Below are 57,671 nucleotides of genomic sequence, written 5' to 3' on the forward strand. Positions count from 1 at the left end.
GCGGATATCACTCCTTCATCGGAAGCGATGACATTAAGCCAGACTCTGGCTGAAGAAATCTTTCCGGTTCTGAGAGAAAGCTATCCGGGGCTGGATGTTGGTTTCCGTGGTGACCAGATGGAACAGAAAGAGAGCATGGACAGCCTGTTCACCAACGGCATTATGGTCATGCTGGCACTGTACTGTCTGTTGGCGATTCCGTTCAAAAGCTATACCCAGCCACTCATTATCATGACCATTATTCCTTTTGGTCTGATTGGCTCGGTTCTGGGTCATATCGCACTGGGATACACAATGAGTGTCGTCAGTCTACTCGGGGTTCTGGCACTCAGCGGTGTCGTTATTAACGACAGTCTTATTCTGGTTACCGAGGCTAACCGCCGCCGGGAAGAAGATGGACTGGGCGTACACGACGCTCTGATTGCCGCCTGTGGACGACGTTTCCGCCCTATCATTCTGACAACACTGACCACCTTTGGTGGCCTTGCGCCGATGATTCTGGAAACCTCTAACCAGGCTCGCTTTATGATTCCTATGGCGATCTCACTGGGCTTTGGCATTCTGTTTGCAACGTTTATTACCCTGCTGCTGTTGCCCAGCATGTACTCAGTACTGGAGGACATCAAAGCGCTATTTATCGCAAAACCTGAAGTTAGCGCAAAACCTGAAGCAGAGCCACTTAATAGTTAAGTTGGCCCTGCCTTTTATCATGGAAGTGCTATCATTGCTCACTGGAGAAAGTCACCGGAGAAAAATAACCGGGTGATGCAATGACCACTTCCAGACTTCACGCTGTTTTATCGCGTCTGCCTTTTCTCTTTACTTTCAGCCTGATTCTCTCAGGCTGCACAAACGACTCTTCCACGCAGATTCTGGGTACGCTTGAGCGCGACCGTATTGTTCTGTCTGCCACTTCGTCTGAAATTATCGTAGAGGTTCTCACACCAGAAGGCTCCAGGGTGACAGAAGGTGACCTGATCCTGAGGCTGGATGACCAGAAACAACAGTCTCTGGTTGCTTCTGCACAGGCTGAAGTGGAGAGAGCCGAAGCTTACCTCGATGAACTGAACAGTGGCGCACGACCGGAAGAAATAGCGGCAGCCCGCGCCCAGGTGGCCAGCCAGAAGGCACTGTATACTGAAGCCCGGAAAAACTACGAGCGTATCTCGGTACTGGTCGAAAAAAACACGTTAACGCAGTCCGACCTTGATACTGCGCTTGCCAAACAAAACTCCCTGTCTGCCAACCTTCAAAATGTAAAAGACAAGTTGCAACTGTTATTGCAGGGAACAAGGATTGAAACCCTTGAACAGGCTGAAGCATCACTGGTCAGAGCCAGGGCGGCTTTACAGCTGGAACGGCAAAAGCTGGATGAACTCTCCCTTTATGCCACCCGGGACAGCTGGCTCGACAGCCTGCCCAGACACCAAGGCGAAAGGGTTGCAGCAGGAACCCCGCTGGCGGTTCTGCTGGCAGACAACGTCCCCTACGCCCGCATTTATATTCCTGAACCGGTTCGCACTCAGGTCAGTGTCGGCGACAAACTGGCTATTCATATAGACGGCGTCGATCGTATTTATACCGGAACCCTGCGCAAGGTTGCTCTCGATCCGGCATTTACTCCCCATTACGCCCTGAATGAAAAGGAGCGATCCCAGCTGGTGTATCTGGCAGAGGTTCAGCTGCCACCATCAGCCGCGGAATTGCCAACAGGCATTCCGGTTCAGGTGGAGTTGCCCTGATGCCCGGGCTGGCAATAAAGGCAGAAGGGCTTACCCGACGTTTCGGGGACTTTGTTGCCGTCAATAATCTTGACCTGATGATTCCGGAAAAAACTATTTATGGTTTTCTGGGACCCAATGGCTGTGGCAAATCCACCACTATGCGCCTGCTGACCGGGCTGCTGACGCCCAGCGCCGGGCAGGTAACAGTGCTGGGTATGGACATTCCAAAAGACTCGGAAGCACTGCGGATGCGGCTGGGCTATATGACTCAGAAATTTTCCCTGTACGATGACCTGTCCGTGGAAGAAAACCTGAAGTTTATTGCACAGATTTATAACCTGCCCGCCAGAACCAGCAAACTCCGCATTGAACAACAACTGTCTGAGTTCGGTTTAAACCAGCGTCGTAAACGGCTGGCTGGCAGCCTGAGTGGCGGTCAGCGGCAGCGTCTGGCTCTGTCGGCCGCAACCCTGCATCAGCCGGAGCTGTTACTGCTGGATGAACCCACATCTGCCGTTGATCCGGAAAACCGCAGGGACTTCTGGGAAACCCTGTTCGACCTCTGCGAACAGGACACCACCATACTCGTTTCAACCCATTACATGGATGAAGCGGAACGTTGCCATGGGCTGGCTATTCTCGAATCCGGCTGCAAACGGGCAGATGACTCTCCCAAAGCGCTGCTGGAAAACCTGGGCGCCCATGTGCTGGAAGTCGATGGTGATAATCTGCGACAGGTAAAAAGCACTCTGGAATCTCTGCCCGGGGTGTTATCCACAGCTCAGCAGGGTACCCATTTGAGAGTTCTGGTTAAAGAACAGTTTTCAACACCTGAGCAATGGCTGCATCAGCAGTACCCTGAACTGATGGCTGACCGCACTATTCGGCAGGTACGACCCAGCCTGGAAGATGTCTTTGTGCAGTGTACGAGATAACAACTGCACCAGAAATTACAACAGTAACCCTTTGCCGGAAGCTGAATAGCTGCAATGAATAGCTGCAATGAATAGCCACAATGAATAGCCACAAAAAATGAACTTATTATTGATTCGCTGATCAAAACACCAACTGTACCAGTCAAAATAGTATTAAAAAGGATTTTAGAATGAACTTGACCAGTACCAAGCCATTCCCAGATACAACAGCACCTCTACAAGGAAATAAAAGCGTTGTATCAGATTCTGAAATGGCTAAAAATGTGCGATCCGAAAACCCTTCAATGCAATTGAGCAGGCATTCAGAAACAGAAAAAAAGGACATCCCCCTCCAAAATAGAAGTTTAAAGAAAACCTTAAACCCAGACGAATCAAAACAAAGAAAAGTCTACAATAGACTCATTGAACTGGCTGATGCTTCTGAAAAAAACAACGATTACAAAAAGCTCAGGATTTTTTTAAATAATTCTACGATTTTGAAATTTGTAGAACTAATGAGCGATGAAGAGAAGTTAACCCTCACCCGAAGATTATTTGAAGAAAATAGAGTAACTGATCGCGAGTGTTTTAGCACACAGATTGGAACATACCTGTTTACTCAACAATCACCCTCTTATATTTCTCAGGCTACCCAGGAAGATGGCTCAGCCACTTCACCGTTAAACTGGGCTGTCACCGGATTAGGGTTGGAACATCCGGAAACCCGTTCAGTTTACTCTGAAGAGTTACTCGACCTGCTGGGACAGGCAAATTATTCAGACCAGAAAAAAACTGAACTCTTACCTACCGTACTGGTTGAGACCCCGGGCCATACAGGCGTCAGCCTTTTGGAGTTGAATGAAAGCAGCCTTTTATTTCCGGAACTTTATCTTAACAAGCATTTCTGCAATGACATCGCCTCTCTGAAAAATGAATTTCTTGAGTGGTTTAAGGAGACAGTGAACAAGGAAATACCTGATCCGGAAATGCAGAAAAAAGTATTCAGCTGTTGCGAGAAGATGATGGACATCACTTCCCATTTGCCCGTTCTGAGTAAACTGGGAGAAAAGCTGGCCTTACAATTTGAAAGAAAAAACGTCTCAATTCCGGAAGATCCAGTACCCAATCGTTATTCAGTCAGGAACTTTATAGCCGATAAAAAACGCCACCCTGGCTATTCGGAAGACCATATAGCCTGCCTGTTCGACGACTATCTTTCAAAAAAACCTATACACCCTTACCTGGCAGGCTATAACGGGAAAGGCTGCTTTTTCTCCCGGGAAGATACCCGGGATAGTTTACGCATCGCCATGAACGAAGTATGTGAGGAAAGCGGAAGCGACCTGAAAACCGGCTCTTCTCCGGTTTTCATCGGTTATATTCATCCAACCATTGCTGACTCTGTTGCCAGTAAAAATGGTTTCCTCGATAGTAACTGGTCAATGAACTTTCTTCACGGCAAGTTCTCTCACTCACTAGCATTAACCACCCTTGCACAACTGGCCCAATTGGATCGTGAAACTCTCGCTGCTATCGTCAACAACGATTTATGGTATCTGATTCTGGACTCCGATCCCTACCAATATGTTGATACAAAAACGCCATCTGAGAATAAGCACTATATGCTGGGTGAAGATGCCCTTAAAAAGATCAATCGCTCAGCCTTTAAATACCATACACTGCTGACTACCGGACAGCTTTCAGCCAGTCTTTGTCAGATAAAAGACGTGATCGGACTTTATCCTGAAGAAAGGCAAGCCGAACTATTGGCTGATTTTTCCAGAAATATGGGACTGGAAGATCCATTGGATATGAATAAACTCACTGAAATGACAAATAACATCCGGGTATTGGAAATGGTCGTGTCAACCAAACACCTGAATTCCATTGAGCGGGTAAGGGAGGCTAATCCGTCATTTTTCAAGACACAGAGCGCTAATGACTTATATTGTCCGGATGATTTTTTCAATGATGGCGGGTTTGGTTTTTTTCTCGATAATTTCAGCAAAAGCTGTCAGGAAAAGGCAAAGAAATACCTTGCAAAAGGTTATAGTGTGTATGGTGTTAAATTTCCGCTAGATTACTCTGAGGAAGAACTCGCCGCTAATCCCGGGGGGCATCTTGTCACCACCGTTGAAGAGCTTGAGAAGTATCCATATTTTATTGCTTATCCTCAAACCTGAAAATTGTTGCGCTAAAGAATGACAATAATGATCCTTTACCGGAGGCTGGATAACTACCATAGGCTCTCTTTTTATCCAATGACAATATTGATTGTTGCTTTGGGCAGCATGCTACGTAGCTGTTCATTGATAACATGATTGCAAGACACACACAGTTCCTTTCTGGACCAGAGACTGATAGTTCCAGTGTATTCGGCTCTGTCTGGAATTGCAGATACAAGGCAGGTGGCCAGCTTAAACTCTGCGTCATAATTGCGTTCATAATCACTGCTTATTTTGCTTCTGCACGCAGTAGCTTTTAAAAGAGAAGTGTTCTCCTGAGCCTTAACACCAGCAGTATGTTTTCCGCTGACGGCAAAATTTGAGAATAATAATGATGGATCTGAAAGACTGTGTGTCGCTGTCATGATAGCCACGTTTCTACGATTGATAGCGTTATAACACTGCGCTCTCGGAGTTTTACTGCCAAACTGATAGAGAGATGAGTCTCTGTATCGGTAGTAATCAAGAATCATGCTGTAACCATCCATTGTTGCTGTTAACCCTTCCGGCACTTCAACCTGAGGGGCTGGACGAACAGGACACCACTGCTGAAAATTCTTTACCTTTTGACTATAGAGATTCATTTGTGTACGGCTTTGCGCAGGCTCAACAATTTCTTTTGCCCTGTCATGAAGTGAAGCGAGCCTGTTCATCTCCTCAGCATACTTTGATTTTTCTTCATTACTTTCAGATGCCTTAATCTGGATATACAAAGCCGTTTTACGTTTACCTATTTCCTTACAGAAGAGGTTAATATCCCCCTGGAGTTTATTTACATAAATTTTTATCTTCAGAAAATTTTTCATCCGACTGATAGAGGATGGCTCCGGACAATAGGAAGATGCCCGGCTACCATAAAGTCGTTCTGCTTCGTGCTGGCTTTCTTTAAGCAATGAGTCGTTGGATTGATCGGGCAACAACCACTGTTTAACCTCATGCCGCTTTTCTGAATATTTGCATGCCCGCTCCTGCAGTACCAAAAGTTTTGCTTTCCACTCACAAACATTGACGTTGCGGCCTGAGATAACCAGAGCGGAGGTTCCGGGTAAGGGAGCAGACAATACAGCACGGATTCGGATATTTTCCTGATTGAGTTTACGAGCTTTATCATCAGTGGCTCCAGAACCAGTATCACTATCCCTGGAAGACCAGGTATATGCTATTGTCCTTTCAGATTCTATAGTTGATATGGGCTGCATCAGGGTTCTGCTCACTCTTAATTTAACTTCTGCCTCTCAAAAAAGCGTTAGATTATAAAAATAAAAAATAGTTTCATATTTTGCTCTGCCAGCAGGACTCATTAATGGTTTCAGTATTTGTTCCTGTTAAGTCAGTTCATCCGGAATATCTATACTTGGTCTTCTCATGCCAGAAAAAGTTATCAACTGGATAAATGGCACAGAGGAGTTTTTATGAGCAGCCTGCAGCGCATTCTTGCTATTTTCATGAAAGAACTTCGGCAGCTGGCAAGGGATAAGCCCACGTTTGGCATGGTGGTCATGATTCCCCTGATTCAGTTACTGCTCTTTGGCTATGCGATTAATACCGATGTGCGCCATTTGCCCGTGGCCGTTGTCGATTTTGCCGATAACACAGGCAGCCGCGCAATGATCGCTGCCGTTCAGGCATCACAGGTAGCCGATGTCATTCGCTATGAACACAGCGTCCTGCAGGCTGAAGAGCTTATGCGACAGGGCGATGTGCGCGCCATCCTGATTATTCCCGGAGACTTTGAGCATCGTATGGCTCTCAGGGAAATCGCTGCCCAGTGGCTGGTTGATGGCTCCGACCCGATGATCAGCAGCGCCATAAAACAGCTGAGGGATATGTCGGCAGGCGCAATACCCGGCTTTTATTCCGAATCTATAAATCCTCTCTTTGAAATTACCCTGTACTACAACCCTGAGCAGCGGGCTGTGGTGAACATTGTTCCCGGTCTGGTTGGCGTTATTCTGACCATGACAATGATCATGTTCACCTCAGCGGCCCTGGTTCGGGAACGGGAGCGTGGTAATCTTGAGTTGCTGATCACAACACCGGTAAAACCTGTGGAACTGATGATTGGTAAAATAGTGCCGTATGTTTTTATCGGATTGCTGCAGGTATGGATTATCCTGTCGCTCGGATACCTTATCTTTTCAGTACCGATTGATGGCAGCGTGGCTCAGATGCTCTGGGCAACCCTGTTGTTTATCGCAGCCAGCCTGACGATGGGGTTAATTCTCTCGACTCTCGCAACCACACAGTTGCAGGCCTCACAGATGACCGTGTTTATCTTGCTGCCTTCGATACTGCTGTCAGGCTTTATGTTCCCCTTTGAGGGTATGCCGAAAGCAGCTCAGTGGCTGGCCGAGCTACTGCCAGCCACTCATTATATGCGACTGATGCGGGGCATTATTCTGCGTGGTGCCAGTATCAGCCACATGTGGATGGATGTGACAGCTCTCGTCATCTTTACCCTGTCGGGTATTGTGATTGCTGCCATGCGGTTCAAGAAAACTCTCGATTAATCGCAAAGGGTTAATCGAGGATAGGGCGATCTATGGCAAACCGGTCTCGTGTGGTGGAATAATAACTGCCCTCCATACGACCCACCGTATCGAGCTTACTGACATTAATACGATCCCCGTCTTTCAGTTCATCATTCACATGAATATGGCAGATCTGCCCCAGTATCAGATTACCCGCCAACGGGTCGTTGCCAAATGAAATCAGGTCATGCAAACGACACTCATAATGAACCATCGCTTCCTGAACAGAAGGCGGCTTAACCAGAGATGACGGCATAGCCGTCAGCCCTGCCTGTTGCAGCTCGTCGATGTGATGCTCGTAAGGAGCGGAAGTCTGGTTCATGGCATCGGCAATGTGATGACTGACAACATTCACCACAAATTCCCCGGTATTGCGGATATTGTTCAGGGTGTCTTTGCTTTTGCCAGTACCGTCCAGCAAAGGTGAAAAACCCAGTACAGGCGGGTTAACACTCACCACATTAAAGAAAGAGAAAGGTGCCAGATTGACAATGCCCTGATCATCAACACTGGATACCCAGGCGATCGGTCTTGGTGTAACGGTACTGATCAGTAGTTTGTAGACATCCTTTACGGGGGTCGCAGTTGGATCGATGTGCATGACCGGTTCTCTTTATAATTCAGATTTTTGGACGGCTTATCAGTATAGACATAACCAGAAAACAATCGCGATCGCCAATAATTTTGAATCTATTGACCCAGACACATATTGAAATCCTGTTTTGGTAGTAGACTTTCTGCATAGAGAAAGAAAAAATTCACAATAAAGGAGAGTTCCAAATGTTCTCCAGTCAACTGAACCTCGATGAATTCATGTTGGGGCTGCACAAGCGTAACCCCCACGAGCCTGAGTTTCACCAGGCTGTACAGGAGGTCGCCCAGAGTGTTATCCCTTACATTAATCGCCATCCGCAATATATCAAGGCCCGCATCCTTGAACGCATGACGGAGCCTGACAGAGTCATCAGCTTTCGGGTCTGCTGGGAAGACGATGAAGGACATATACGTGTGAACCGTGGCTATCGGGTTCAGTTTAATAATGCCATTGGCCCTTACAAAGGCGGCCTGCGCTTCGCCTCAAACCTGACACTCGATACGCTCAAATTTCTGGGTTTCGAACAGACCTTTAAAAACAGCCTGACCACCCTGCCCCTGGGCGCTGCAAAAGGCGGCTCGGACTTTAACCCTAAAGGAAAAAGTGACCGGGAAGTGATGCGTTTCTGTCAGTCCTTTATGACCGAACTGCACAAGCACATTGGCGCGCACACCGATATTCCCGCCGGAGACATTGGGGTAGGAGCCCGTGAAATCAGCTACATGTTTGGTCAGTACAAGCGTATGGAGAACGAATTCCGGGGTGTATTAACCGGTAAAGGGCTGGAATACGGTGGCAGCCTGGTTCGCAAGGAAGCCACAGGGTTTGGCACCGTGTTCTTTACTGAGGAAATGTTAAGAGAGCATGGGCATTCACTGGAAGGCAAGACCTGCGTGGTGTCCGGCTCTGGTAATGTTGCCCTGTATACGGCTGAGAAAATCATTGAACTGGGCGGTAAAGTGGTGGCTATGTCCGACTCTTCAGGCAGTTTCCATGCTCCTGACGGAATCACCAGAGACCAGTTAATCTGGCTTATCGACCTGAAAGAAGTGCGCAGGGGTCGCATCAGCGAATTTGCCGAACAGTTTGGCTGTGAATTCCACAGCGACACCAAAGTCTGGCAGTTCCCCTGCCAACTGGCGTTTGCCTGCGCCACACAGAACGAGCTGGACCTGCACGATGCCAAAACCCTGCTAACCAATGGCTGTATAGCAGTAGCCGAAGGCGCAAATATGCCCACCACTCTGGAAGCCGTTCATTTTCTGCAAGAGAAAGCTGTTCTGTTTGCGCCTGCAAAAGCGGCAAATGCAGGGGGCGTTGCTGTATCTGGCATGGAAATGAGTCAGAACAGCATGCGAATGTCCTGGTCAACCGAAGAGCTGGAGCAGCGCCTGCACCTGATTATGCGCAATATCCACCAGCAATGCCTTACCTATGGACGGGATGATAACGGCCAGATTGATTACGTTCAGGGAGCGAATATTGCCGGGTTCAAAAAAGTGGCCGATGCCATGCTGTCATACGGTGTCGTCTAATTAGAAGCAGCCCTGAGCTGCTCTTTAAAAAAGGCCGGGCAGGTCATGCAGCCTGTCCTGGTTTATGCCAGACAATGCTCTGCAGTGCCTCAACCAGTCTGTCAATATGTTCCCGGGTATGGATTGCACTGAGCGTAACCCGTAACCGGGAGCTTCCTGCAGGAACGGTAGGCGGTCGAATCGGGGTTACCAGTACACCAAGATCAAGTAATTGCTCACTCACCCTCAAAGACTCTTCAACACTGCCAACCTGAATCGGCTGAATGGCAGAGTCGGAGGCCATTAAAGGAATCCCCAGACTTTCACAGCTTCTGCGAAAATAGATGACATTTGACGTTAGTTGCTGGCGACGCCACTCATCCCGTTCAACCACCTTCAGGCTGGCTCGCGACGCTTCGGCAATCGCTGGCGGCATCGCCGTGGTATAGATATAACTGCGGGCAAACTGAATAAGATTTTCAATCAGGGTTTCAGAGCCTGCTACAAAGGCACCTGCAGTGCCAAACGCTTTACCCAGGGTCGCCATCATGACAGGTACGTCATCCGTGGTAAAACCGCCTTCCTTTAAACTGCCCCGCCCACCTTTGCCAATGCAGCCAAAAGCATGGGCGTCATCCACCATCAGTCCCGCCTGATATTGTCTGGATAATTTAACCAGCTCTGCCAGTGGTGTTCTGTCACCATCCATACTGAACACACCATCAGTGGCAATGAGCTTACGCCGGGCTTTGCTTTTTTTCAGCCTGCGTTCAAGGTTACCCATATCGAGATGCAGGTAGCGTTGAAACCTGGCACCCGACAAACGCCCTGCATCCAGCAGGGAGGCATGATTCAGCCGATCCTGAAACAGAGCATCCCCGGGACTCAGCAAGGCACTGATCACACCAAGGTTGGCCATATAGCCAGTAGAAAACAGTAACACTCTGGCTCGACCCGTAAACTCAGCCAGTTCCTCCTCAAGCTGCCGGTGCGGGCGGCTGTGACCATTAATCAGTGCGGAGGCGCCACTCCCAATACCATAAACGTTTGCCGCCTGCTGGAAGGCAGACCTTATCTCAGGATGGTTTGCCAGCCCCAGATAGTCGTTGCTGCAAAACATAAGGCAGGGACGGCCATCAACCATCGCTTCCGGCTTCTGAGGACTGTCCAGTATGACCCGCTGACGGAAAAGGCGCTGTTCACTGCGCTGCTCAAGACGCTCTTCAAGATCAAAGTTCATCATGGGGCATTACCCTGCCGCAGCGTCGTAATAAAGCGGTTCAGCTTCAACCTCTTCTCTTTTCATGCCCAGCTTTTCAAACAGGGCCATATCCTGGTCGCTATCCGGCAAAGGTGTGACCAGCAGCTTCTCACCAAGGAAAAGGCTGTTTGCCCCCGCCATAAAGCACAGGGTGTGCTGCAGCTCATCCATCTGCCTGCGACCAGCACTCAGTCGGATATGGGCGCGCGGCATCAGGATACGGGCAACCGCAATGGTGCGGATAAACTCAACCGGGTCCAGTTCTTCTGCCTCTCCCAGAGGTGTGCCTTTTACCCGTACAAGAAGGTTAATGGGGACACTGCCAGGGTGTTCGGGCAAATTCGCCAGCACCCTGAGCATACTGGCCCGGTCCCGGACAGTTTCTCCCATTCCCAGAATGCCACCACAGCAAACATTGATGCCCGCTTCCTGTACATTAGCCAGCGTATCGAGACGGTCACTGAAAGTCCGGGTGGTGATGATATCACCGTAATATTCAGGAGAAGTGTCGAGGTTATGGTTGTAATAATCCAGCCCCGCCGCTGCCAGCTCTCTGGACTGCTCCGGGGTAAGCATGCCAAGCGTGACACAGGTTTCCATACCCAGAGCTTTGACAGCACGAATCATTTTTATGACACGAGACAGATCGTTGTCTGAAGGGCTGCGCCAGGCAGCCCCCATACAAAACCGGGTAGCGCCATTGGCTTTTGCCTGCTTTGCACGCTCCAGCACATCGTCAATCTGCATCAGTTTTTCTTTCTTCAGCCCGGTATGGTAGCGACCACTCTGGGGGCAATATTTGCAGTCTTCCGGGCAGGCCCCCGTCTTGATGGACAGCAGCGTACTCAACTGAATACGGTTTGGGTCAAAAAACACCCTGTGAATCTGTTGCGCCCTGTACATCAGGTCAAGAAAGGGGATATGAAAAAGCGCTTCAACTTCCTCCCTGCCCCAGTCATGCCTGACAATATCTTGCCCGGGAATATCATGCCCGGGAATAAGAGAGTCAGCCTGCTCAACCGATACTTTTGAAACCATCGTTCTTGAAAACCATCTGAGCGATTTATCTGTTTTGTTTCCAAAGTCTATGAGCAGTCTTTCCTATGTCAACCTGAAAATAAAATTAAAGTTTACATCTAAAAGTCAATTGACGTATCAGTGAGCTTTAAAAAACAGAATCATTGACTATTTTTAGATCTTGCCAACTTCCTCAATCAGACGATTATTCCATGAACAAAATAACTATCACGAGGTTGCTTATGTGCGGCTTGTTGACTACGGCTGCAGCAGCACCTTTATCAATCGTCAACGCTACACCTGCGACTCAGGAACCGGCACCAGTACAGCTGCCAGAGCCATCTCCTGAACAGACAAAAGAAGCCAGCGACTCAGTAAAACAGCAGGAACTGTTTCACGGATACTGGGTAAACCAGAGAGGTTCCACACTGGATATCAAGGAACATGAGGGGCTGTTAAGCGGTTATTTCACAACAGCCGAGGGTAAAACCAGAAGCTGCATCGGCGTGCCGGTGGCAATTACCGGGTCATCCAACAAAAATGCCATGGCCATCAGTTTTTCTATGGGGAGTTGCGGGTCGCCTGCTACTCTGGCAGTCACCGGCCTGATCATGAAAGACAAAAACGGTAACGAGCAACTGAGAACCCAGGCACTAATCCAGTTCAATGGAACAGAAAGCTGGGATTCACAGGTGCTGACCACCGATTTTTATACCCGACAGGAACCTGCTAAAAAACCACAGTGAATGGGTCAGGCAACCTGCTCAGGAAAGCAGGTAGCCTTCCATGACTAAGCCCACAAGTATGCCCAGAGATGCGCCGATCACCACTTCAAAGGGAGTATGCCCCAACAGCTCTTTCAACCGTTCATCGTGAACTTTTTCTTCGATCTTATGCGTCAGCCGTTCAATAATTTTATTGAGTACCCCGGCCTGCTTACCGGCAGCCCTGCGGATTCCGGCAGCGTCGTACATCACCACACTGGCAAAGATGGTTGCCATGGCAAACTCGCTGCTGCCCCAGCCTTCAATCAACCCCACACAGGTAGCCAGTGAGGTGACTGTCGCCGAATGAGAACTGGGCATGCCCCCGGTGTCCCACAGACGCCGGATATTAATCTGCCCTTCCATCAACACCGAACTGATGACCTTGTAAAACTGAGCACTGAACCAGGCAATAAACACCACATCCAGAATTTTATTACCCAGAAACACACCCGATTCTAATAACATCGTGTTTCAAACAACCATGAACAAAAACTTTGGCTGTGAACGTTACCAGCTTTATGGCCTGCTAGAAAAGCTTTTAGCAAGCGTCTAGTATTGAGTTCCATCGTACAAGATAAATAAGAGGCCGGAGTCATTATGCTGATGGTTGTTTCCCCAGCCAAAACGCTGGATTACGATACCCCACCTGTTACCAGTGCATCCAGCCAGCCGGATTTTCTGGAACAGTCTGAAGCGCTGATCAGACAGCTGCGCACCCTCACTCCGGCAGACCTTGGCAGCCTGATGAAAATCAGTGACAAGCTGGCGCAACTGAATGTGGCACGTTTTGAAGCCTGGCAGCAACCCTTCACTCCGGGCAATGCCAAACAGGCCGTACTGGCTTTCAAAGGCGATGTATACACGGGGCTGGATGCAGAAACCCTGACGGAGAAGCAGCTCCAGTTTGCCCAGAAGCATTTGCGTATTCTGTCCGGCCTGTACGGCATCCTGCGTCCATTGGATCTGATGCAGGCTTACCGCCTGGAAATGGGAACTAAGTTTGCCAATGATGATGGAAAGGATCTTTATGCATTCTGGGGCGACCAGATCACTGAAAAGCTGAACGAAGAAGTCACGGCACAAAAACATAAAGTGCTGGTTAACCTGGCTTCCAATGAATACTTCAAATCAGTCAGGCCAAAACAACTGGATGTACCGGTGATCACCCCGGTCTTCAAAGACTGGAAAAACGGACAATACAAAATTATCAGCTTTTATGCCAAAAAAGCGCGCGGCCTGATGTGCCGTTATGCCATTGACCAGAAAATCACGAAAGCTGAACAGTTGAAAGGCTTTGATTATGAAGGCTATGCCTACAACGAATCCATGTCGTCTGATAGTGAGTGGGTATTTATTCGGGATGAGGTGTAATTAAAGGGAAGGTAGCAGGGTCAGAGATTTCTGACCCTGCTGAAGAAGGAGTATTAAAGATCAGTACTGCTGACCGGGTCAGAAATGCGTTTTTTCTTAACGGTGTAGTAATCCAGCATGCCCATAAAGAACGCAGAGGCAACAAAGGTCAGGTGAATCACCACATACCAGAGCAACTTGTCGCTGGCTACGTTTTCCGCATCCATAAACACTTTCAGAAGGTGAATGGAAGAGATCGCCACGATAGATGCAGCCACCTTGGCTTTCAATGAACCGGTGTCCATCTTGCCCAGCCAGCTGAGGCGTTCAGTGTCATCATCGATATCCAGCTTGGAAACAAAGTTTTCATAGCCGGAATACATCACCATAATGATCAGACCCGCTACCAGCACCACATCAATGAGAGTAAGTACCTTAAGAGTGACCTCGGTGTCTTTCATATCGATCACATTGAACAGCAGGTAGCCCACACTCTGATAAAACTCTATCAGCAGAACCACCAGCACCAGACTCATTCCCATATAGATCGGGGCGAGAAGCCAACGCGCCGAATACAGCAAACGCTCAATCAGTCTTTCCATACACTCCTACCGCAAAATTTAAGAATCGTTTGAAATGCACATTAAGGATTCGAACTGCTGATATCAAGCAGCATTCGCCCTTGTTTACCTGCAAAATCTGCATTTTTCACAGTTTATAATATTTTGTTAACAAAACAGATACATACATTTCATTTAGCTATATATAGGCTAGCCCAAATTATACATATTTGTGATTTTCACGACATTTTCGTGACATTTAATCACAGTAAACGGATGTTGTTGTCCCGGAGTTGTAATGAGTCACGTCCTGCGTCGTAAAGCCTTTTTGATCTCTTCTCTGGCACTGGCTGTTGGTGCCGGTAATGCTGTGGCGGGTGGCTTTGAGAAAGCCACACTCTGGGACGCAAAATACAGCGCACTGGCGGGCGCAGCTGTTTCATCTGTAAACAACTCCAGCGCAATCTTCTTCAACCCCGCCGGTCTGGCCTTTGCAGAATCTAACGACTTTGCGCTGCACGCCTCCCCAACCTGGACGCAGGCCAGTGGTCCGGCTGATGGCGAAAACTTCATGAAAGGTGAGCGTGGTTTTTCACCAGCCGGTGGTTTTACCGGTTTGTTCCAGCTGAATGATCGCTTCACGATGGGTTATGGTGTTTATGCTACCGGTGGAGCCTCAGCGAGTTATAAAGATGTAACCGTTGGCAACGTTTCAAACATTCCAGCTCTTGACACCAGTGTTACCGGTGATTACTCCACCAAAATTCAAATCGTTGAAGCGGGCCTGGGCCTGGCCTATCAAATCAACAACAACTGGTCTGTCGGTGGTACTTACCGTCTGACCTATGCCACAGCAGACATTAATATCCTGTCTGAAGCTGATGTCCTCGGAGCCAACGTTGGCGCAGAGGTTGGCTATAACGATATGAGTGGCTGGAACAACTTTGGTGTTCGCCTTGGTGCCATGTACCGTCCTGACAGTGAACGCTGGGGCTGGGGTATTAACTTCCGCTCTGAAGTCAAGGCAGAGGTTGACGGGAAAGCCAGTTACAGAACCGGCAATTCTGTGGTCAATGACCGAAGTGGCTATGACCGTATCGATGCAACCGCCGAAACCGCACTACCCATGCAGATTTCTACCGGTGGTCATTATCTCCTGAATGACAACTGGACCCTGTACGGTGAAATTACCTACTCCGAATACAGCAATAACGAAGAAATTGCATTCTCCAGCAAAGAAGAAGATGTAGCTGTACCTCGCATCAACACTAACTGGAATGATCAGTACAACTACCGTATTGCTGCTGAATACACAGGCATTGATGGCTGGTCCCTGCGTGGTGGTTACATCTACACGACACCGGTTGTTCCAGAGGAATACGCAGCCCCAACCTTCTCAACAGCTGGCAATGCCCACACCATCACCTTTGGCGCAGGTACAACCGTCATGAACGGCCGGGTTGACCTGGACTTTGGTGCTGAATACAACCTGGTTAAAAATAAGGACGTTAAGGGTGGCGGCAACCTGACTGATGACAAGCCGGTTCCGGGAACCCCGATTGTTATTCCTGGTACCAAATCAGCTCCAGGCAAATACGAGTCCAACGCATACGCCATTCCATGTCACTGCACGTTACAAATTCTGATCGTTGAATCAGTGGGTATAAACAGGGGCTATAACCCGGTTTACACCCACTGATTCAGATCTATTCCCTGTGCCTGACAAAATCTCTCTGCCAGAGGCATAATGATCTGATCCGGGGGCTGATGTACACCAACTGGATACGACTGTTCTGTCAGTAGCTTTCCACATTCGTTGTATAACGCAAAAATCGGATCAATAAACTCCATCAGGGTTGGATCATCAAGAATAAAATTAAAGGTATGCTTCTCATTTAAAACCGTCTCTCCCGGAAAAGCATCACCAAATTCATCTTCACCGCCCATATTAATCAGCCTGGCAGGGCTGTTAATAAACTCACTGACGGGATAATTGTTTTCAATAACACTTTTAATGCCTGTCGCCGTGACAACAAAGTTCGCTTTCTGAACTTCTTCAACCACTGACGCTACATTCTTTCCATCAACAAAGCGGCTGTGTTCCGGAAAGGGCAGATCCGCCTGTAATTCAACAATATGAACGTCAGCCTGCTCATCCAGCAATGCCCGACAAATCCCCTGCCCCACCTTGCCAAACCCAAACAGCAACACTCGCTGACCCGCCAGTTCAGTAAAACCAGCCTGCTTCATTGCCCTGACCAGACTCTCACCGGTTCCAAGAGTGGTTTCAAAGTTTTTAATCAGGGTGGAATCAACATCCAGGCACACTTTACTGCTCTGAATCCTGTATTTTTCCAGACCACTTCGGGTGAGTTCAATATGACCCAGAGTGGCTGAATAGTTCGTATATTTGCCACAGCAATCAAAAATCAGATCAAAAGTCTGGCCTTCAGGGACTTGCTGATAGCAGGCGACCCCCAGTCCAGCCATAAAAGCGAGCACCTCCTGATCTGGTTCAATAATATCCGGCCAGGAGAGTGTCACTCTGGCACCTCCGGCGATAACGGGTAGCAATGCAACAAGCGTATTTCTGGTTAATGGAGCCGCATATAAAAGCCTTTTTCCGACAAAGGGTTTCTCTATGGCAAACTCTTTTAACTGGTGGTTCAGACAAGGGTATTCATCAGGCGAATAGTATGAACTGATTACCTGAAATATCGCTGATTCAATAGACACATTGACACCGTTTTTTTATCACTATGCAGCAATCAGTGTAGATGTCCTTTACAGGATCTGCGCCAGAAACTGCCGGGTTCGCTCGGAAGCAGGATTTTCAAAAAAAGCCTCCGGCTCAGCCTCTTCAATAATCTGGCCGTCATCCATAAAAATCATCCTGTCCGCCACGGTTTTGGCAAACCCCATTTCATGGGTGACACAGAGCATGGTCATGCCTTCATAAGCCAGTTCGGTCATCACATCCAGCACTTCCTTGATCATCTCCGGATCAAGGGCAGAAGTCGGCTCATCAAATAGCATCACTTCCGGATTCATACACAGGCTTCGGGCAATGGCGACTCGCTGCTGCTGCCCACCCGACAGTTGCCCCGGATATTTATTCGCCTGATCAGGAATCCGTACTCTTTCAAGGTATTCCATCGCCAGTTTTTCAGCCTTTTTACGGGGCTGCTTACGCACCCAGATGGGAGCCAGTGTGCAGTTCTCCAGTACCGTCAGGTGGGGAAACAGATTGAACTGCTGGAAAACCATGCCCACTTCCCGGCGTACTTTTTCGATGTTTTTCAGGTCCCGGGTCAGAACCGTGTTATCAACAATAATCTCGCCTTCCTGATGCTCTTCAAGACAGTTAATACAGCGAATTAACGTAGACTTACCGGAACCCGAAGGGCCACAGATAACAATTTTTTCACCCCGCTGTACTTTGAGATTAATATCCCTGAGTACGTGAAAACTTCCATACCATTTGTTAACGCCATTCAGCTCGACAATATACGACGACTTACTGTCTGTTTTTGCATCGTTTGTTTTTATAGTATTCATTCTTCTTTCTGCTTTTCTTTAGAGCTGTTTTTCCAGGCGCTTGCTGTACCGGGACATGCCAAAACAAAATAACCAGAAGACCAGACCTGCGAACAGATACCCTTCAACGGCATTACCCAGCCAGACCGGATCACTTAACCCTGACTGAACAATGGCCAGCAAGTCAAATAAGCCGATGACCAATACCAGACTGGTGTCTTTAAACAGGGCGATAAACGTATTAACAATACCCGGAATCACCAGTCGGATGGCCTGTGGCAGAATAACCTTGACCATCCCCTGCCAAAAGCTCAGGCCAAGACTGGCAAACGCTTCATACTGCCCCCTGGGAATAGCCTGCAAACCACCCCGAACGACTTCAGCCATATACGCCGACTGGAACATAACAATACCAATCAACGCTCTTAACAGTTTGTCAAAAACCACATTCTCCGGCACAAATAATGGCAGCATTACAGATGCCATAAACAACACGGTAATCAGCGGCACACCACGCCATATTTCGATATAAGCCGTCGACAGCGCCCGCACCATCGGTAGCTTTGAGCGCCTGCCCAGCGCCAGTAAAACCCCAAAGGGAAAAGAAGCGACCATGCCGCACAGGGCTAACAGCAGGGTCAGCATCAGACCACCCCATAAGTGGGTTTCCACGGTCTTCAGTCCGGCAAAGCCACCATAAAGAATCCCCCACGAGGCAAAAGGCATGACCAGCAACCCATAGGCAAGGCTCCAGCGTTTACCTTTTAATCCCGGCAGGGTTATCCAGCCGATCACGACCACCAGCTGCAGAAAAAAAAGATCTACACGCCATTGCTGCTCAACAGGATAAAACCCATAGGTAAACTGGTTCAGCCGGGCATTAACAAACGCCCAGCAGGCTCCGGTTGGTGAACATTCTTCACTGCCTGATGCCTGCCAGGTCGCCTCGACAACCGCCCAGTTCCAGAAAGCAGGAATTACCAGATAAAAGCCGTAGATAATAACCAGTGTCATCAGAGTGTTCAGAGGCGTTGAAAACAACCGGCTTTTCAACCAGCCCGGCACGCCATCATTCATCACGGGTGGCTTACGGGGTTCAATCATCCTAACGTTCCACCATTGCCATATAGCGGTTATAAGCGTTCATAAACAGCGACACCATCAGGCTGATCAACAGATACACAGCCATGGTCATTGCAATCACCTCAACCGCCTGTCCGGTCTGGTTTAATGTGGTACCGGCAAACACGTTGACCAGATCGGGATAACCAATAGCAGTGGCCAGCGAAGAGTTTTTTATCAGGTTGAGGTACTGGTTCGTCATCGGCGGAATAATGACCCGCATCGCCTGGGGAATCACGACCAGCTTCAGAATCCGCCCCTGCCTTAAGCCCAGGGCAGCGGCTGCTTCTCTCTGACCTTTACTCACCGACTGAATGCCCGCCCGAACCACTTCAGCAATAAACGCAGCGGTATAAATGGATAAAGCCAGAAGCAGGGCAACCAGCTCAGGTATCAGGGAGAGTCCACCCGACAGGTTAAAACGTCCCTGTACTGGTAATTCCCATCCCACCCGGACACCCGATACCCAGCCCGTTATCAACGGTATAGCCACAATACCGACAAGAAACAGCGATTTAATCCAGGGCAGGGTTCGCCCTGTCTGTCGTTTATATTGTCGTCCAGCCCAGGCCAGTGAAACAGTAACGAGAAAGGCAAACAGGAATGATCCGTAAAACACCGGGGTTTCCCCGGTCAGTTCAGGCTTTGGGATGTATACCCCACGAACATTCAGAAACAGCCAGTCGCCCCACGCCAGACTCTCTCTGGGGGATGGCAACACGCCCAGCACCGCAAAGTACCAGAAGAATATCTGCAGCAGCAGCGGAATATTTCGAAAGCATTCCACATAAGCAACCGCAAGACGGGTAAGCAACCAGTTTGAAGACAGACTGGCAATGCCAATCAGAAACCCCAGAAGCGTAGCCAGTACCACACCAAGAGACGACACCAATAAGGTATTTAACAAACCAACAACAAAGGTTCGCCCAAATGAAAAAGACTCATCGTATTCGATAAGGGACTGAATAATGCCAAACCCGGCAGACTCGGAGAGAAATCCGAAACCCGTACTGATACCAAGGGTTTCCAGATTATGCAGTGTGTTCTGGATGATCTGATACCCAACCAGAACAATGGCCAGAATCAACCCGGTCTGAAACAGAACGTCTCGCCAGACCGGGTCACGCCATAGTTTTGAGAACAAACGTTTGAACAACACTTTTAGCATGAAAAAAGCCGCTCCGATTAACGGTGCGGTGGCGCATACATAATTCCGCCATCACTCCAGAGCGAGTTCAGCCCCCGCTTGATTTTCAGGGGTGACGCCATGCCCACATTACGATCAAACACTTCTCCATAGTTGCCTACCTGCCTGACAATCTGCCACGCCCAGTCATCGGACAGATCCATACCTTTTCCCTTGGGACCATCCATTCCCAGGAAACGCTGGATGGCGGGGTCTTTGGACATTTTCTTACTGTCGATATTCGCACTGTTCAGCCCAAGCTCTTCCGCATTGATCATGGCTGACAACGACCACTTCACAATATTGAACCACTGGTCATCACCCTGACGGACAAGAGGGCCAAGGGGTTCCTTGGAAATAATTTCAGGCAATACAATGGCTTCATCGGGTTTGGACAGTCTCAGCCTCAGAGCGTAAAGCTGGGACTGGTCTGATGTCAGCACGTCACAACGACCCGCGTCAAAACCTTTGGCCGTACCGTCGGACGTATCAAAGACGACAGGGTCATACTTCATGCCGTTCAGACGGAAATAATCCGCAAGGTTCAGCTCGGTAGTCGTACCGGACTGAATACACACCGCAGCACCGCTTAACTCTTTAGCGCTGCTGACACCCAGAGATTTTTTCACCATAAAGCCCTGACCGTCGTAATACGCCACACCCGCAAAGTTCAGTCCCAGGGTGGCATCACGGGTTAACGTCCAGGTGGTATTACGGGAAAGCAGGTCGATTTCACCGGACTGCAACGCAGTAAAACGTTCTTTTGCTGTCAGGGGAATAAACTTGACCTTTTTGGCATCCCCCAGAGCTGCAGTGGCAACGGCGCGGCAAACATCCACATCCATGCCGGTCCAGTGGCCTTTTTCGTCAGGACTGGAAAAACCGGGCAGCCCGGTATTCACACCGCAGGTAAGAAAACCTTTTTCTTTCACAGCTTCAAGGGTTGAAGCGGCATTTGCAGAGGTGGCGTTCCCGGCCAGTACACCCAGCAGGCAGGTCACGGCCATTGACACCTTGTAGAAGCGGCTGGCCATTCTATACGTTCCTTTTTTGTTGTTTTTATTGTGAGCGTTTTTTCATTAAACGGGATAACAAATACTATCCCTTAACTTACGGCTACTCATTTAAAATCTCACCTTATCGATAAAGTCCACAGCTGGCAAACTATCTTTTGTAAGTGATCCTTTGCAAACGATCTTTCAGTCCGTAAGTTTTGACCTGTAAGAATGGCAAACAATAACATCCTATGCAATTGGTCAGAAAACAGACTGGATACATCCCGGTCTCACTGCTACTTTTGCTCAGACTATAAAAAACAGCAGTCAGGTCACTCTGCCCAATAAGCACCTGAAATCGATCATTTAAGCCCTTTACGCTTTGGTCTGTTTAAACCTGACTTAATAACATGGTATTTGACGACTTTATGCCAGTTCGTTGCAAAGGGGTATTGCTTTTTTTTCTTATCACCCTGTTTCTCATTTGGGGAGCAGGGGTATCAATAAGCCATGCCTCTGTCTCTCAAAATGGATCAGAGCAAAATGAATCAGAGATTCGCTTTTTAAATATCTACGCCGGATTTAAAACAAACAATTTCCACGTAAAACTGGGCAACCATTACCATGTATTGCACGGTATTGGCACACCTGAAAAACTATACCGTTTTCTCAGGTGTCAATGGTGGAGCAATCTGCACTGGTTCCTGATATCAAGGCTGCTTCCTCCCTCAACCGTTCCCTACCCTTCTTTCAGCCGTGGATTTCCTTCGTTATCCCCGGCTTTTGGAAACGCTCCTGACTGCAATCCGCATCCGGTGATTATGGATCACCCTCTGCTAAGTGGCCGATTCTCTGTACAGACCAGCTGCATTGATCATCAACCCGTATGGCAGATTACAGCCTCCCCCATATCATCAGCCTCTGAGCCAGAAGCGGTCGATGGGGAGTCACTGTCTACCTGGCTGTCATTGTGGAAGCTGCTTAATGACACAAATACCAGTACTCTTTATTTGCGTCCCTGGCAAGACCGGCAGCACAATCGCCTGCAAACGATTCTCTGCCAGAATACCCCGTTTTCAGATAATTCGGGTACGAAATGCCAGAGCATCTTTATTGACCTCCCATTGAACCATAAACAGCCCTGGTTGCTGCCTGAACTGGCAAAAAAAGAAGCCATCAGCCCACACGGACAAACCTGTCTGGACAGCGCCTGGCTGAAACTGGTCATTCAGGCCATTCAATGCCTTTCGCTGTCTGGTGAGGAAAAAGCGCGCGCCTGTTCTGATAACCGCTGGCTTTATCGCCTGTCGGATCGCGAGTGGCTTTATCAAACAGGCATCCCCGAGCCTCAGGTAAAGCCCGGCCCACCCTTGATAACCGGACATTACTTTAACCTTTGGTCACTGGAGGCTGCCTCCCCGGGAAAAGATGCCTGGCCCACCTGGTCAAAATCTTCCCTGTTCATTGCCCGCAATGACAGGCATCGTAAATACCATCTCTGGGGAGCAGGAGACCCGGTGCTGATCATGCAGTTCAGCGATGAGCCCTATAATGTTCAGGACCGTTATTTTGGCTGGGACAAGCCAGGCATTGGTACCCTGGTGGAAAGCCAGTACCTCAACCTTGCCACCCTGATTCTGAATACATTACCCAACACGCCATTTAATCTCTATCAATGGTATGGAGCCCTGCAGGGGTTCAGTCCTGTACCACTATCAAAAAGCCTGGGCGACAGGGTGCGGGAACAAATACTGCGTGATCCCCAGTCACTTTACGAGTTCGCCAAACAGCGGCCTGAACTCCATAGCACTATAAAAAGTTATCTGGAAAGAGAGCTTCCGGATCACCCTGTTAATGCCTACTTTTCCGATCAGGCTCCGCCCCCTTCTGACAGTCTGGCAATCGATATAAAACCATCGCCCCACAACCCGAATTTTCAGCCGGCAAACCCTCATCTCTTGTCATCAATATTTCCTGTCCCTATCCACACAGCATCAGGTACTCGCACCAATAATCAGGGCAATCTGCCTGGACAATTGCCTGTAGCCACGGTTCAGAGCAAAAAGGCCGGTGACAACATAAAGAGACAGAGCTACCGTCGAAAAAAACAGGGAAAAGACGACGAGGACAAGAGACCACCACCAGCAACCGGTTGGCCAAAACTACAGGCTAACCCCCTGTCGCCAACACTCTGGGATTATCTGGTGTACCTCTACAGGGAATATAACCTGGAACCCGTAACCTTTGAGCCAATGTCAGACTTTGTTCAAAGCGTACCGGGCATCCAGTCGACAGAAACTTTTAATCCACAAAACCCCTTGCATATGATGCAGGCAGCTGCCGCGCTTGACTCCTCTTTACAGGTTATCGTTCCGATTGGCTTAGAAAGGTATCAGTGTTATGCGAGTGACCCACAGAAAGTACTGAATCCACAGCCTCTGAACTGGATAGAAGCCCAGAATATTATTTTTCTGAATGACGACAAGGCAGTGAGCCTGTCTTATTTCACTTCTGGAAGCAGAGATTTTCCGTGGTTTCCTGGCTTTATGGTCAGCACTCAACGGGATCAGGAAGAAACAATATGGCCGGAATCAAACCGGCAAAAGAATGCATTCTGGCAACTCTTTCCAGAATGGCGACAACACGTTTTGCTTTGCCGCAAAAGCCTTGGGTGCCATTCCACAGCTTCAGCCAGTGACGTCCTGCAACAGGCACTCACAGCCCCTTCAGACTTTATGAAAGGGGAACACTGGCAAAATCTGTTCAAGTTTTACAGCGAACTGGGGCTGGTCTGCTATCCATTCGATGAAACGGAAGGGGCAAACGGAGCAGCATTCTTTATCAGCAAAAATACGGTTGGGGCTGTTATTCTCTTCTGGAAAGATTCTGCACAAAGATATGTTCCAATACTTTTTCCTGAGTTACAGGCATCAGACATCAGCGCGCAAATAGAAACATTAAGCCGTTATTTAACCAATTACTCAACGGGTGCCCTGTTAGTAGAAGAAAGACTTTTTGCCTATGTCATTCCTGCACTGCTCGTGCTCGCACCTGTTGTTAAAAAAACTCATGAAACAGCTAACAGGATATTGAAAAACCAAAAAGCCCTTGTTTATGGGGGAGCTGCCGTACAAAAACATATTTTATCAAGAATAATACCAGGCGACTTTAACAAGGTTCCCCTCACAAATGATATTGACCTGGCCATTGAAGGCTCAGAATCACCTGAAGAGTTCTCAGCACTTCTGGAGCAAGAGCTCAGGAGTGATTTGCCCGGCACTCTGGTTATATCTACCAACCTCGGCCTTAAAACGATAAACGATCATCAAGAAGCAGTAACAACCGAAAAAATCACTATCTACCTTCCTCAGGACAAAGACTTCAGCATGAAAGAAGAGTGGCGCATCTTTTCCATGGACATCTCTTCTGCCACTAAAGGTCACTTCGATTTCAACCGTGTAGAACCTTTCCAACCAGGCTCCAAGCTTCTTATGCCTACCCTTCCTGCAACGGTGGAAAGATTACTGCAGGACTTACAACTTCTCCAAAGCTATACAGGGAGTGATAAAGAACGCAGGGAAAAAAGTACCCATAAAGCATTGAAAATACTGCTGGCCTATGACACTGACGAACAGGTCAAAACCATTATTCGTAACACTCTGTCCAGAGAGGCTTTGGCTTTTAGTAACTTACCGGAATTTCTGCATCCATATACTAAACCATTGTCTGATGATGAGGTGGCTTTGCCTGAGGAAAGCGAAAATTCCCCGGTCGCAATGGCTGTTGACGAAATGAACAAGGCGGATAACAAACCGGAAGACTCTGATTCCGGAGCCGAACCAGACATTAGTGAGCAGGACTCTGCCGGTCTTTCTACCACCGATATCACAAAGTCTGTCAGGGTCGAATTCTCAACAAAAGACGCAGAAGTCCAGACCACAAGCGAAGAAAGTTTACCGGCTCCTGTCCAGTCCCAGACTATTCAATCTCAAACTATCCGGGCAGAAACCGCTGAAGCCCTTCCCTCCACTGAACCCGACAAAAGCGTGAAAAAGAAAAAAAGAAAGAAAAAAAACACTGCACAGCAATCAACTCCGGCAACCACAGATGCAGAAACCGCCGAACAGCAGTCTGAAGAACTGTCCCTCTGGCTGGAAAGTATGGAGCAACAGTTTCTGGATGCACTGATTCTGGCGACACAGCCACCATCATGCGAACCTACTGAGAAACCCTCTCTTTCGGCAGAGCCAGACGTATCAACAATGCGCCTGCAAACAGGGCTTACAACAACCGTTCAAATACTGGCCTGTTCAGGAGTCAGTGTTGATATAACCGGTATCCGCCCTGAGGTCACGATTAACCTGCCAACGCAGCTGAATGAAAAGCAACGCGAAGCATTAAAAAAAGCAGCTCTGGAAGACCATTTTCCCTATGCGAAACTGATTCAGGCATTGCTGGCCTTAAACCAGAAACGCTCTGAAAAAGACCCGAAAAGCACACTGAAGCTTTATGAAAATGTCTTCGATCTTCTGTTACCTGCGGCACTTGCCGGCATTCCTCTCGCCTATCAGTTGCTACTCGGGTTGCAACTCGACCATCACCACCCGGCAGGCTGGCCGCAGCTAGAATCGGCTAACCGACTGTTACGCAGCTGGGCTGCAAGAGAGTCAAGCTCTACCCACATAACCATTGAGGGGCTACTGAATGACGGATTTCTGGAACAGCTGGTTAAGAACAACGACGTGATAAACCTTATGCTGATTGAACAGGGGCTTGATAAAGCATCAGACCTTTCCGGCAGGGGCAGGGAGATATACGCCATTCTCAAAGCATTAAGAGAGCCTGACGACCAGAGAGTCAGAGCCCTGAAGGAAATCAGGCCAGCGTCCCCGGAGCTGTTTCAATCCATCCGTTCACTCAAACTTTTAGTTGGGGAAAAAAATCCGCAACCTGCGCCAAAACAACTCCATACAGAGCTATGGCGCTACAGTATTAGAGTTCTGGGATTGGGTAGCACCTTAAAGAAAATGAACACTTATTCCCGCCTTTTGCTGAATGCGCCAGGGGTTCTGGCAATGAGTGACCTGACAGCGTTAAAAGGCGTGGCTTCTACCGGAGTTCTGCTTAAAGGCCATCAGGGTAATGCCATTCTGTTTGAGCTCACAGGATTGTGGGAACGCTATCACGCATTATCACAAAACGACGACGAGGATGAAGTTAAGGGTAGATTCATGGCACTTTTCAACGAGATCAGCGCCAACCCTGTCGAAAAAGCCAGGCCCGGCCTGATCCGGGACTGGACTCTGGCACGATCTTTTCTGCTCTCAAGAGCCCGTTCTCAGGTTCCGGCCACATCATCAGAAACGGTGGAACAGCTGACAGAGCTGAAGGAAGAGTGCTACAAAGTAACGAGAGAACTGAAAGAGAAATCGATAGATCTGGAAAAAGTAATCAAAAAACTCGATAACATAGAAATTTCGGACAGGACAAAAGTCACAGAAAAAACAGTCCCAAAAACCAAACGAAAAACAGACAGCAAACCTCTGACACCACCAACAAATGAAGACCAACAGTTTTTAAATCTGATCAATCATCTGGATATCAGCCTTATGCAGGCTATTAAATCCCTACAGAATAACCCTCTGTCGTACAAACAGTATGAAGATCTGGCAGAGTTCTACTCGAAGCGGGTGCAAGAGTCGAGAAAAAAAACAGATGTTTTCCTGACCGGTTATTACTATTTCATGGCAGCTTTGTGCTTGCTGGATGCCAGAATGTCCGATGACTACAAGATCATCAAACTGACCATAAGCCCGCTCGCTCATTCCAATATCAAAGAAATCATGCAAATCCTGGAGAATGCCAATCGTTACAACTTTCCTTATGCGCCACTACTGAGGTTTCTTTTTGCTTATCGTATGACAGGCGATCACAAAGGAATATCCCTGGCTGGTTTTCTGTCAGTCATGGCAGGAGTATCACAGGGGGTCGAGCTGTTAATGCAGACCAGAGTAGGTAATTCGACCCTGGCCGGACTGGCTTTGAAGTGGCTGGTGCAGCTTCCGGATCGTTTTCAACTGAAGATATCTATTGATACCGAGCCCGACTCTGATGCAGGCAACAGCGAATCTACTGATATGGATAAGGACACCGCAGCCTCTCTCCTGCTCAGGGAGTTTCTCGAGCAACTACCGGATAAAGGCACTGATGGCGCACTTGACCACATTATCAACCGCATTGGCAAAGGGTTTGCCGATTCGCCGCACCTGGCAGACACTCCCCTTGAACAGGCTTATTTCTGGTCGCTAAAAGCGGAAGGCAGCATGAGAATAATGCTTTCCCTTGCTACAGGTCGAAAGGAGGTGCTGAAATCCGAGAATCTGAATTTTTCGCCGGAGATAAAGGTGTTTCAATATGTGATGTCAGAATCCGAAGCAAACGCCCCTGAAGCCGAAGTGTTGAAGAAAGAGGCAAAGACGCTAAGGGATCGTACGCCAGCAGAAGGCGAACTGATGACAGATGTAACTGAGCTGGCCCTCTATCTCACCGGAGTTTCTGCATCTGTGCCACCTCTTACCTATTTCAAGACAATGGATTTTTCTGATAAAGACCGTGTAATTGCCGGAGTATTTGGCAGCAAACTGCCGCTAATAGAAAAAGCAAGGCAACTGTTACCAGAGTTACACCGTAGCAATGAAATGACGCTGCAATACCTGACCGTACTGGCTCATCTGTACCTGACGCAGCAAGCCGGTGGAAATACAATCCAAATTATGCAGCTCTTGCGATCATTTGTAACACCCGGAAACGAGCTGGAGTTGTTTCAGATAAAAATGGAACACAAAATGTGGAACAAGCGACCCGACCAGAGCCGTAAAACCGAGCTTCCAACCACTGCACCCAACGACCATATGCCTGCTGCACTCAATATCGATAGACTGAAGGGTTTTGCAAAAGGGCAAGACGTTTACCTGATTAATGCCATAGAGCATGCAGGGGAAACAGGTTATCAGCAATTAGTCGTCTTTTTGAGCCTGTACGAAGGCAAGTTCGATCCTGAGTCTTTATTGATGTCAGGCTGGCTTAACTGTCTGGCCGGGCTGAACCTTCTGAAGCCGGAAATACAGTCAGAGCACTCGGTTGTATTTACCGTCAGTACAAAAGCGTCGCTGGCTCAGGCTCATGCCCATTTCGTGAAAGCGCGTGAAGCCGGTTTCCCCTACTCTGGTTATCTGGACGCACTGGTATTAATGAGGCTGAATAACCACTACCAGTACAATAAAGAACAATGGCTCAAAATCAAAAACCGTCGAATTTCTTTGCATAATCTTACTATCCAACAAGCTTCTACCAGAAAAGAAGGCGAACAGATCTTTATCGAAGCGGGTAATGTTCTGGTGGATATTCTGCCTGCAGTGATGGAAAGCGCATTACTAAGCGTTCGTCCTGCCGCTGATATTTTAATCAGAATTTTTACCCATAAATCGTTTAGCCTTCTAAAGACACCCCAGGCCGGATGGCCTGCGAAGACTGTCAAATGGCTCTTGATTGCCCCTGAAATCCACAACATTCACTTTTCCTTCAGTACCGAAGGCACTGAAGTTGAAGAAGTTCTGTTTTCAGGAAAGAACCATCCCGACAGTTTTGAGGCGATCCTTCTGAACCCCCTGGATAAACTGAGACAAGAACCGTCCATTGAGAAAAGACTGGAAGCCTATGACAGGATGTTGCGCCAGCTGATATACACCAGCGAAAAACCGGTCAGCATTAAAAAATATTTACGCCTGATCAGGGCTTTTATGCTTAAACATTCCGCTGCACTGGATACAGACAATGTGGATTCCAGCGACGCTGATCGTTTGCTGACAAACATATTAGCGATCAAAATAAGCCGGATTGACTACGATGAAAAAGTGTTGGAACTTTTATCGCCGATGTCAAGACTCGCCACTTATTTTGATGATTACATTTACAACCTGCCCTTTTTAAAATCAGAAGACGACTACATCTTCAGACTAAATGCACTTTTAACTGTACATCGGGCCCGTTCGCCATTAATTCATTACTATTTATGGGCTTATGAAGTACTGGCCCGTGTTCCCGACAATGAAAGTGATTCTTTTTGGGAAAAGATCGTGCCACGAATTGAGACAATGAAAAGCAGCTTCATGGTGCTTCTGGCAACCGGCGACCTGACAGCGATGCATAAGAAGGAACGCCAGGCCATGAAAAAAAGCTTTCAGATGTATCGCAAAGACATCAACCCGTGGCTCGGCTATTTTCAAACGGTCTCCTGGCTTATAAACTGGAGACTGGGCAGGGAAAAACAGCAGAGAGTTCATCGAAATAAACTTGAAAGCCTGAAAACAGACCACGATCTCAGGAGCCGCCTTCAACCACTTCAGCTCTGGCACGAACACTGGTCAACTCCAGACCACCAGAACCCGTGAGTCAAAAGAACTCATGCTTTTATAGTTTGTGTTAAAATTCAGCTCTTTGCGTACTCACTGAGCGACTCTCACGAGATGACTGACAACCTGAGCAAACATAAAGCCCTTAGCGAACATGAAACCCTTAGCGCACATTACCGTGCGATCATTGAATCCCTGGGCGAAGATATCCACAGGGACGGTCTTGCAGATACCCCCACCCGTGCTGCAAAGGCTATGCAGTATCTGACCAGAGGTTATCAGCAGAGCCTGGAAGAGATTGTAAACGGCGCCGTTTTCGAGTCCGACATCAGTGAGATGGTGGTTATCAAGGATATCGAACTGTATTCCCTGTGCGAACACCACATGCTGCCTTTCATTGGTAAGTGCCATATTGGCTACATTCCCAATGGCAAGGTTCTGGGTCTGTCCAAATTTGCCCGCATTGTCGATATGTTCGCCCGCCGTCTGCAGATTCAGGAAAATATGACCAAGCAGATTGCCGACGCGATTATAGAAGCGACCGGAGCCAAAGGCGTTGGCGTTGTGATAGAAGCTCAGCACATGTGCATGATGATGCGCGGAGTGGAGAAACAGAATTCATCCATGACGTCTTCTGTGATGCTGGGCCTGATGCGGGACAATCTGTCCAGCCGGGAAGAGTTTCTGCAGTTTATTCGCTGAATAACTATCCCCCCTTTGTAACACTCTTACAAAGGGGGGATAAACGGAACATCAGTTCCAGTCAAGAATCACTTTGCCGGACTGTCCGGAACCCATGATTTCAAAACCTTTCTCAAAATCATTCACGCTCAGACGATGGGTGATGACTGGAGAGATATCAAGACCGGACTGCAGCATGCTGGTCATTTTGTACCAGGTCTCGTACATTTCACGACCGTAGATACCCTTGATGATCAGCCCCTTAAAGATCACCTGGTTCCAGTCAATCTTGGTATCACTGGGAGGAATACCCAGCAGAGAAACCTTGCCACCATAGTTCATGCATTCAAGCATTTGCTGGAACGCACGACCATTGCCTGACATCTCCAGACCTACGTCAAAGCCTTCTACCATGCCCAGATCCTGCATCACTGATTTCAGGTCTTCCTGAGCAACATTGACTGCACGGGTGGCACCCATTTGGCGTGCCAGATCCAGACGGTAGTCGTTCACATCAGTGATCACAACATTGCGAGCGCCGACATGCTTACAAATAGCCACCGCCATAATGCCAATTGGCCCCGCACCGGTAATCAGTATATCTTCACCTACCAGGTCAAAAGACAGTGCGGTGTGAACCGCATTACCAAACGGGTCAAAAATAGAAGCCAGGTCATCGCTGATATCATCAGGAATCGGAAAAGCATTGGCAGCAGGAATACAAAGGTATTCAGCAAAAGCACCGTCACGGTTGACTCCAACCCCCACCGTGAAATTGCACAGATGGCGACGGCCTGCACGGCAGTTGCGGCAGTGACCACAGGTGATGTGACCTTCACCGGACACTCGCTGGCCAATTTCAAAGCCTCGAACACCTTCACCCATTTCCACGATTTCGCCGACAAACTCATGACCGACATGCATACCCATGGGGATAGTGTTCTGGGACCATTCATCCCAGTGGTAGATGTGCATGTCTGTGCCACAGATGGCCGTCTTGCGTATTTTGATCAGTACATCGTTGTAACCGGGTTCCGGCTTTGGCTTCTCTGCCTGCCAGATGCCTTTTTCGTCTTTCAGCTTGGCCAGTGTTTTCATAATTATCGGTTTCCTCAGGCAATGACGCCAAGCTCACGGCCTACTTTGGCAAAGGCCGCAATCACCTTGTCCATGTGTTCCTGACTGTGGGCTGCAGACATCTGGGTACGAATGCGGGCAGCACCTTTAGGCACAACCGGGAAGGAGAAGCCAACAACATAAATACCTTCTTCCAGCATACGATCTGCAAATTTAGCCGCCAGCGTCGCATCACCCAGCATAACCGGAATAATCGCATGGCCATTACCGGCAAGATTAAAGCCCAGCTTTTCCATTTCTGTACGGAAATACTTTGTGTTGAAACGCAGACGTTCACGCAACTCTGCACCACCTTCCAGCATATCCAGCACCTTGATGGAAGCGCTGGCGATGGTTGGGCTCAGGGTGTTTGAGAACAGATAGGGACGGGAGCGGTTGCGCAGCCATTCAATGATTTCAGGATGACGGGAAGATGTATAACCACCGGAGGCACCACCCAGAGCTTTGCCCAGAGTACCGGTGATAATATCGACACGATCCATCACACCACAGTGTTCATGGGTGCCACGGCCGTTTTCACCAACAAAACCTGTTGCATGGCAATCGTCTATCATGACCATTGCGCCGTACTTGTCAGCCAGGTCGCACACACCTTTGAGGTTGGCAATCACACCGTCCATGGAGAATACGCCGTCAGTGACAATCAATTTGTAACGGGCACCCGCTTCAGCCGCTGCCTTGAGCTGTTCTTCCAGATCAGCCATATCGTTGTTGGCATAGCGGAAGCGCTTAGCTTTACACAGACGAATGCCATCGATGATAGAAGCATGGTTCAGGGAGTCGCTGATAACAGCGTCTTCTGGCCCCAGCAGTGTTTCAAACAGCCCACCATTTGCATCAAAGCAGGAAGAGTACAGAATGGTCTCTTCCATGCCCAGAAATTCAGAAATACGCTTTTCCAGCTCCAGGTGAACAGGCTGAGTGCCGCAGATAAAACGCACTGACGCCATACCATAACCGTACTGATCCAGAGCGTCCTGGCCAGCTTTGATCAGTTCAGGGGCGTTTGCCAGCCCGAGGTAGTTGTTGGCACAGAAGTTTATCACTTCTTCACCGGTGCTTACCTTGATATCAGCCTGCTGCTGAGTAGTAATAACACGTTCGTGCTTATACAGGCCTTCCTGCTTAAGGCCCTCCAGCTGTTCACGCAGCCCTGCGATAAAATCGGCTTTCATTTCAACTCCAGACAACAATAATCAGGGTAAACAGAACCCCTTTGCACTGATATCGGCTACCCGAACGAAACGCTCTCGGGAGCCTGACCGAGGATAGTGCCCGCAGTAGGGTAGTCTATTCTCGGGCAGGCTCCCTGATCGCAATACCAGTGAAAAGGAGTACCAGTCACCCAGTGTAGAAGAACGCTGCAATATTGACCGAGGAGTTTCATACGCTAAACAGGCATTTATACCTATTCTGTCAATTTTTCCCCTCTTCATCCTCCCACTCTCTTACAGGTCTATATTTCAGAAAACCTGAATAAAGAGAGAAAATATGCCCTCAGCACCCGTTCAAAATGATATTGCCTCGTCGAATGATGGTTTACCGCCCCGTTCTGTCTTCTCCTCACGGCTGGGATTTGTAATGGCTGCGGCTGGCTCTGCCGTAGGAGTTGGCAATATCTGGGGATTTCCAACCCAGGTAGCGGACCATGGCGGAGCAGCCTTTATACTGGTTTACCTGCTGATGGTGGTCGTACTGGCCTACCCGATGCTTGTGGCTGAGATGACGATCGGTCGTATGGCACAGAAAAACCCTGTAGCAGCCATGGGATCGCTGTCTGATAAACCTTTCTGGAAAAAGACCGGTGCGATTGTGGGTGTTGCCGGTATTATCACCTTATCCCTGATTATCAGTTTCTACGCCATTATTTCCGGCTGGCTTCTCGCCTTCATGCTGGAACCTCTGGCAAAACTGACAGGAATGACCGGACTGGCCAGCTGGCTGACCAGCTTCTCTACCTCGCTCAACCTGATTGCCATGGTGGCCTTTATGGCTTTGACGATTCATGTGGTACGGGCAGGTGTCAGCAACGGCATTGAACGCTGGTCAAAGAAACTGATGCCAATGATGTTCATTCTGTTGATTGGCCTGGTCGCCTATATCATGACCCTGGAGGGAGCCGAACAGGGCCTGACCATGTACCTGAAACCCGATTTCAGCCATATCCTTGAACCCTCTCTGCTGGTTAATGCCATGGGGCAGGCTTTCTTCTCCCTGTCACTGGGTGTCTGCGCCATCATGGTTTATGGTAGTTACCTGTCTGAAAAAGAGAGCCTTCCGAAAACCGCCGCCATGGTTACAGCTCTGGATACCAGTGTCGCCCTGCTGGCCGGTTTGCTGGTTATACCCGCTATGACGGTTGCACAGGCAAATGGCGTTACTATTTATGCGGCCGATGGCACATTGCTGGAATCCGATACACTGGTGTTTACCGTTCTCCCCGCCCTGTTCAACAGCATGGGAGCTGCCGGCTCTATTGTTGCCATGGCATTCTTCACTTTGATGAGCATTGCTGCCCTGACGTCCGCTATTTCCATGCTGGAAGCCCCCGGTTAACACCGTCTGTGAACAGCTGAAGAGCTGCCGTTCAAGAATGTCCATCGTGATTGGTGGAGCAGTATCCGTTGTGTCAGCCATTATCATCCTGAACTTTGAGGCGCTTTTTGGTCTGGTGGTTACACTGACAACGGTTTACGGACAGCCCCTTTTAGCTCTGCTGTTTGGACTTATGCTGACCTGGGTCCTACGGCGGGATCGGTTGCTGAATGAGCTGAAAAAGGGTAGCCCGGACATGGAACAAAGCCTGTTCTGGAAAATCTGGCCCTGGTATGTGAAATTTATTTGTCCGGTACTGATGCTGTTTGTACTGTTGAAGTAGTGGTTATCAGTCTACTGCTGCCAAGCCTTGACATCTATACCGCCGTCATCCCCGCGCAGGCGGGGATCCTCTGTTCGTGGTAGGTTATCGCCTCCACGGGAACGACGATGGGGTGACCAGAATGCCTTTTAATCATTTCAGGACGCCTGATGGTGCCCGGTTCACACATATACCATCTGGAAAAATTTTCACATGCCACCGTTTCAGGTCCCATTGTAAAAATGCGCTTACCCTGGAACTCTCGGAAGAAAGCAACAACTCAAAGATAGTGGGGACGACCACCATTGAATGTACCTACCATGATTTCTTTAACAAGTTCATCTGGGCAAAAAATATTCTGAAATATCCGAAGGGTGCCTTCGGGGTGGCCATGATATCGATAGAACCCCTCTACCGGAGCAAACATCTGGGAGCTTTATTGATGCTTCTTATAACCTTTGAAGTCCAGATTAATAAAGGTCAACACCTGTATCTGATTGAACCGCGCATAGGGGTTTTAGGGTTTTATCTACAGCTTGGCTTTCATCCTGCCCCCGATGACGCGCATAAACACCACTCAATATGTCACTCAGACAATTTACCCGATACTCACTCTGGTTTCGCGGAAAAACTTAATGCCACCAGAAATCAACCCTTATGGCGTGGTGAGCTGAATCTGGTTCAGTCCCTTCTTCTGAAAAAAGTCACGCCCTCTTTTCAATTCCATCAGTCATTCTGAACCTTATTCGTTACGTTCGTCCCAACCTACTGTAAAGTTGTTCCAGCGGGGTTTCCGCACTGACTTTCACAACGGGTTGAGCGACAGGAGTCCAGTCATCCGCAGAGTTCACCAGAACCACCAGTCCTGCCTCCAGCAAAGCTTCAGCCCTGATTTTCCAGTCTGGCTGCTGATCTACAACAGCTGGCAGAAAGCCCCGATCAAACAGTTGCCTTTCCAGCAACGGTAACTGGTCAGCATTACTCACCTGAATCAGTGCTGGCGTTTGATTTAAACGATGAGTTCGCTCCTGTCTCGAAACCGGCTCCGTTTGCCTTTGCGCTGAGCCTGCTGACTCCACCATCCCTGCAGCCACCGTCGCATTGGTCAGACGATCGATCACGATAAACGCGCCTGTCTGACGATTAGCGGCATAAACGTCCACAGCCACCGGTTGTGTCAGGTTTAACGAACAGGAAGCGATTTCATTGAGCTGTAACTCATCAGCACTCTGTTGCTGCAGCGTGTTGACATCAACCCGGTGGTGAATACCCGCAAAACTGCCTGCTACCTGGCTGCTGGCAAACTTGATCCAGTACTGCCGCCCGGGCTGCATGGGCTGCTCCCCCATCCAGACAACACTGGCATTAAAGTGACTTAAAACCTTAGAAGGGTTTCTATCACTGTTACCACTGTGAACCATCATATCGCCACGGCTGATATCAATCTCATCTTCCAGAGTCAGTGTTACAGCCTGACCGGCGAAGGCTTCGGAAAGATCACCGTCATAGGTCACAATTCCGGATACGTTGCTTTCCTGACCCGAGGGCAGAACCTTTATACGGTCTCCGGCCTTGATAACGCCCGATGCTATGGTACCGGCATAACCACGAAAATTAAGGTTGGGACGGTTAACGTACTGAACAGGCAGCCGGAAATCATCAAGATTACGGTCGTCTGCCACCTCTACGGTTTCCAGTATCTCCATCAGTGTCTGGTCGCTGTACCAGGGCATCCGGATACCGCGTTCAACCACATTGTCACCTTCCAGTGCCGAGATGGGTACAAAACGCACATCGCCCAGATTCAGGGATTCAGCAAACCCCAGATATTCGTTACGAATATCGGTAAAGCGTTCCTCACTGTAATCCACCAGATCCATTTTGTTGACAGCCACAACCAGATGGCGAATACCAAGAAGGTTGGCAATATAGGTATGCCGACGGGTCTGGGTCAGCACGCCCTGCCGGGCATCCACCAGAATAATGGCCAGATCGCAGGTTGACGCGCCGGTTGCCATATTCCGGGTATATTGTTCATGCCCGGGCGTATCAGCAATGATGTACTTACGCTTTTCTGTTGAGAAGTAACGATAGGCGACATCAATCGTAATTCCCTGCTCACGCTCTGCCTGCAGGCCATCCACCAGCAACGCCAGGTCAATCTTTTCTCCCTGAGTGCCAACCCGCTTGCTGTCGTTCTGCACCGAAGCCAGCTGGTCTTCATAAATCATGCTGGCGTCGTGCAACAACCGGCCAATCAGTGTGCTTTTTCCGTCGTCTACACTGCCACAGGTGAGGAACCGCAGTATCTCTTTCTGCTCATGCCGACGCAGATATTCCTCAATATCACTGGCGATCAAATCAGACTGGTGTGACATTTAGAAATACCCCTCTTGTTTTTTCTTTTCCATGGAGCCTGCGCTGTCGTGGTCAATCACCCTGCCCTGTCGTTCCGAGGTGTTGGTCAGCAACATTTCCTGAATCACTTCTGTCAGCGTGTCCGCACCGGATTCCACTGCACCGGTCAGTGGATAGCAGCCTAAAGTACGGAAACGCACTTTTTTCATTTGTGGCTCTTCACCTTCATGCAACGGAAGTCGTTCATCGTCCACCATAATCAGGTTGCCATCCCGTTCAACCACCGGGCGCTCTTTTGACAGGTAAAGGGGAACAATCGGGATATTTTCCTGATGGATATACTGCCAGATATCCAGCTCAGTCCAGTTAGACAATGGAAAAACCCGTATGCTTTCACCTTTCTCTATCTGACTGTTGTAGATGTTCCAAAGCTCTGGCCGCTGATTTTTCGGGTCCCAGCGGTGGTTTGCATCACGGAAGGAATAAACACGCTCTTTTGCCCTGGACTTCTCTTCATCACGGCGGGCTCCGCCAAAAGCGGCATCAAAGCCGTACTGATCCAGTGCCTGTTTCAATGCCTGGGTTTTCATGACATCAGTGTGCTTAGCACTGCCATGGCTGAACGGGCCAATGCCCTGTTTAATACCTTCCGGATTGGTATGAACAATCAGCTCCAGCCCAAGCTGTTTTACATGCTGATCTCGAAATTCAATCATCTCTTTGAATTTCCACAGAGTATCAACGTGCATTAAAGGAAAGGGAGGTTTACCCGGATAGAACGCCTTCATGGCAAGGTGCAGCATGACTGCCGAGTCCTTGCCAATGGAATAGAGCATCACCGGGTTATCAAACCCGGCAGTCACTTCACGAATAATATGAATGCTTTCTGCCTCCAGCTGTTTGAGATGATTCAGCTGATGGCGTGATTGTTCACCAGACATAATCGGCAAGACCTGACATTAGAATTTTTATTAATGCAAAGTCTATCAGCGATAATGTAATAATAAATTTAATATTTATATATTTATTGCATAAGAATATTCGCAGTCATCAGGTCTCCCTGATGATTATATTCAGCCTGAGGCTCTGGAAAAGTACAGGGGTCTGTTCGAAGGATATCCAACCACACCCGCCCAGTACGTTATGGGCGCTTGCCGGTTTCGCTGCCTTTCAGCTTGCAACGCTTTTTCCAGATTGGCAGCACACTTAACATAGCCACACTCTGTCAGGCAACTTAACACTCGGGTTATCCGTTTGTGGTTATGGTCAAAGTCACCCACCCACACTGCATGCCTGCTTACCTGCCCAGGAATAACGTGTATATCATCTCCGATGCGTTTTAATCCCCAGAATTCCAACATCTGATCCAGAGACTTTTGCAATTCGCCTTGCATTACCGGGTCATTCCGGATCTCCTGAATCATTTGTGGGTTTTGTGCGGGGGCATTTGGGTTATGCGGACTGTCATGCATGTTGGGAAACAACAGCTGAATATAGTCGTGCTCGTCTTCCAGTTGTCTGTCTGTAAACCGTCTTATCTGCTCCAACGTGAACCGTTGTCCGTCAATTCTCCCCCCGGACCGGTAAAATTCTAACCACTGTTGTGTTTTTATTTTGTGAGAAACCGGAGCTGGAGCAGGCGCAGGAGCTGGAGCTGGAGCTGAAACAGCGTCCGGAAACGGAGCCGGTGGGGTAGAAGGTGCAGGCCGCCCCGGTACTACAGGCCGGGCAACAGGCTGAGGTATCAGCACAAATTCCGAGTCATCCGTCGCGGGGTCAATGTTTTGCGGGGGTTCTCCCAGTACGGAACTCAGATCCCTTAACACGGTGGGGGCTGGTAATATTGCTGCCATAACCGGCTCAACCTGAAGCTGTTCCAACTTATTGAACAGTTGTCCAACTTCGCGCTTTGTCTCAGCCAGCTGCCGGTTCAGCTCCTCCACCCTGCCTTCTGAGAAATACGCCCTGGCCTGCTGGACAAGCGGTTTCGCCTGCTGTCGCAACGCCTGAACCCTTGCCTGAACATCAGCCCCCCCCTGCTCAGGAGGAATCACGCTGACAGGCGTCTTTCCCCTGGGTATGAATACGAGTCGATAATTAACAGTTCCTGCTCCACTAGTCTGGTTGAGCTGCTGCGAGAGGCTATCGAGGTGGTTGCAAAGAAACTTTTGTCCTTCTAACTGCGCCTGCCGGTCTCTGGATTGTTCAAGATCCCGGGTGAGCCTTCTGACTTCAGCCTTGTCAGCCCCTCCCATGTGCGGCGGAACCTTTACAGCAACCGCTGTCTTACGCTCATGAAGCGATTTACCCGGCGTCCGGTCACTGCTATTTGGAATATGTCTGGCAGGTGCAGGTAAACCTTCTGCCTCTGGAGGTTCAGTGGAAGGAGTCAACCCTGTGACTCCTGCTGCAGGCGGTTTAGGTCCGGAAATGGGCATAGCTGCAATCTTTTCAACTGTTCTCAGTTGTATCGGTCGCAGCCAGACACCATTAAACCGGAAGGGTGCGGTTCCTTTGCTACGACGAAGTCTTGTTGGCCATCAACGCATCGTAATTTCGTTTTTGGAACGTGAACGATGAAACGATTAATACTCCTCCAAGTCCTCACCGGAATTCAGTGGGCGCAACTTCAGAATGACTTCTGCCCCCTGCAAGCTCCAACGTGTGCCTGTTATATGAAGGCGTTCATTGATCAGATATCGCCGCTCTCTTAAAGTCCGGCCACACTGACCGCCTGGAAGGAGGGTATCCCAAAGAACGGGTGACACTGACCGATGCTCTGCCACGCTAGAGGATGACCCAATCATCCAGCAGGCCTGGAGTTTGTCTGGCTGGAGTGTATTGATCTTCAGGACCAGGACCAGGACGATTTCTATAACTAGGCCAGGTCAAGTGCTCCAGGCTTGTATCTCCGTAACGGGAGCGACAAAAATCACAATGAATTCTGGGATAGCAATGACCCGTCTTAAATAAGATATTTAGGACTGTTTTAAGACGTAAGTAGTAGCCTTCGCATGGCTCCAGAGTAACAACATCATAAAAACGAAAAGGATGTTGTGACAAAGTTCGATACTCGCCGGTTCGGTATTTCACCATCACTTCCTTAAGATCCGGAATGTCGCCCCAGGACGAGCCACTTTTGTGCAACAAAAGATAATTAACCACTTTTTCTTGTGGTAAAGCTGCTTCCAAAGGAGGAGCACTTCCTTGCATGTAAAGGTGAGGCGCGCCTAATAGTGGTGTACCGTGAGGGCCGTAGAAAAAGAGTGTTGTCCAGTTTGGTGTATAAAAGTGACTTGAGGGTTCCATAGAACCATCACACTTAGACTCAAACAAGCCATGGCAACTGATAATCAAGTTTTGGATGTTATCACCCAGATTCTTACAGGTGTACAACTTTAAACATGATTTTAATTTTTCCGTCTTGACTCTTGACCGTGTCGGAAATTTCATGAAAAGTACTCTGCATCAACTCAACCGAGCAGGCAACCAAGCATACAATATTACTGATGTTTTGAAGACAACAAGATGGTTCCCACCTGTCGAAAAACGCTTATCGCCTGTGTCTTCAGCAGGTCAGGGTAACCACCAGTATTGAAAATAAACTCGACAAAATCCTGAGCGGTGTCTTTAACCAGTTTTATGGCCTGATGCTTACAAGCAATGCCGGGGCAATGCTCACGAAGGGCAGCTTTTCTGGTGCTATTTGTTTGACGACTTTATATCACCACAAACAGCTCTTTTTTCTTTGCCCCTGAGTGTCAAAGTGACCGGTATGTCGGGGTTGCGGCGTCGTAGGAAAAGAACCGCACCCAAACCGGAAAGTAAACCTGAAGCTAAACCGGAGACGGGATATCGACAAACAGGTGTTCAATATCGAATTCCTGCTCCAACCATGCACCCACCGCCTGAACCCCATAACGCTCAGTGGCATGATGGCCAGCACTGAAGTAATGAATGCCATTCTCCCGGGCAAAATGAACAGTGGACTCCGAGATTTCGCCACTCACATAAGCATCAACACCCAGGGCGTGAGCCTCTTCAATCATCTTCTGCGCCCCACCCGTACACCAGGCGACGGTTGTTATGTCATGAGAACCGCCTTCAATCACCAGAGGTTTCCGCCCCAGTTGCTGCTCCAGTTGTTCTGATAGCTCTTGAACAGTTTGAACGCCCGCCACGTTGCCCCAGCTACCCACAGGCCGTGGTGTTGATTCCATACCACCTTTTGTTGACCATTGCATAAGATTTGCCAGCCGGGCATTGTTACCCATGGTCGGGTGACCATCCAGTGGCAGGTGATAGGTAATCAGGCTGATATTGTGCCTGAGCAGCGCTTCAATCCGGCGACGCTTCATACCGGTAATCGTGGCGTCTTCCCCTTTCCAGAAATAGCCGTGATGCACAAAAATGGCATCCGCCTGCAACTCAATAGCCTTGTCGATCAATGCCTGACAGGCGGTGACTCCGGTTACAATCCGGTTAATATCCTGTTTGCCCTCGACCTGCAAACCATTGGGGCAATAATCCCTGAACAACCCTGGCTGAAGTTCATCATCCAGTTTTTCCATCAGCCTTTTGAGGGAAATGCCCATGATTCGTCTCCTGTGACTCTATCGTTCCACGCATGGATAACGGTATATTTAAGTATTCAACCATTATACTGTTTGACTGGCAGTGACAGCGATCACCATGAAAAAAATTCTTCTGCAAATTGGCCTTCCTGTTTTTGTTGGCCTTGTTATTGGACTTCTGGTGATTGTCATCAAACCTGAGGTGGCTGGTTTTAAGGAAGACAGCTTTACTGCATTCTTCAGCACGTTGTCCAACCGCAGTACCAACCTGCTGGGAACCGGTCAGGTTTCTTATCGCCATGCGGTCAAAAAGGCTGCTCCGGCAGTGGTGAACATTGCCACCGCCTCTCTGGATCGTTCCGGCACATCAGTAACCCCTATGCCGTATCGCAACAGCCCTGATACGGACGCTAACCGGGGCTCAGGCGTTATTGTCAGTCCTGATGGCTACCTGCTCACCAATAACCATGTGATACAGGGAGCAGAGCGAATTTATGTTTCCATGCAGGACGGCCGTGAAGAAATCGCCTCGGTGGTTGGTCGGGACCCTGATACTGACCTGGCGGTACTGAAAATCGACCTGAAAGACCTGCCCAGCATTCATCTGGCCGACTCCAGTAAAGCAGAAGTCGGTGATGTTGTGCTGGCTATCGGTAACCCGTTTGGCCTTGGGCAGACCGTGACCATGGGCATCATCAGTGCCACCGGACGGGATGATCTGCGACTCAATACCTACGAGGATTTTATCCAGACCGACGCAGCCATTAACGTTGGTAATTCCGGCGGAGCTCTGGTCAACGCCTATGGTGAGCTGATTGGTATCAATACTCTGTTGTTTACCCGGGGAGGTGGCAACGAGGGGGTAGGCTTTGCCATTCCTTCCAGAATGGCAGAGTTCGTTATGGAATCCATTATCAAGTACGGGCGGGTGATTCGTGGCTGGCTGGGCATTGAATCCCAGCCTCTCAGTGCTCAGCTGGCTCAGGCTTATGATATAAAAACCAATTCCGGTATCCTGATTTCCGGTGTCTATCAGGGCGGCCCTGCGGATCAGGCCGGTTTGCGCCGGGGCGATATTCTGACCGGTATCAACAATGTCAGCACCACCGATGGCAACAAAGTCATGAACATGGTGGCTCAGGTGCCACCGGGAACAGAAGTGACATTGCAAATTCTGCGTGACAACAAACCCGTAGAGCTAAAAGCAAGAGTCAGTACACGCCCGAGGATGGTTAACTGACTGAAAAGGCAGCCTTCTGATACCTCAGACGGCTGCTATCAAAAAAAGCTACTTCCTGATCCTGAATTCCGCCGACCGGGCGTGAGCTGTTAAGGATTCTCCCCTGGCCAGCACCGAAGCCACTTTACCCATTTCAGAGGCTCCCTTGTCCGAAAAATGAATCAGGGATGAACGTTTCTGAAAATCATAAACGCCTAGGGGTGAAGAAAACCGAGCTGTTCCCGAGGTCGGTAATACATGATTAGGACCTGCGCAGTAATCACCCAGCGCTTCAGCGGTATGACGACCCATAAAAATCGCACCGGCATGCCGGATATCCGGCAACAGGACTTCCGGGTTTGCCACAGACAACTCCAGATGCTCCGGCGCAATATGATTAACGACATCACAGGCCACTTTCATATTGGGTACATGAATCAGGGCTCCACGCTTATTGATCGAAGCTTTAATAATCTCCCTGCGCTCCAGGTCCTGCACCAGATGGTTCATGCAGTCATCCACTTCATGTAAAAATTCAAGGTCATCGGAAACCAGAATGGCCTGAGCGTCTTCATCATGTTCAGCCTGGGAGAACAGGTCCATGGCAATCCAGTCAGGGTCGGTTAAACCGTCGCAGACCACCATAATCTCTGAAGGTCCCGCAATCATATCAATGCCCACCTGTCCAAAGACTTCCCGCTTTGCGGTCGCCACATAGATATTTCCCGGGCCTACAATCTTGTCTACCCGAGGCACTGTTTCTGTGCCATAAGCCAGAGCAGCAATCGCCTGAGCCCCGCCAATGGTAAAGACTTTATGCACGCCAGCCAGAGCAGCGGCGGCCAGAACCATATCATTGATCACACCGTCTGGCGTCGGCACCACCATAATAATTTCTTCTACACCCGCCACATGTGCAGGAATAGCGTTCATCAACACTGATGAGGGGTATGTTGCCTGACCTCCCGGCACATACAGCCCGACACGATCCATTGGCTGAACCTTCTGTCCAAGCTTTGTGCCGTGGCGCTCTTTGTAGGTCCAGGATTCCAGCACCTGTCGTTTATGGTAACTGCGAATTCTGGCGGCAGCAGTTTCCAGTGCTTCGCGCTGTTCGCCAGGAATGGCATCTAACGCATTCTGCAGCTGCTGCTCACTGACGGTCAGCTCTTTCATTGAACTGGCAGACACTCGATCAAAACGACGACTGTAGTCCAGTAGCGCTCCGTCGCCCCGTTTGCGAACAGCGGTTATGATGTCCTTAACGATGCCGTGAACCTTATCATCCGACACGCTTTCCCATGCCAGAAGATGCGCAAGCTGTTGTCTGAAGTTGTCATCGTGATAATCCAGACGGGCAGGTTTCAGTATTTTTGTTGTCATGGTCAGCATGTCTCCTGAACAGCGCGGGACATTTGATCAATTAACTGGCTGACAGCGTCGTGTTTAACCTTCATGGAGGCTTTGTTCACCACCAGCCGTGAAGAAATGGTTCGTATCAGGTCTCTGGGTTCAAGGCCGTTGGCACGCAGCGTATTGCCGGTATCCACCACATCGATAATGATATCAGCCAGCCCCACCAGCGGTGCCAGCTCCATTGAACCGTAAAGTTTGATGATATCTGCCTGCCGGCCAATGGAAGCATAGTATTGTCTGGCAAGATTGACGAACTTGGTCGCCACTCTGATACGTCCCTCAGGTTCGGGAACACCGACTTTTCCTGCTGTCATCAGCTTGCAGCGGGCGATATTCAGGTCCAGTGGTTCATAGAGTTCTGTCGAACCATGCTCAAGCAGCACATCCTTTCCCGCAACCCCTATATCAGCCGCACCATATTCTACATAGGTTGGTACATCACTGGCACGCACAATCAGCAGGTTCACGTCAGGATGGGTAGTGGGAATAATCAGCTTACGGCTCTGACCCGGATCTTCTGCCAGTTCGATACCGGCCGCCTTAAGCAAAGGCAAAGTGTCTTTGAGGATACGCCCTTTGGAGAGAGCAATGGTAATCTGACTGGACATCTTGATCAGGTTTCCTTATTTGTTATTCCGCCCTGAAGATTCCGTAGTTTACACAACTTTTTAAGTATTTATTAACAAAAAAGCCAGCGCGAGGCTGGCTTTAAGGCATTATTGAAAGCAGTCGGAGACTTACCCCGCAACGCGGCGAATACTGGCACCCAGCTGTTGCAGCTTCTCTTCAATACATTCGTAACCACGGTCGATGTGGTAAATACGCTCAACCCGGGTATCACCTTCCGCTACCAGACCGGCAATGACCAGGCTGGCAGAAGCACGCAGGTCGGTCGCCATGACCGGGGCCGCTTTAAGGTTTTCCACCCCTTTGATAATCACGGTATTGCCTTCGACCACCACGTCAGCGCCCATGCGTTTCATTTCCTGAACGTGCATAAAGCGGTTTTCGAACACGGTTTCAGTGATGTGTCCGGTGCCTTCTGCAATGATGTTCAGCGCTGTGAACTGCGCCTGAATATCCGTAGGCATTGCCGGATAAGGTGCGGTTTTCAGGTCAACGGCCTGTGGTCGCTTACCTTTCATATCCAGCTCAATCCAGTCTTCACCCCACTCAACGCAGGCACCGGCTTCACGCAGTTTCAGCAGAATGGCATCCAGAATGTCTGGTTGAGTATCTTTCAGGCGAACGCGGCCACCGGTGGCTGCTGCAGCAATCAGGTAAGTACCGGTTTCAATGCGGTCAGGCAGTACAGAGTAGGTGCAGCCGTTCAGGCGTTCAACACCCTGAACACGGATCGTGTCGGTACCCGCACCTTCAATTTTGGCGCCCATGGTCATCAGGCAGTCAGCCAGATCCACCACTTCCGGTTCGCGGGCAGCGTTTTCAATAATGGTTTCGCCGTCTGCCAGACAGGCCGCCATCAGAATGTTCTCAGTACCGGTTACTGTGACGGTATCCATAAAGATACGGGCGCCTTTCAGACGATCCTTGATGCTCGCCTTGATGTAACCGTCTTCCACAACGATATCCGCTCCCATCGCCTGCAGGCCGCGGATGTGCAGGTCTACCGGACGGCTACCAATCGCACAGCCACCCGGCAGGGAAACTTCAGCACGGCCAAAACGAGCCAGCAGCGGTCCCAGTACCAGAATGGAGGCCCGCATGGTTTTAACCAGTTCGTAAGGGGCTCGCAGCTGTTTGATGGTGCTGGCATGAACTTCTACGTTCATGCGTTCGTCCACCATCAGGTCTACGCCCATGCAGCCAAACAGCTCAAACATGGTCGTAATATCGTGCAGGTGAGGCAGGTTGCAAACCGTTACCGGGTCGTCAGCCAGCAGAGTCGCAGCCAGAATAGGCAAAGCGGAGTTCTTGGCGCCGGAAATCCGAATTTCGCCGTCCAGACGATTTCCGCCTGTAATGATCAATTTATCCATCAGGTTCCACCAGAGCCCTTCAATTAACTGTTGCGCTGCTGCCATTCAGACTGCGTCAGAGTCACCATGGTCACCGCATGAATCTCACCGCTGGCAATCATCCCGTTCAGGTGCTGATACACCATTTGCTGGCGTTTCACTGGCATGGCACCCTGAAATTCATCACTGATGATGGTCAGGCGAAAGTCACAGCCCTCCCCTTCAACCAGAACCTCAGAACCTTGAATTTTCTCTTCCAGCAGCGCCTTTACCTGGGTGGCTAGCATGCACTCACCTCGTAGCAACAGCCATGGAAACCGACAGAATCATCAAAGCGTTAGACGTATGTCCACGAGAGCATGTCGACAGGATTCCATGGATCATAAAACAGTTAACAAGCCTGTCATTTGAACAAATACAGGCTCGGGGCAAATCGGGCAATGATATATGACCTCCCGACCAGCCACAAGCACCGGTCGGTCAAACAGCTCAGCCAGACGGGCAGGAAGACGCTTCGAGCAGCTTATCGATACCACAGACCTTGGCAAGGGCCTGTAGTTCCACAGGAATGTCAGAAAAGCAGAAAGCCGTGTTGTAGTTTTCAGCCAGCCGCAGCCAGGACAGGCAAACAGAAAGGGTAGCACTGTCGCCCTTGTGGAGTTCCTTAAAGCTTATCCTGACTGAAGACTGACCGGCCTGCAGTTCGCTCTGCAGCAGCTGGCGACCGTATTCTTCCACCACAGCAGCGTTATCAAAAGTCACTATACCCTTAAGGGCATAGAGACCCGGTTCAAGGCGTTCCAGTGGCATAGGTTATTTACCCGCTTTTATGTCTTTGCCCCGCATAATCTCAGCCCAGTTATCCACTACCGTCTCAACCTTGCCATAGCGATCCACAGCGTCGGCAAACTGGGTCTGGAACTGTTTGGCAATATTGATACCGTCCACCGTAATATTACGCAGTTTCCAGCGACCGTCGGTGTGTACCATGGAGTAGAAAATATCAACACTCCGGGTACTGGTTCTGACACTCATCTTCACCGGGATACGGCTGATATCTCCGGCAATGTACTTTTTCAGCTGGCTTTCAGGGGTTTTCTCCACAGATTCAATGGTCAGACTGGTGTCATCCAGTGACAGTAAGGCATTGCTGTAAAATCTCAGCAGGCTGTCCTTGAAGGTGGCTTCAAACTTATCGACCTGTTCGGGGCTGCGTCGGGTGTATTTTCCCATGACATAACGGGCAATCTGGTCAAAAGCCACCACCGGTGATAACAGGCGATCCACTTCTTTAACAAAACCATCCCGGTCTTTTTTGTATTCTTCTTTATTTTTGTCAAACAGGTTCAGTAAATTCCGGGTAATCTTCTCCACTTCAATTTCGGGAGGCTGTATCTGCGGCGCTGCCAAAGCTGTTGATGCCAACAGCAAGGTGACGACTCCGAAGAAAAACTGCCGTATTGAAACAACCATTGTTTTGCTCATAATGACCGCCTGTTTTATTTATCGTCCTTATTCACTGCCCCGAGCAGGAACTTGCCGATCAGTTCTTCCAGAATAACGGCTGACTGGGTATCCTCAAAACGCCCTCCATCCTTGAGGTAATCTTCATCCCCACCAACACTGATACCGATATATTTTTCTCCCAGAAAGCCTGCTGTCACAATGGATGCAGTACTGTCGATGGGAATATTGTCGATATCGGCATCGATTTCCATATCAACCCGTGCCATATAAGTGTGTTTATCCAGACTGACCTGTGTGACCTTGCCGATAATCACACCAGCCAGAGCTACTTTAGCCCTGGGTTTCAGGGCGCCGGTGTTATCAAACATGGCATGAACCTGATAAGTTTGGTGATCCGCGCCTAATGACAAACCACTGACTTTTAATGCCAGCACGATCAGAGCCAGCACACCGGCAATCATAAAACCGCCGACACTGATTTCTACTGTTTTCATCCTCATTACAGTTCTCCAAACATTACGGCGGTCAAAATAAAATCAAGCCCTAAAACAGCCAGCGACGAATACACGACAGTTCTTGTTGTTGCACGACTCACGCCCTCTGATGTGGGAATGGCATCATACCCCTGGAACACAGCAATCCAGGTCACCACCAGCCCAAACACCAGGCTTTTCACCAGTCCGTTACCAATATCCGCTGTAAAGCTTACAGACTGCTGCATACTGGACCAGAAGGAACCTTCATAAATACCCAGCCAGTCGACCCCGACCATGGCGGCTCCCAGAATGCCCACCAGGTTAAAAATAGTGGCCAGCAGGGGCATGGAAATCACACCAGCCCAGAATCTGGGGGCAATGATGCGTTTCAGTGGGTCAACGCCAATCATCTCAAGACTGGACAACTGCTCAGTGGTTTTCATCAAACCAATTTCAGCAGTAAGGGCAGAGCCTGCCCGTCCGGCAAACAGCAATGCCGTCACCACGGGTCCCAGCTCCCTGAGCAGGCTCAGTGCAACCATCTGACCGACAGCGTCTTCAGAACCATAGCGAATCAGTATGTTGTAGCCCTGCAAAGCCAGTACCATGCCAATAAACAGCCCGGACACCGTGATAATAATCAGGGACATAAAGCCAACGCTGTAGAGCTGCTGAATCAGTAATGAAAAGCGGTGACCAAACCCGGAGCGGGAAAATATAGCCAGCAGCAAAAAAACACCGGATCGCCCTACAGACTGGACATGATCCAAACCAAACCGACCCAGCTGTTGCAGCCGGTCGAACAAACCTGGACTCATTTGCACTCCCTGAGCAGAGCTTCTTTGTAATCCATGGCAGGATAATGGAAGGGAACCGGGCCATCGGCATAGCCATTCATAAACTGACTGACACGGGGGTCTTTGGAAAGCATCATTTCATCCGGTGCTCCCTGACCAATCACGTCCCCATCAGCCAGCACATAAAGGTAGTCAGCTATACTGGCTGTTTCATGCAGGTCATGGGAGACCACCACACTGGTAATTTTCAGCGCCTGATTGAGTTTACGGATCAACTCAACCAGAACCCCCATGGCAATTGGGTCCTGCCCGACAAAGGGTTCGTCGTACATGACCATTTCCGGATCAAGGGCGATAGCCCGGGCAAGAGCCACCCGGCGATTCATACCACCGGACAATTCTGCCGGCATCAGCGACCAGGCACCCCGCAAACCCACCGCCTGTAACTTCATGAATACAATGTCCCGAATCATGGAGTCCGTCAGTTCGGTATGAATGCGAAGAGGAAATGCCACATTTTCAAACACAGAAAGATCGGTAAACAGAGCACCACTCTGGAACAGCATGCCCATTTTACGACGCAGCTGGAACAGTTCATCACGGGACAGTCGGTTAACGTCCTGCCCGTCGACAATAATTCGTCCGGAGTCAGGGCGCAGCTGACGACCAATCAGCCGGAGCAGTGTCGTCTTGCCGGTTCCGGACGGTCCCATGATCCCAACGACCTTTCCCCTTGGGATGGTGATATCAATGTTGTTAAAAATACACCGGCCACCGCGAAAGAACGTGAGCCCGCGAATTTCAATAAAGTTATCAGTAGCCACAGCCATCAGCCGATCTTTCCTTGCTTTAAAATGTGGTTGAAACACCCTCTATAAACACTCGATGTAAAAGCTTGCTGTAAAAACTCGCTAGAAAAAGAGCACCTGAGCATAGGCGTGTAACAATCCCTGTCACATATTACTTATGCAGCCTTCTTATTATGACGGCTTTTACTTACATTTTGAACATCAACCGTCTTTTGCCTGCAAGGTTTTCGCACCGGCAATCAAAAGCCGTCTTGAAAAAACTGTAAATAAACCGCCTCAGGGCATCGCTTCCAGACGGCCGGATGACTTACCATTAACAAATAAAATCTGATTCAACTCCTCAAAGAAAAACCGGGTAACTCCAACATGTTTGTTGCCATTATCGCCATTCTTGCCGGCTTTATTATTCTCACCTGGAGTGCAGACCAGTTTGTGAATGGTGCGGCCGCAACTGCCAGAAACTTCAACATATCCCCGATGCTTATTGGTTTGACCGTGGTTTCGATTGGCACATCTGCCCCGGAAATTCTGGTCTCCGTGATGGCAGCCACCCAGGACCATGCCAGCCTTGCCATCGGTAATGCCATTGGCTCCAATATTGCCAATATTGGCCTGGTACTGGGCGCAACCGCCCTGATTGCCCCCTTGCCGGTCAAAAAATCCCTGGCACATCGGGAAATTCCAATGCTGGTCGTCGTCTCAGTGCTGGCGGGACTCTGCATCATTAATGGTTTCCTGACCCAACTGGACAGTCTGGCATTACTGGGAACTCTGTTTCTGACACTGTACCTGATGTTTCGCTGGCAAAAGCAGCATCCCGGCGAACCTCTTATCGAAGGCGAAGAAGAGGAAGTTCCGGAGTTGCCAGCAGGCAAAGCCTGGTTTTACCTGATTTCAGGACTGCTGTTTCTGCTGGGCAGTTCGCAGATTCTGGTCTGGGGAGCCACCGAGCTGGCTCGTCTGTTTGGGATCAGCGAACTGATTATCGGCCTCACGATTGTCGCTATCGGCACCAGCCTGCCAGAACTGGCAGCCTCTGTTGCCAGCGCCATTAAAGGCCACCATGACATCGCCCTGGGTAATGTGGTTGGCTCTAATATCTTCAACCTTCTTGCCGTTCTGCCCATGCCCGGGCTGCTTGCGTCCGGCACCATCAGCCCCCAGGTTATCTGGCAGGACTTTCCAGTTATGATGACAGTGACCCTGTTTCTTGCCATCAGCTGCCTGTTTGGCAAACAGCCCAAACACCTGGGACGGGTAACGGGATTATTTCTTTTAAGCTGTTACGTCGCCTATACCAGCTGGTTACTTATTCATCATTAATGGAACTACTGTTTCCAAATCGGCTCTAATGCAGCTATTGACCAAACTAGTACATCGTTTCATTACGTTTGACTTGTAGATTGGGACGAGCGCAGCGACTCCCAACATGGAAGCTCAATGCCGTTCACCGTGTTGGATGTCGCGTTCCGCTCGACCCAACCTACGTGACTTTGTGGCAGCTCTGGGGTAACTCCGGGGTAAATAGCATCGGTCTATCCCTTAACGCGTAACCGTTTTACAATAGGGCGTTCCGCAGCCACTTTTAAGACAGTTATTCACTATGACCAACAATGACGAGCAGTTCATTGCCATCGGAAGACGCACCATATCCATGGAACTGGAGGCCGTTCAGAAACTTCTGGACCGGGTAGACAGCGATTTTGCCCGGGCCTGTCAGGTTATGCTGGCCTGCAGCGGGCGCATCATTGTGGTGGGTATGGGCAAGTCTGGTCACATTGCTCGCAAAATCGCCGCCACCCTGGCCAGCACCGGCACTCCTTCTTTCTTCGTACACCCTGGTGAAGCCAGTCATGGTGACATGGGCATGATAACGTCTGAAGATGTGGTTCTGGCCCTGTCCAACTCCGGCGAAACCAGTGAGGTGGTTACTCTTCTGCCTCTGTTGAAACGGATGGGAACACCACTGGTCAGCATGACCGGTAACCCGGATTCCTCTCTGGCCCGTGCCGCTGACGCACACGTGAATGCCGGTGTCGACAAAGAAGCCTGCCCGCTGGACCTGGCTCCAACCTCCAGTACCACTACCGCACTGGTGATGGGCGACGCACTGGCGATAGCCCTGCTGGAAGCCCGGGGTTTCACCGCTGAAGACTTTGCTTTCTCGCACCCGGGCGGCTCCCTGGGCAAACGTCTGCTGCTGAAGGTCAAAGACGTTATGCACAGCGGCAGACGCATTCCGGAAGTGACTCAGGGGACCAAGATCAGTGAAGCTCTGCTGGAAATGACCCACAAAGGGCTTGGCATGACCTCCATTGTGAACGAAGACCGTAAAGTAGTAGGCATCTTCACCGACGGCGACCTGCGCCGCGCCCTGGATAAAGGTGTGAACCTGCGCCTGACGGACATTGATGATGTTATGACCAGTCACTGCAAAACCATCTCACCCGATATCCTCGCTGCCGAAGCCCTGAAGATCATGGACGACCGCAAAATCAACGCCCTGATCTGTGTCGATGCCAACGATCAGCCCGTTGGCGCCATAAACATGCACGATTTACTGAAAGCAGGTGTTGTATGATCGATTCTTCCCTGAAGCCTTCTGCTGCCAAAGTACGTCTGGCAGTCTTTGATGTTGATGGCGTACTGACCGACGGCAAGCTGTTTTTTGGCGAACAGGGTGAAGCTCTGAAATGCTTTCATACACTGGACGGCCACGGCCTGAAAATGCTGCAACAGGCAGGTATCAAAACAGCCATCATTACCGGACGACGTTCGACGTTTGTAGAAAAGCGTGCGAGTGACCTGGGGGTCGATTTTCTGTATCAGGGTCGTGAGGATAAAATCAATGCCCTGAATGAACTGCTGGAAACCGAGCACTATAGCATGGATGAAATTGCGTATCTGGGCGATGACCTGCCAGACCTGCCCGTTATCCGCCGTGTCGGTTTTGGCTGCGTAGTGATCAATGCGCACCCATTTGTCCGTCAACATGCACAGGCAGTGACCGATAACCATGGAGGTCTGGGCGCTGCAAGGGAATTCTGTGACTTTATCCTTGATGCCCAGGGTAAGCTGGAGCCGATGCTGGCAGAATACCTTTAATAATCGTTAACTTATTGTAATTCGGGGCCAGCCCATGAGTGGCTGGCTTCTTTATCAACAGGAACCAAACACCTGATGCCTATAACCAGCTCTTACAAAAGCTATCTGTTAGTTGCCTGTGTGCTGATGACCATGGTTGGCATAGGCTACTGGTCGTACGACGGTGGTTTGCATGTTACAGGACAGAACCGTCAGCCTGAAATACAGGAAAACGCAGACTACTATCTAGTAGACGCCACCATTACCCAGTTCAATGAAACGGGAACGCTGGAATACGAGCTGACTTCCAACGCCATTACTCACTATCCGCATAATGACACCACCCTGCTCAAAACGCCCCATCTGCGCAGCTACAGCGACCCACAGAAACCCATGATAGCCGATGCCCTGAACGGCAAACTGCTGCCCGGAGACCAGGATATTGAACTCTGGGACGACGTAGTCATGATCCAGACCGACACCAGCAATGGCAGTCAGGTACGTATGGACACCGATTTTATCACCATATACTCTGAGCAAAGTCTTGCTGTAACAGACCGTCCGGTCCTGATTACTAACGACACTGGTCGTACCAGAGCCATCGGTATGGAAGCGTTCTACAAGGACAGTCTGGTTAAACTCAAATCAAGGGTACGAGGATTCCATGAACCTAAACAGCCTTGAGCAGAATAAAAAGCTTGAGCCGAACAAAAAGCTTAAGCGGAATAAAAAGCCTGAACGTAATGCAAAAAAAACTATACGTTCAATTTTAGGTATCTTCCTGCTACTGCCCACCCTGGCCATGGCGCTGCCATCGGATCGGGAAATGCCCATCGAAATCGAGTCCGACTCGGCAGATATTGATAACAAAAAAGGTGTTTCAGTCTACCGGGGCGATGTCGTAATGACCCAGGGCAGCACCCGAATCACCGGCGATGTCGTAACGGTATACACCGAAAACCAGGAAGTGCGGAAGATTGTTGCCGAGGGCATTAACAAACGTGCCTACTACGAAGAAGAACAGCCCGATGCCCAGGGAACGTTGCAGGCATGGGGACATACTATTGACTACAAAGTGCTGGATGAAAAAATCCATCTGATCCGTCAGGCCCAGCTCGTAAAGAAAGGTGACTCGTTCAAGGGTGAACGCATCGATTACGACCTGAAGCAGCAAAAAGTCAACGCCAAAGGTCTGGACAACAGTCAGGGCGAAGGACGAGTACAGATGGTCATTCAGCCCAGACCCGAGCAACAGGAAAAGAAATAACCTGATGGTTACGCTAAAGGCAGAACACCTCAGTAAAAGCTACAAAGGCAGAAAGGTCGTTAAAGACGTCTCTCTGGCCGTCAACAGCGGCCAGATTGTGGGCCTGCTGGGACCTAACGGGGCAGGTAAAACCACCTGCTTCTACATGATTGTCGGCCTGGTAAAAGCTGATGGTGGCAAAGTCAGCATTAACAACAAAGACCTGACTCACCAGCCCATGCATGGGCGGGCAAGGGCTGGTGTTGGTTACCTGCCACAGGAAGCCTCAATATTCCGCAAGCTGTCGGTAACAGACAATATCCTTGCCATTTTGCAAACACGCAAAGACCTCAATAAACAGCAGCAGTTCGACAAGATGGAATCACTGCTGGATGAGTTCAACATAGGCCACATCCGCGACAGCGCCGGCATGAGCCTGTCGGGCGGTGAACGTCGGCGGGTGGAAATAGCCAGGGCGCTGGCTACCGACCCTGATTTTGTCCTGCTTGATGAGCCATTTGCCGGTGTTGACCCGATCTCGGTCGGAGATATCAAGGCGATTGTCAGACAACTGCAAGGCCGTGGCATTGGTGTACTGATCACCGATCACAATGTTCGTGAAACACTGGATATCTGTGAAAAGGCTTATATCGTCAGCGAAGGTGGCATCATTGCTGAAGGTGACAGCCAGACCGTTTTGAGCAACCAGAAGGTTCGTGACGTTTACCTGGGCCATCAGTTCAGTTTGTAGCCAGCCACATTCCGGGAAGAGTCTCCCTCTTCCCACGCCGGCTTCATGCCAGTTTTACTTTTCACTATTAATATTCTGTGCTTATAATCCGGTGACACGGAATGCATCTCAAAACGACAATGTGCAAACGATAATGTAATGCAGTTTTCGTCACCTGGAACACTGCATTTTCACAGTAAAAGGTACACGGTTGCCCTATGAAGCCCTCTCTACAGCTTAAAATGGGTCAGCAGTTGACGATGACACCGCAACTGCAACAAGCCATTCGCCTGTTACAGCTTTCGACACTGGACCTGCAACAGGAAATCCAGGAGGTGCTGGAATCCAACCCGATGCTGGAAAGCGAAGAGGCCATTCAGGATCAGGAGAGCCGCGACCAGGAAGCCAGTAACGCTGCTGAAGGTGAGCAACTGGTTGACCTCAATGCCCAGGAGCCACCGGCATCCTCAGAGTCTCAGGAACCCGAATGGTCAGAAAGCATCCCAAACGATCTGCCCGTCGATTCCGGCTGGGAGGAAATCTACTCCAGCATGCCGTCAGGCAGTGACGATGAGTTTGATCCGCTGAACCGCTCCCGGACCACCGAGTCTCTGCAGGAATACCTGCAATGGCAACTGAACCTGACCCCCACGACAGATACTGACAGATTGCTGGGCGAAGCGATCATCGAAGCCACGAACCCTGATGGTTATCTGACAACGTCACTGGACGATATCTACCAGAGCCTTGCCCTGGACCCGGCGCTTGCAGAACTCGATTTTGATGAGCTGAAAGTCATGCAGCGGCGTATTCAGCAGTTTGACCCGGTTGGCTGTGGCAGTGAAAACCTGAAAGAGTGCCTGTCCGTACAACTGGCTCAGCTGTCCTCACAAACCCCCTTTATTCACGAAGCCCAAAAGCTGATTGACCATCACCTGGAAGCCCTGGGCAGCCGGGATTACAGCCAGATCATGCGCCGCACCCGGATGAAAGAGCATCAGCTCAAGGATGCACTGGGCCTGATACAGAGCCTGAATCCCAAGCCCGGCTCTGAAGTGGATCAAACTGAACCGGAATACATCACACCGGATATCTCTGTTCGAAAAATTAAAGAGCGCTGGGTGGTCGAGCTGAATTCTGAGTCACTGCCTCGCCTTCGTATTAACAACAGTTATGCGTCAATGGTCCAGCGAGCCAACAGCAGCCGCGACAACCAGTTTATGAAAAACCAGCTGCAGGAAGCCCGCTGGTTTCTGAAAAACCTGCAAAGCCGTAATGAAACATTACTGAAAGTGGCTACCAAGATCGTTAACTTCCAGCAGGGCTTTCTGGAACAGGGCGACGAAGGAATGAAACCGCTGGTGCTTGCGGACATCGCTGAAGCGGTGGATATGCATGAATCAACTATTTCCCGGGTCACGACCCAGAAGTACATGCATACGCCCAGAGGCGTCTATGAGCTGAAGTATTTCTTTTCCAGCCATGTCAGCACAGACAGCGGCGGAGAGTGTTCATCCACTGCTATTCGCGCGCTGATCAAAAAGCTGGTTCAGGATGAAAATCCGAAAAAGCCGCTCAGTGACAACAAAATTGCCGGTTTACTGGGAGAACAGGGTATAAAAGTAGCCCGACGAACCATCGCCAAATATCGGGAGTCGATGCATATACCCCCTTCCAATGAACGCAAACGCCTGGTGTAAGTCACATAGAGTGCGTAACGATAAGTGCCTGAACTATAAAACTTATAGCAGGAATTATTCGGACAGAGTCTTAAGGTAAAAATCCTGTATTTTTTTGCTTCAGGACAGCACCAATGTTGTTAACGGTGATAGAATCTAAACAGACCAGTTCGAAAATCCCGGGAACTGGCCACTGTCTCCAAACGGGATCAGCAGGAGAGCGTTACATGCAAGTCAACATCAGTGGACATCATGTAGAGGTGACTCAAGCTCTGAAAGACTATGTCACTAAAAAACTCGACCGCCTGGCAGCTCACTTCGATCACATCACTAATGTACAGGTCACCTTGAGCGTAGAGAAACTACTGCATAAGGCAGAAGCGATCCTGCACATACGTGGAGCTGACATCAATGCGACCGCTGAATCCGATGACATGTACGCGGCTATTGACGATTTGTCAGATAAAATCGACCGACAGCTGGTAAAACACAAGGAAAAGACGCTCGATCGCATGCAGGGAGCCCGAGGCTGAATCCACAACCGACTGAAGGCCCCTGGCTTTCAGTCGACGTCCATTCAGTCAGCGGCTTCTTTTTTTGCACTCGCACCCTGTGAGTCTTCCAATCGTTGTATGATTATTAAAAACATTCTAACCCCCGAACGCACCCTCCATGGTGTGCAAGGGGTCAGCAAAAAGAAAATCCTGGAAACTATTGCGGAACAGATCAGCGAACATGTTCCCGCTATCAATGCCAAGGACCTGTTCAACAACCTCATCAACAGAGAACGACTGGGTACCACCGGACTGGGCAACGGCATTGCACTGCCTCACTGCCGCTCCAAAGCCTGCCCGGAGCCAACCGGCCTGTTCATTCGCCTGTCAGAGCCCGTCGATTTTGACGCGGTGGACCGGGAGCCTGTTGACCTGATTTTCGCTTTGATCGTCCCTGAAGAAAGCACTCAGGAACATCTGGATATCCTGAAAGCCCTGGCCCAGCGCTTCACCGATGATTACCTGCTCAGTCAGATCCGGTCAGCTAACTCTTCGGAAAACCTGTATCAGATACTGACAGCACCGGTCTGACGGTCTGTTTGGTTCAACCAGGCGGTTTAACCGGGAAAGGTGCAATCTACACGAACAGCCCAGCGAAAACTGTTCAGCCTCAGAACAACAGCTGACTGGTCAAAAATGACATTTGCGGTGTCAATGATCCGGTTTCGTTTATCGTAGAGATTGCACTGAGCTTCAACATCCCCATACAGCTTATGTTCTTCGGAAGCATTGAGCGTTATGAGCTGAGTACCCGCAAACGTCCGGCTGGATTCTATTTCAAGTGCCTGGGCAGAAGCGGACAGAAGAGTGAAGAGAAAAACGGCGGCTGACTTTGTCATTATTGTACTTCCTACGTATTTTCCGAATCTATACTATCTGATCTCACTCTGCATGAAAAG

Annotated in this window: 52 protein-coding genes (1 of these 52 cut by a window edge); 24 read left to right on the forward strand and 28 right to left on the reverse strand. The window is 49.5% G+C overall.

The genetic code is table 11. The features are described 5' to 3' along the window. The 4 genes from V5J35_RS07735 to V5J35_RS07750 form a co-directional block, all read left to right on the forward strand. On the forward strand, nt 1-690 hold the 3' end of the coding sequence (locus tag V5J35_RS07735; RefSeq protein WP_354010696.1) for an efflux RND transporter permease subunit. Its footprint begins 2,475 nt before the window's first position; only the last 690 of its 3,165 coding nucleotides appear in the window; its start codon lies beyond the left edge, outside the window; the stop codon is at nt 688-690. Between the two features lie 80 nt (nt 691-770). After that, nucleotides 771-1,742: an HlyD family secretion protein gene (locus V5J35_RS07740; protein ID WP_354010697.1), complete on the forward strand. Its 972-nt coding sequence runs from the start codon at nt 771-773 to the stop codon at nt 1,740-1,742. Further along, complete coding sequence (locus V5J35_RS07745) at nt 1,742-2,659, forward strand: ABC transporter ATP-binding protein (RefSeq protein WP_354010698.1); 918 nt, start codon at nt 1,742-1,744, stop codon at nt 2,657-2,659. Before V5J35_RS07740 ends, V5J35_RS07745 begins: the two co-directional genes overlap by 1 nt. A gap of 494 nt (nt 2,660-3,153) precedes the next feature. Next, nucleotides 3,154-4,821 (forward strand): hypothetical protein, encoded by a 1,668-nt coding sequence (locus V5J35_RS07750; RefSeq protein ID WP_354010699.1) that lies wholly within the window; start codon nt 3,154-3,156, stop codon nt 4,819-4,821. 71 nt (nt 4,822-4,892) lie between these two features. On the opposite strand, the gene V5J35_RS07755 is transcribed toward V5J35_RS07750, so the two are convergent. Next, the gene (locus V5J35_RS07755; protein WP_354010700.1) at nt 4,893-6,077 is read right to left on the reverse strand and encodes a deaminase domain-containing protein; all 1,185 of its coding nucleotides are present in this window, start codon (nt 6,075-6,077) and stop codon (nt 4,893-4,895) included. A 198-nt stretch (nt 6,078-6,275) separates the two neighbouring features. Between V5J35_RS07755 and V5J35_RS07760 the strand changes: the two genes are divergently transcribed. Beyond that, nucleotides 6,276-7,373 carry an ABC transporter permease gene (locus tag V5J35_RS07760; protein ID WP_354010701.1) on the forward strand — a complete coding sequence of 366 codons (1,098 nt, stop codon included), beginning with the start codon at nt 6,276-6,278 and terminating at the stop codon, nt 7,371-7,373. A 10-nt stretch (nt 7,374-7,383) separates the two neighbouring features. Here the strand turns inward: V5J35_RS07760 and V5J35_RS07765 are convergent, their stop codons facing one another. Then, entirely contained in the window at nt 7,384-7,995 is a 612-nt protein-coding gene (locus V5J35_RS07765) for a flavin reductase family protein (RefSeq protein ID WP_354010702.1), read from the reverse strand. A gap of 179 nt (nt 7,996-8,174) precedes the next feature. Here V5J35_RS07765 and gdhA point away from each other — a divergent pair, with 179 nt between their 5' ends. Next, the gene (gene gdhA / locus V5J35_RS07770) at nt 8,175-9,524 is read left to right on the forward strand and encodes an NADP-specific glutamate dehydrogenase (protein WP_354010703.1); all 1,350 of its coding nucleotides are present in this window, start codon (nt 8,175-8,177) and stop codon (nt 9,522-9,524) included. A gap of 43 nt (nt 9,525-9,567) precedes the next feature. On the opposite strand, the gene bioF is transcribed toward gdhA, so the two are convergent. Continuing rightward, nucleotides 9,568-10,746, reverse strand: a complete 1,179-nt coding sequence (bioF, locus tag V5J35_RS07775; protein WP_354010704.1) for an 8-amino-7-oxononanoate synthase — start codon at nt 10,744-10,746, stop codon at nt 9,568-9,570. Nucleotides 10,747-10,752: 6 nt separating this feature from the next. Beyond that, nucleotides 10,753-11,802, reverse strand: coding sequence for a biotin synthase BioB (gene bioB / locus V5J35_RS07780; protein WP_354010705.1), 1,050 nt, complete (start codon nt 11,800-11,802; stop codon nt 10,753-10,755). Between the two features lie 191 nt (nt 11,803-11,993). Here bioB and V5J35_RS07785 point away from each other — a divergent pair, with 191 nt between their 5' ends. Beyond that, complete coding sequence (locus tag V5J35_RS07785) at nt 11,994-12,527, forward strand: avidin/streptavidin family protein (protein ID WP_354010706.1); 534 nt, start codon at nt 11,994-11,996, stop codon at nt 12,525-12,527. Between the two features lie 18 nt (nt 12,528-12,545). Here the strand turns inward: V5J35_RS07785 and V5J35_RS07790 are convergent, their stop codons facing one another. Further along, the gene (locus V5J35_RS07790) at nt 12,546-13,013 is read right to left on the reverse strand and encodes a divergent PAP2 family protein (protein WP_354010707.1); all 468 of its coding nucleotides are present in this window, start codon (nt 13,011-13,013) and stop codon (nt 12,546-12,548) included. Between the two features lie 132 nt (nt 13,014-13,145). On the opposite strand from V5J35_RS07790, the gene yaaA reads away from it, so the two are divergent. Then, complete coding sequence (gene yaaA, locus V5J35_RS07795; protein WP_354010708.1) at nt 13,146-13,919, forward strand: peroxide stress protein YaaA; 774 nt, start codon at nt 13,146-13,148, stop codon at nt 13,917-13,919. A 53-nt stretch (nt 13,920-13,972) separates the two neighbouring features. Here the strand turns inward: yaaA and V5J35_RS07800 are convergent, their stop codons facing one another. Continuing rightward, entirely contained in the window at nt 13,973-14,500 is a 528-nt protein-coding gene (locus V5J35_RS07800) for a TIGR00645 family protein (RefSeq protein WP_354010709.1), read from the reverse strand. A gap of 256 nt (nt 14,501-14,756) precedes the next feature. On the opposite strand from V5J35_RS07800, the gene V5J35_RS07805 reads away from it, so the two are divergent. Further along, complete coding sequence (locus V5J35_RS07805; RefSeq protein WP_354016308.1) at nt 14,757-16,157, forward strand: OmpP1/FadL family transporter; 1,401 nt, start codon at nt 14,757-14,759, stop codon at nt 16,155-16,157. On the opposite strand, the gene V5J35_RS07810 is transcribed toward V5J35_RS07805, so the two are convergent. Genes V5J35_RS07810 through V5J35_RS07830 form a run of 5 tightly spaced genes read right to left on the reverse strand, consistent with a single transcriptional unit; the run spans nt 16,145 to nt 21,310 of the window. Beyond that, nucleotides 16,145-17,194 (reverse strand): NAD(P)-dependent oxidoreductase, encoded by a 1,050-nt coding sequence (locus V5J35_RS07810; protein ID WP_354010711.1) that lies wholly within the window; start codon nt 17,192-17,194, stop codon nt 16,145-16,147. The genes V5J35_RS07805 and V5J35_RS07810 overlap by 13 nt on opposite strands. Before the next feature lie 48 nt (nt 17,195-17,242). Further along, complete coding sequence (locus tag V5J35_RS07815) at nt 17,243-18,016, reverse strand: amino acid ABC transporter ATP-binding protein (protein ID WP_354010712.1); 774 nt, start codon at nt 18,014-18,016, stop codon at nt 17,243-17,245. An 18-nt stretch (nt 18,017-18,034) separates the two neighbouring features. Beyond that, nucleotides 18,035-19,099 (reverse strand): amino acid ABC transporter permease, encoded by a 1,065-nt coding sequence (locus V5J35_RS07820; protein WP_354010713.1) that lies wholly within the window; start codon nt 19,097-19,099, stop codon nt 18,035-18,037. Nucleotide 19,100: 1 nt separating this feature from the next. Then, entirely contained in the window at nt 19,101-20,285 is a 1,185-nt protein-coding gene (locus tag V5J35_RS07825; RefSeq protein WP_354010714.1) for an amino acid ABC transporter permease, read from the reverse strand. A gap of 17 nt (nt 20,286-20,302) precedes the next feature. Then, nucleotides 20,303-21,310 (reverse strand): amino acid ABC transporter substrate-binding protein, encoded by a 1,008-nt coding sequence (locus V5J35_RS07830; RefSeq protein WP_354011377.1) that lies wholly within the window; start codon nt 21,308-21,310, stop codon nt 20,303-20,305. Between the two features lie 809 nt (nt 21,311-22,119). Here V5J35_RS07830 and V5J35_RS07835 point away from each other — a divergent pair. Together V5J35_RS07835 and folE are read left to right on the forward strand one after the other, a co-directional pair. Then, nucleotides 22,120-29,748 (forward strand): hypothetical protein, encoded by a 7,629-nt coding sequence (locus V5J35_RS07835; protein ID WP_354010715.1) that lies wholly within the window; start codon nt 22,120-22,122, stop codon nt 29,746-29,748. A 75-nt stretch (nt 29,749-29,823) separates the two neighbouring features. After that, nucleotides 29,824-30,411 (forward strand): GTP cyclohydrolase I FolE, encoded by a 588-nt coding sequence (gene folE / locus V5J35_RS07840; RefSeq protein WP_354010716.1) that lies wholly within the window; start codon nt 29,824-29,826, stop codon nt 30,409-30,411. A 51-nt stretch (nt 30,412-30,462) separates the two neighbouring features. Here the strand turns inward: folE and tdh are convergent, their stop codons facing one another. After that, complete coding sequence (gene tdh, locus V5J35_RS07845) at nt 30,463-31,488, reverse strand: L-threonine 3-dehydrogenase (RefSeq protein WP_354016309.1); 1,026 nt, start codon at nt 31,486-31,488, stop codon at nt 30,463-30,465. Between the two features lie 14 nt (nt 31,489-31,502). Next, the gene (locus tag V5J35_RS07850; protein WP_354010718.1) at nt 31,503-32,702 is read right to left on the reverse strand and encodes a glycine C-acetyltransferase; all 1,200 of its coding nucleotides are present in this window, start codon (nt 32,700-32,702) and stop codon (nt 31,503-31,505) included. 316 nt (nt 32,703-33,018) lie between these two features. Here V5J35_RS07850 and V5J35_RS07855 point away from each other — a divergent pair, with 316 nt between their 5' ends. From V5J35_RS07855 to V5J35_RS07865, 3 genes are all read left to right on the forward strand, one after another. After that, on the forward strand, nt 33,019-34,083 hold the full coding sequence (locus V5J35_RS07855) for a sodium-dependent transporter (protein WP_354016310.1): 1,065 nt from the start codon (nt 33,019-33,021) through the stop codon (nt 34,081-34,083). A 37-nt stretch (nt 34,084-34,120) separates the two neighbouring features. After that, on the forward strand, nt 34,121-34,405 hold the full coding sequence (locus tag V5J35_RS07860) for an SLC5/6 family protein (RefSeq protein ID WP_354016311.1): 285 nt from the start codon (nt 34,121-34,123) through the stop codon (nt 34,403-34,405). Between the two features lie 268 nt (nt 34,406-34,673). Continuing rightward, nucleotides 34,674-35,123: a hypothetical protein gene (locus V5J35_RS07865; protein ID WP_354010720.1), complete on the forward strand. Its 450-nt coding sequence runs from the start codon at nt 34,674-34,676 to the stop codon at nt 35,121-35,123. A gap of 10 nt (nt 35,124-35,133) precedes the next feature. On the opposite strand, the gene cysN is transcribed toward V5J35_RS07865, so the two are convergent. The 5 genes from cysN to V5J35_RS07890 all read right to left on the reverse strand — a co-directional run bounded on the left by cysN (nt 35,134) and on the right by V5J35_RS07890 (nt 41,337). Beyond that, the gene (cysN, locus tag V5J35_RS07870) at nt 35,134-36,762 is read right to left on the reverse strand and encodes a sulfate adenylyltransferase subunit CysN (protein ID WP_354010721.1); all 1,629 of its coding nucleotides are present in this window, start codon (nt 36,760-36,762) and stop codon (nt 35,134-35,136) included. Continuing rightward, on the reverse strand, nt 36,763-37,683 hold the full coding sequence (cysD, locus tag V5J35_RS07875) for a sulfate adenylyltransferase subunit CysD (protein WP_354010722.1): 921 nt from the start codon (nt 37,681-37,683) through the stop codon (nt 36,763-36,765). Nucleotides 37,684-37,815: 132 nt separating this feature from the next. Then, on the reverse strand, nt 37,816-39,135 hold the full coding sequence (locus V5J35_RS07880; protein ID WP_354010723.1) for an opioid growth factor receptor-related protein: 1,320 nt from the start codon (nt 39,133-39,135) through the stop codon (nt 37,816-37,818). A 394-nt stretch (nt 39,136-39,529) separates the two neighbouring features. Beyond that, complete coding sequence (locus V5J35_RS07885) at nt 39,530-40,195, reverse strand: putative adhesin (protein ID WP_354010724.1); 666 nt, start codon at nt 40,193-40,195, stop codon at nt 39,530-39,532. 383 nt (nt 40,196-40,578) lie between these two features. Next, complete coding sequence (locus tag V5J35_RS07890) at nt 40,579-41,337, reverse strand: Nif3-like dinuclear metal center hexameric protein (RefSeq protein ID WP_354010725.1); 759 nt, start codon at nt 41,335-41,337, stop codon at nt 40,579-40,581. A 97-nt stretch (nt 41,338-41,434) separates the two neighbouring features. Here V5J35_RS07890 and V5J35_RS07895 point away from each other — a divergent pair, with 97 nt between their 5' ends. Further along, nucleotides 41,435-42,556 carry a S1C family serine protease gene (locus V5J35_RS07895; protein WP_354010726.1) on the forward strand — a complete coding sequence of 374 codons (1,122 nt, stop codon included), beginning with the start codon at nt 41,435-41,437 and terminating at the stop codon, nt 42,554-42,556. Between the two features lie 48 nt (nt 42,557-42,604). Here V5J35_RS07895 and hisD read toward each other — a convergent pair whose 3' ends face one another. The 9 genes from hisD to V5J35_RS07940 all read right to left on the reverse strand — a co-directional run bounded on the left by hisD (nt 42,605) and on the right by V5J35_RS07940 (nt 49,500). After that, nucleotides 42,605-43,918 (reverse strand): histidinol dehydrogenase, encoded by a 1,314-nt coding sequence (hisD, locus tag V5J35_RS07900; RefSeq protein ID WP_354010727.1) that lies wholly within the window; start codon nt 43,916-43,918, stop codon nt 42,605-42,607. A 2-nt stretch (nt 43,919-43,920) separates the two neighbouring features. Beyond that, the gene (gene hisG / locus V5J35_RS07905) at nt 43,921-44,559 is read right to left on the reverse strand and encodes an ATP phosphoribosyltransferase (protein ID WP_354010728.1); all 639 of its coding nucleotides are present in this window, start codon (nt 44,557-44,559) and stop codon (nt 43,921-43,923) included. Between the two features lie 129 nt (nt 44,560-44,688). Then, a complete protein-coding gene (murA, locus tag V5J35_RS07910) occupies nt 44,689-45,951 on the reverse strand; it encodes a UDP-N-acetylglucosamine 1-carboxyvinyltransferase (RefSeq protein WP_354011378.1) in 1,263 nt (420 codons plus the stop codon). A 23-nt stretch (nt 45,952-45,974) separates the two neighbouring features. Continuing rightward, nucleotides 45,975-46,217 carry a BolA family protein gene (locus V5J35_RS07915; RefSeq protein ID WP_262565922.1) on the reverse strand — a complete coding sequence of 81 codons (243 nt, stop codon included), beginning with the start codon at nt 46,215-46,217 and terminating at the stop codon, nt 45,975-45,977. Nucleotides 46,218-46,419: 202 nt separating this feature from the next. Next, nucleotides 46,420-46,740: an STAS domain-containing protein gene (locus V5J35_RS07920; protein ID WP_354010729.1), complete on the reverse strand. Its 321-nt coding sequence runs from the start codon at nt 46,738-46,740 to the stop codon at nt 46,420-46,422. A 3-nt stretch (nt 46,741-46,743) separates the two neighbouring features. Further along, nucleotides 46,744-47,415, reverse strand: coding sequence for an MlaC/ttg2D family ABC transporter substrate-binding protein (locus V5J35_RS07925; protein WP_354010730.1), 672 nt, complete (start codon nt 47,413-47,415; stop codon nt 46,744-46,746). A gap of 14 nt (nt 47,416-47,429) precedes the next feature. Then, the gene (mlaD, locus tag V5J35_RS07930) at nt 47,430-47,897 is read right to left on the reverse strand and encodes an outer membrane lipid asymmetry maintenance protein MlaD (protein WP_354010731.1); all 468 of its coding nucleotides are present in this window, start codon (nt 47,895-47,897) and stop codon (nt 47,430-47,432) included. Continuing rightward, on the reverse strand, nt 47,897-48,691 hold the full coding sequence (gene mlaE, locus V5J35_RS07935) for a lipid asymmetry maintenance ABC transporter permease subunit MlaE (protein ID WP_354010732.1): 795 nt from the start codon (nt 48,689-48,691) through the stop codon (nt 47,897-47,899). Before mlaE ends, mlaD begins: the two co-directional genes overlap by 1 nt. After that, nucleotides 48,688-49,500 carry an ATP-binding cassette domain-containing protein gene (locus V5J35_RS07940; protein WP_354010733.1) on the reverse strand — a complete coding sequence of 271 codons (813 nt, stop codon included), beginning with the start codon at nt 49,498-49,500 and terminating at the stop codon, nt 48,688-48,690. Before V5J35_RS07940 ends, mlaE begins: the two co-directional genes overlap by 4 nt. Nucleotides 49,501-49,845: 345 nt before the next feature. Between V5J35_RS07940 and V5J35_RS07945 the strand changes: the two genes are divergently transcribed. The 9 genes from V5J35_RS07945 to ptsN all read left to right on the forward strand — a co-directional run bounded on the left by V5J35_RS07945 (nt 49,846) and on the right by ptsN (nt 57,303). Then, complete coding sequence (locus V5J35_RS07945) at nt 49,846-50,802, forward strand: calcium/sodium antiporter (protein ID WP_354010734.1); 957 nt, start codon at nt 49,846-49,848, stop codon at nt 50,800-50,802. A gap of 280 nt (nt 50,803-51,082) precedes the next feature. Beyond that, complete coding sequence (locus V5J35_RS07950; RefSeq protein ID WP_354010735.1) at nt 51,083-52,060, forward strand: KpsF/GutQ family sugar-phosphate isomerase; 978 nt, start codon at nt 51,083-51,085, stop codon at nt 52,058-52,060. Further along, entirely contained in the window at nt 52,057-52,584 is a 528-nt protein-coding gene (locus tag V5J35_RS07955; protein WP_354010736.1) for a KdsC family phosphatase, read from the forward strand. Before V5J35_RS07950 ends, V5J35_RS07955 begins: the two co-directional genes overlap by 4 nt. A gap of 75 nt (nt 52,585-52,659) precedes the next feature. Further along, nucleotides 52,660-53,247 (forward strand): LPS export ABC transporter periplasmic protein LptC, encoded by a 588-nt coding sequence (gene lptC, locus V5J35_RS07960; protein WP_354010737.1) that lies wholly within the window; start codon nt 52,660-52,662, stop codon nt 53,245-53,247. Continuing rightward, nucleotides 53,228-53,830: a lipopolysaccharide transport periplasmic protein LptA gene (gene lptA / locus V5J35_RS07965; RefSeq protein WP_354010738.1), complete on the forward strand. Its 603-nt coding sequence runs from the start codon at nt 53,228-53,230 to the stop codon at nt 53,828-53,830. The genes lptC and lptA overlap by 20 nt, the downstream gene beginning before the upstream one ends. A gap of 4 nt (nt 53,831-53,834) precedes the next feature. Beyond that, nucleotides 53,835-54,560, forward strand: a complete 726-nt coding sequence (gene lptB / locus V5J35_RS07970; protein ID WP_354010739.1) for an LPS export ABC transporter ATP-binding protein — start codon at nt 53,835-53,837, stop codon at nt 54,558-54,560. Nucleotides 54,561-54,757: 197 nt separating this feature from the next. Then, complete coding sequence (locus V5J35_RS07975; RefSeq protein WP_354010740.1) at nt 54,758-56,239, forward strand: RNA polymerase factor sigma-54; 1,482 nt, start codon at nt 54,758-54,760, stop codon at nt 56,237-56,239. Between the two features lie 206 nt (nt 56,240-56,445). Further along, nucleotides 56,446-56,751, forward strand: a complete 306-nt coding sequence (gene hpf / locus V5J35_RS07980; protein ID WP_354010741.1) for a ribosome hibernation-promoting factor, HPF/YfiA family — start codon at nt 56,446-56,448, stop codon at nt 56,749-56,751. Nucleotides 56,752-56,850: 99 nt separating this feature from the next. Further along, on the forward strand, nt 56,851-57,303 hold the full coding sequence (gene ptsN, locus V5J35_RS07985; RefSeq protein ID WP_354010742.1) for a PTS IIA-like nitrogen regulatory protein PtsN: 453 nt from the start codon (nt 56,851-56,853) through the stop codon (nt 57,301-57,303). Nucleotides 57,304-57,329: 26 nt separating this feature from the next. Here ptsN and V5J35_RS07990 read toward each other — a convergent pair whose 3' ends face one another. Continuing rightward, nucleotides 57,330-57,611 (reverse strand): hypothetical protein, encoded by a 282-nt coding sequence (locus V5J35_RS07990; RefSeq protein ID WP_354010743.1) that lies wholly within the window; start codon nt 57,609-57,611, stop codon nt 57,330-57,332. Nucleotides 57,612-57,671: the final 60 nt, after the last annotated feature.

This window comes from Endozoicomonas sp. NE40 (assembly GCF_040549045.1).
GTDB lineage: Bacteria > Pseudomonadota > Gammaproteobacteria > Pseudomonadales > Endozoicomonadaceae > Endozoicomonas_A > Endozoicomonas_A lisbonensis.

Bases quoted from the DNA above. Each gene is read 5' to 3' on its own strand.
- V5J35_RS07740 (WP_354010697.1), top strand. From the start codon at position 771: ATGACCACTTCCAGACTTCACGCTGTTTTATCGCGTCTGCCTTTTCTC.
- V5J35_RS07745 (WP_354010698.1), top strand. From the start codon at position 1,742: ATGCCCGGGCTGGCAATAAAGGCAGAAGGGCTTACCCGACGTTTCGGG.
- V5J35_RS07750 (WP_354010699.1), top strand. From the start codon at position 3,154: ATGAGCGATGAAGAGAAGTTAACCCTCACCCGAAGATTATTTGAAGAA.
- V5J35_RS07760 (WP_354010701.1), top strand. From the start codon at position 6,276: ATGAGCAGCCTGCAGCGCATTCTTGCTATTTTCATGAAAGAACTTCGG.
- V5J35_RS07765 (WP_354010702.1), bottom strand. From the start codon at position 7,995: ATGCACATCGATCCAACTGCGACCCCCGTAAAGGATGTCTACAAACTA.
- gdhA (WP_354010703.1), top strand. From the start codon at position 8,175: ATGTTCTCCAGTCAACTGAACCTCGATGAATTCATGTTGGGGCTGCAC.
- bioF (WP_354010704.1), bottom strand. From the start codon at position 10,746: ATGATGAACTTTGATCTTGAAGAGCGTCTTGAGCAGCGCAGTGAACAG.
- bioB (WP_354010705.1), bottom strand. From the start codon at position 11,802: ATGGTTTCAAAAGTATCGGTTGAGCAGGCTGACTCTCTTATTCCCGGG.
- V5J35_RS07785 (WP_354010706.1), top strand. From the start codon at position 11,994: ATGAACAAAATAACTATCACGAGGTTGCTTATGTGCGGCTTGTTGACT.
- V5J35_RS07790 (WP_354010707.1), bottom strand. From the start codon at position 13,013: ATGTTATTAGAATCGGGTGTGTTTCTGGGTAATAAAATTCTGGATGTG.
- yaaA (WP_354010708.1), top strand. From the start codon at position 13,146: ATGCTGATGGTTGTTTCCCCAGCCAAAACGCTGGATTACGATACCCCA.
- V5J35_RS07800 (WP_354010709.1), bottom strand. From the start codon at position 14,500: ATGGAAAGACTGATTGAGCGTTTGCTGTATTCGGCGCGTTGGCTTCTC.
- V5J35_RS07805 (WP_354016308.1), top strand. From the start codon at position 14,757: ATGAGTCACGTCCTGCGTCGTAAAGCCTTTTTGATCTCTTCTCTGGCA.
- V5J35_RS07815 (WP_354010712.1), bottom strand. From the start codon at position 18,016: ATGAATACTATAAAAACAAACGATGCAAAAACAGACAGTAAGTCGTCG.
- V5J35_RS07820 (WP_354010713.1), bottom strand. From the start codon at position 19,099: ATGATTGAACCCCGTAAGCCACCCGTGATGAATGATGGCGTGCCGGGC.
- V5J35_RS07825 (WP_354010714.1), bottom strand. From the start codon at position 20,285: ATGCTAAAAGTGTTGTTCAAACGTTTGTTCTCAAAACTATGGCGTGAC.
- V5J35_RS07830 (WP_354011377.1), bottom strand. From the start codon at position 21,310: ATGGCCGTGACCTGCCTGCTGGGTGTACTGGCCGGGAACGCCACCTCT.
- V5J35_RS07835 (WP_354010715.1), top strand. From the start codon at position 22,120: ATGGATCACCCTCTGCTAAGTGGCCGATTCTCTGTACAGACCAGCTGC.
- folE (WP_354010716.1), top strand. From the start codon at position 29,824: ATGACTGACAACCTGAGCAAACATAAAGCCCTTAGCGAACATGAAACC.
- tdh (WP_354016309.1), bottom strand. From the start codon at position 31,488: ATGAAAACACTGGCCAAGCTGAAAGACGAAAAAGGCATCTGGCAGGCA.
- V5J35_RS07850 (WP_354010718.1), bottom strand. From the start codon at position 32,702: ATGAAAGCCGATTTTATCGCAGGGCTGCGTGAACAGCTGGAGGGCCTT.
- V5J35_RS07855 (WP_354016310.1), top strand. From the start codon at position 33,019: ATGCCCTCAGCACCCGTTCAAAATGATATTGCCTCGTCGAATGATGGT.
- V5J35_RS07860 (WP_354016311.1), top strand. From the start codon at position 34,121: ATGTCCATCGTGATTGGTGGAGCAGTATCCGTTGTGTCAGCCATTATC.
- cysN (WP_354010721.1), bottom strand. From the start codon at position 36,762: ATGTCACACCAGTCTGATTTGATCGCCAGTGATATTGAGGAATATCTG.
- cysD (WP_354010722.1), bottom strand. From the start codon at position 37,683: ATGTCTGGTGAACAATCACGCCATCAGCTGAATCATCTCAAACAGCTG.
- V5J35_RS07885 (WP_354010724.1), bottom strand. From the start codon at position 40,195: ATGAAATTTCCGACACGGTCAAGAGTCAAGACGGAAAAATTAAAATCA.
- V5J35_RS07890 (WP_354010725.1), bottom strand. From the start codon at position 41,337: ATGGGCATTTCCCTCAAAAGGCTGATGGAAAAACTGGATGATGAACTT.
- V5J35_RS07895 (WP_354010726.1), top strand. From the start codon at position 41,435: ATGAAAAAAATTCTTCTGCAAATTGGCCTTCCTGTTTTTGTTGGCCTT.
- hisD (WP_354010727.1), bottom strand. From the start codon at position 43,918: ATGACAACAAAAATACTGAAACCTGCCCGTCTGGATTATCACGATGAC.
- hisG (WP_354010728.1), bottom strand. From the start codon at position 44,559: ATGTCCAGTCAGATTACCATTGCTCTCTCCAAAGGGCGTATCCTCAAA.
- murA (WP_354011378.1), bottom strand. From the start codon at position 45,951: ATGGATAAATTGATCATTACAGGCGGAAATCGTCTGGACGGCGAAATT.
- V5J35_RS07915 (WP_262565922.1), bottom strand. From the start codon at position 46,217: ATGCTAGCCACCCAGGTAAAGGCGCTGCTGGAAGAGAAAATTCAAGGT.
- V5J35_RS07920 (WP_354010729.1), bottom strand. From the start codon at position 46,740: ATGCCACTGGAACGCCTTGAACCGGGTCTCTATGCCCTTAAGGGTATA.
- V5J35_RS07925 (WP_354010730.1), bottom strand. From the start codon at position 47,415: ATGAGCAAAACAATGGTTGTTTCAATACGGCAGTTTTTCTTCGGAGTC.
- mlaD (WP_354010731.1), bottom strand. From the start codon at position 47,897: ATGAGGATGAAAACAGTAGAAATCAGTGTCGGCGGTTTTATGATTGCC.
- mlaE (WP_354010732.1), bottom strand. From the start codon at position 48,691: ATGAGTCCAGGTTTGTTCGACCGGCTGCAACAGCTGGGTCGGTTTGGT.
- V5J35_RS07940 (WP_354010733.1), bottom strand. From the start codon at position 49,500: ATGGCTGTGGCTACTGATAACTTTATTGAAATTCGCGGGCTCACGTTC.
- V5J35_RS07945 (WP_354010734.1), top strand. From the start codon at position 49,846: ATGTTTGTTGCCATTATCGCCATTCTTGCCGGCTTTATTATTCTCACC.
- V5J35_RS07950 (WP_354010735.1), top strand. From the start codon at position 51,083: ATGACCAACAATGACGAGCAGTTCATTGCCATCGGAAGACGCACCATA.
- V5J35_RS07955 (WP_354010736.1), top strand. From the start codon at position 52,057: ATGATCGATTCTTCCCTGAAGCCTTCTGCTGCCAAAGTACGTCTGGCA.
- lptC (WP_354010737.1), top strand. From the start codon at position 52,660: ATGCCTATAACCAGCTCTTACAAAAGCTATCTGTTAGTTGCCTGTGTG.
- lptA (WP_354010738.1), top strand. From the start codon at position 53,228: ATGAACCTAAACAGCCTTGAGCAGAATAAAAAGCTTGAGCCGAACAAA.
- lptB (WP_354010739.1), top strand. From the start codon at position 53,835: ATGGTTACGCTAAAGGCAGAACACCTCAGTAAAAGCTACAAAGGCAGA.
- V5J35_RS07975 (WP_354010740.1), top strand. From the start codon at position 54,758: ATGAAGCCCTCTCTACAGCTTAAAATGGGTCAGCAGTTGACGATGACA.
- hpf (WP_354010741.1), top strand. From the start codon at position 56,446: ATGCAAGTCAACATCAGTGGACATCATGTAGAGGTGACTCAAGCTCTG.
- ptsN (WP_354010742.1), top strand. From the start codon at position 56,851: ATGATTATTAAAAACATTCTAACCCCCGAACGCACCCTCCATGGTGTG.
- V5J35_RS07990 (WP_354010743.1), bottom strand. From the start codon at position 57,611: ATGACAAAGTCAGCCGCCGTTTTTCTCTTCACTCTTCTGTCCGCTTCT.